The organism is Rhodococcus sp. 21391 (assembly GCF_016772255.1).
Taxonomy (GTDB): Bacteria; Actinomycetota; Actinomycetes; order Mycobacteriales; family Mycobacteriaceae; genus Rhodococcus_F; species Rhodococcus_F opacus.
The window spans coordinates 1-57,671 of sequence record NZ_CP063783.1 but is presented as its reverse complement, the minus strand read 5'-3'; the positions used below and the strand labels follow the sequence as shown (position 1 = coordinate 57,671).

Sequence of the window (57,671 nt, the reverse complement as noted above, 5' to 3'; positions counted from 1 at the left end):
ACCTCCGATGCCCGCGGCGCGTTCGGCGGCGGTACCGCGCGGTTCCGGCTCGCCGCCGCGACCTCGCCGGGTTCGGTCGAGGGTGCCGCCGCGGTATCGCCCGGTGCGGCGGAGGGTTCCGGGTCTGTCAGCGGGGATTCGGTGTCGGGGTGGCTCTCCCCCGCCGCCGCGGCCCGGACCCACCCCCATGCCGCGTCCTGCTCGGCGCGTTTCTTACTGCCCGCGGTGGCCCACGGCCCGCGCACCTGTCCGGCCCGGAATCGGGCCGCGAACACCGGTGTGTGCGAGGGCCCGCGGTGATCGCCGTCGATCTCGGGCCGGGGCAGGTCGGGATGCGCCTGCAGCCACATCGACACCACACTCGGCCCGAACTCCGGATGCGTCTGCGACGCCCAGTCGAAGACCTCGCGTCGGATCGGCGCCCAATTCTCCCCGGCTTCGAGCAACGTCACGATCGTGGTCACCGTCACGTCGTCGGTCTGCACGCGGCGGCGCAGCTCGCTGACCACGTCACCGATCGGGTCACGTGCTGTTGCGGCCGTGAGTACCTTCGCCCATCGCTTCGAGTCGAGACCCTCGAGTTCGCCGGCGGCAACGACCTGCGCGGTCACCTTCCGATCGCGTGCCTTGAAGTGCGCTGCCTTCTCTTCCCGATCCGCGGCGATCCGCCGGTTGATATCGGCGGCGAGATTGCCGAGTTGCTCGCTCGTGTACGGGGCCGGAGCGGAGTCGAGGTGGGCGAAGATCACCCGCTGGGTGATCAGGTCCGACACCCGGCGCAGCGGCGACGTTGCGTGCGTGTACGCCGCCAACCGGAGCCCGTGATGGCCGTGCACCGTCGGGGCGTAGGTGGCGGCACGATACGACGATTGCAGACGCGAACGCAGCTTCTCGAACAGCACTGGATCGGTCATCGCCACCGCAACCTCCGCCGCCAGATCCTCGCCGGTGCCCCCGGTCAGCGCGCTGCGATGATTGCGGAACAGGACAGGAAGATCCACTTGCACACACCACATGGCGATGGCCTCGTTGGCTGCGATCATCAACTCCTGCACGATGACGTATCCGACGGTGCGCTGCGCCTGCGGTATCGCGGTCAGGCCGCCCTCCTCGGTGCTGACCCAGCCGTGGGTGAGGTCGTAGAGCGCGAACGCACCGGAGCGGCGCCGGGCGGCCAGCAGCACCTGGGCGGCCCGGTGCGCCGCCCGCACCGTCTCGTGCAGCGGATCCGTCTCGGCGGCGAGGATGCGGGCGATCTCGGCGTGATCGGCCGGCACGCAGCGGCCCGCCGGCACCCACCCGCGGTCGACGACCACGTCGGAGATCGTGCCGTCGGCCGACAGGTCCGCGCGCACCCGCAGCGTGGCGCGGTCCGCGTCACTGGTGAGGGTCGCTGCCCGTTCGGTGTCGCGGCCGAGCATCGGCACGGTTCGGGTGGCCAGGTACTTCGATTCGCGGCGCAGGAACGCGGTCGCGTCGGCGGCGGACCCGGCCGGCACCACGTCGGCGACCCCGGCGATGTGCACCTCGAGCCGCCACCCCGAACCGTCAGCCACCTCGGTGACGGCGAACGCGTCATCGCGGTCGAGGGCCCCGGACCGATCCACCATCAACAACGGTCGAGTGTTATCGGACAACACACCATCTCCCTCGTCATTTCCCGCCACCCGGACCGGGACCCAGGGACGGACCACCCTTTCATATCTACCCCGCCTCACCGACTCCGGCGTGCATCGACATCCCGGCCCCGGGTCGCGGTCCGGCGGCGGTGCCGTGCGCCCCGGCTGAGCGGCTGAGTCGGCAGCGCACGGCGGTCCGGCCCGGTGTGTTCGCACGCCGGCACGACAGACCGGGCAGGACTACCCCGACGCTCCCAGCTGGGGGTTCCGAGGCGCGGAAACCAGCGCCCGACCGCGATCCGCCTGCCCACGAGAACGCTGAAAATGCTGTACGACCCGTCTTGTCGTAGCCATGCGGATCCTCTGCCCCTCTGGGAGTGCGTGCGCTTGCCGCTAGCCCGCTGCCCCTGCTGTAGGGTCTTGAGGCCGACGGCATTTCGAGATGCGACGACCTGCGGGTTCATCTCGGGTCTCAGGGTATGGCCACCGCGATCTGTATCAACTTAGTGGCATTTCTTCAGCGGGATATTTGTCCCACTCGTTGACTGTCCCAATGGTTCCGGATGAGCGACAGCATGAACCCGTTCGTACGGGGTGCCCCGATTTGCGTAGCTGTACCGATCCGCCTCCGGCGGGCGATACACAGCGCAGGAGGTGGTTTCCGTGGATCTTTACTTCTGGTTCCCAATTCCGCTGTCCCCAACTCCCTGGCATGGTGGGACCCCTCCCTTTCCAGTAATCCGGAGGCGGAAGTCGGCCCCGGATTTCGCGGAACCGAGTACTGGGTGGGCGACGGCCCACCTCCGGAGCGCTGTCGTTTGAGCGTCCGTGAGTCACTGGCATCGATGTCGCCCGAAGGCCGATGCGTCATGTAAAGGCGGCCTCCGCGTGGGCCGACCGTCAGCCCACGCGGATGCCCTCGTCGGCGAGGAACTCGCGGGCACGACCCAGTTGACGGTCGGTGGAGAAGACATACCACTGGTCGGCGAGGCTCTCCTGGTGGACGAGGTCGCGGAACCGACCGAACGCGCCCTTACCTTCGATCGCCCGCTCCAGTCGCTCCCGCAGCGCGGCATCATGGCACCGCTCGGCGAAGGCCGCCATGTCGCGCCAACCGTCCCGCGACCCGGTGCGGTCGAACCGGAGCCAACGGTCGGGCTCCTCCTCCACGTCGACGGCGGCATCCTCCCCGACCATCGTCGGGTCAGTGCTGCCCTCGTCATACACATCCCCGGTGCGCAGGTCGACGTAGCCACCGGTCGACATGCCCAGATCCCCCTCCAGTTCGCTACCGAGCATCTCGAGGTCGACCGGCACCACCCGCCCCGTCAGCGGCTCGCCACGCAGACACCCGAGCAGGTCCTCGGCCAGCACCTCGTCACCCGCGCCGCCGCGCCAGGTCAGCCGGTTGATGACCGACACCGCCACCGGCTCGGCCTGCTCCCGTCGCTGTTCCAGCGCCATCGGTATCCCGGCCCCAACCTGCTGCAGCGCGTCGTCGCCGTCACGCCCTGTCACCGCGGCGAGAAAACGAGCGGCATCGGCTGCCGCGATGGCTTCGCGCAGCTCCGACACCTCGAGCGGGGGCACCTGCTCGAGCCCCGGCCACGCGTGCAACAGCATCGGATGCGGCTTGCTCGGTCGGCGCGGTGCTCGGCTGTCCCCGTCGTCGCCATCCCACCGGCGCCCGTACTGGTCCGGGATGCAGCCCCAGCCCCAGTACGGCATCGGGGCCTCAGGGCGGATACCCAACACTTCCATGGGGTCGACCTTCTCCTTCCCGACCACGCAGCGGTGGGTCCAGTCATCACCCAGGTCGAAGGTGAACTGAAACTCCGCTGCCGGTACCAGGGTCCGAACGACCTTGGCCGACTCGATGTCCACCGTCTCCGTGATGGGCCCACCCATCGACGAAGCCATCTCGGCCCCGGTCTCCGCGTCGGTGACCACTCGTCCGTCGGCAAGGGTGAACATCGACAGGTGCGCCCGGTCCCACCGGCCGAAGGCGTCGTTGACGGCATTCGCGAGGTCCATGAAGGTGTGCGACGGTCCGACCGCGAAGATGCGCCCGGGCCACGGCCATAATTCTTCGCCCCGCCCGCCGAGCAGCTCCACCGTCACCGACAACCACGTTCTCGCCATTCCCCGAGCATGGCATGCGGGCCGCGGTGCCGTCCGGCAGCCGCAGACATGCCGTCTCACCCCCTTGGCCAACTGGCCACCGAGTGGCCAACTTGGATGAGATCCACGATTTCTGATTCCCTACACCTGCCGGAAACCGGCCGGACGTTTCCGGAGACTATTGCAACTTATGGACATTTATGGGGTTTGCCCCATAAATGTCTATAGTTGTCGATATGGATCCCGCGCTGAACCCGTTCAAACCCGGCTCGGGCCTACGGCCCCCGGCGCTGGAAGGCCGGGACCGGGAGCGCCAGGAGTTCGATCTGCTCGTCGCCCGCAGCAAGGCAGGCAACTACGACCGCGGGATGGTGCTCTCCGGGCTCCGCGGGGTCGGCAAGACCACCCTGCTCAACACCCTCGCCGAGCACGCCGAGCGGCAGGGCTGGTTGGCGATCACCATCGAGGCCCGACCGAACGAGGCCGGGATCGCCGCGGTCCGCGCCCGCCTCGGCTACGAACTCGCCGTCGGTCTGCGCCGCTTCAGCCGCAAACATCAGCTCCACAAGGTCATCGACGACCTCGTCTCCCTCGCCCGCGGCTTCACCCTCGGTGTCGGTCTGGGCCCGGCCAAGATCGAACTCGCTCTCGGTGGGCGGGCCGCCAGCGGAGACATCGACCTCGACCTCGAGGAGCTGGTCGAAGCGATCAGCGACGTCATGCGCAAGAAGGGCGCCGCGTTCGGACTGTTCATCGACGAAATGCAAGACCTCGACCCCGATCTGCTCGGCGCCCTGCTCGCGGTGCAGCACCGCGCCAGCCAACGAGAATGGCCGTTCTTCGTCATCGGCGCCGGCCTGCCCAGCCTGCCGGCGGTGCTCGCCGACAGCCGCTCCTACGCCGAACGGCAATTCTCCTACCGGACCATCGGACCGCTCTCCCCCACCGATGCCGCCGACGCGCTCCGGGTCCCGGTCGAGGCACACGGGGGTGCGTTCACCCCGGACGCCCTCGAGATCGTCGTCGAAGCCAGCGGCGGCTACCCGTACTTCCTGCAAGAGTTCGGCAAGGCGATCTGGCACACCGCCCCCGCCTCCCCCTTCGATACCGAGGACGCCCACACCGCCGTGGAGGAAGGCCGGAGAGCGTTGGATGACGGGTTCTTCCCGTCCCGGTGGACCCGGGCCACCGACCGGGAGCGCCGGTACCTGCGCGCCATCGCCGAAACCGGGGAACCCACCCCCCGGTCCGGGAAGGTCGCCGCAGCCATGGGTGTGGCGACCACCGCGGTCAGCGACGTCCGTGATTCCGCCATCAAGAAGGGCCTCATCTGGTCCCCCGAACACGGTCGCATCGCGTTCACCGTCCCGGGAATGGCCGACTTCATTCGTCGCCAGCCCACCGCCTGATACTCCTGCACTCACACGCCATCGGCTCTCGCGGCGCGCGCCGACACTCTGCAGAAGAAGTGTGTTGCCTGAGAAATTCACCCGAGGCACGGGGAAACGTCCTTCGACAGCAGACACCCGTACCTCACGAGTGAGATGGTGGCCTTGCTTGTGCGCCGGGTCATCCGGGGCCGACCGGCCGAAGCGGTCCTCCCCGCTACCCTTTTCGGGTATGGGGACCACCTTCCACGGGCCGAGCCCGTGGCCGTACATCACCCGCGCCATCCGAACGCGGGGACCTCGGCATGCCGCGATCGCCTACCTCGGCGAGGACGCACCCACCTTGCTGCCGCTGCGTGCCGGTGACGTCCTCGTCGTCAACGCCTCCCGCGCCGCGGTACGCGCCCACCTGACCTCCCCGTTCGCGCTCGCGTACTACGTGGACGCCGGTGTGCGGGTGCTGTCGTCGCCGAACCTGCACACAGGCGTGATCGCCACCGACCGTCGGGCGGTCATCGGCTCCGCCAACGCCTCCCACAGCTCGACCATCGCGGATGAGGCCGTGGTCATCACCGACGATCCCGACATTGTCGCCGCCGTCCGGGAGTTCGTCGACGGTATCGACGAGATCACCGAGGTCGACCAGGTGTTCCTCGACAACGCCACCGCCATCTGGCAGATCGGCCGGGCCGTACCCCTGCCCGGGATCGGCAGCCGCAACCGCGCCGAACCCGATTTCCTGCCCACCCCGGTGACCCGGATGTTCCTGTGGCACATCACCGACTACCAACCCGGCGCCGCGGAAGAACACGAGCGGGCGGCCCACACCAGCCGCCGCCGTACGTCCGCGGGACCGGCGGCGAAGTACCAGCTCGAATGGTTCCGCATCGACACCCCCGGCGGCCGCGGGCGGCTCCAGCGCGGTGACGTCCTGCTCCAGGTCACCGCCGACAACCAATGGCTCTACTCGCCCGCGGTCGTGGACTCCGATCCGATCGCGATCCCGCACACCCGCCGAGCGGTGGCGTACCAACTGCGCACCCGAGTGGACCTGGAGCCGATCGCGGTGACCGACGCAGAAGTATGGCTCGCCGACGTCGGGCACCCCAATCCCCGGCTGCACACCGACCACCGCATCGTCTCCGCCAGCCTGCGGGCCGCGCTGCTCCGACTCTGGAACCTCTGAACCGAGAACCGATCCGCACGTTTCCAGGCTTGACCTGTGAATACGCCATGTCCCCGAGGGCAACGGCGTACCGACATCGCCGCGGCACAGGATGGAGTGATCAGGCCAACGCCAGGATGCGGGAGCGCGCTTCCCTGTACCGGGGGCCCGGTCCAAGGACCTCGGTATTCTCCGGTGCGCGAGCGCGACGGGCCTTCGCGCTGGCGATCACCTGTGAGTTCCACTGGCTCTCACGACCTGCGCACAAGTTGCAACCCATCACGTGTCGAGCCCCGTGACAGATCGTCAAATAGGTTGACATACTTGAGTTAGTGACTATCCGGGCAACGCTTGACGGCCTTCACAAAGGATGTGATCTCGATGCGAGCAAACCGGTCCTCGGCCTCACCTCTGCAGCTTTACGCTGCGTTTCGCCGCCATCACCCCCGAATCGTGGTGCCCGTTGACTATGTCACCGAATGCGGTTTTCGACTGGGACTTTGGCAGGACCGCCAGCGGGTTGCCCGTATGCTCGGCACCCTTCCGCCCCAACGCATTGCGCAACTCGATGCGATCGGGTTCGTGTGGAGTGATGACGATCTTCCACTTCCTGCCGTGTCACCGGCCGACGGCAAGCGGCGACGGATGCTTTCTGAAATTGCCGCCTACCGCGAAGAGCACGGCGACGCACTCGTTCCCGCGAACTATGTCACCGCCGACGGTGAACAGGTAGGCCAGTGGCTCTACCGGGCGGTGAAGAAGTGGCGAGCCAACGCATTGCCCGACGACGAGAGGCGTCCACTTGCTGCCCTCGGGGTCTCTCCCGGCCCACGCCCACGGGGGCCACGAATATCAGCACAGCCTGTGGGATAGACATCCCAACGCCCTTGTCTATGGAGGCAATAGGCGCGCTCGTCCCTCCATCCGGCGGACAGTGGTAGTTGACCCGCTTGGTGGGCAGACCGCTGTCCCGGCCGGCCACGCCCACATCGAGGTGAGGAGCACGGTGTCGATCTAGCGCCCTGTGGATTGCTCCGGCGCCCAGCGAGGTAGGTGGAGGACTGTTAGATCCAGTCGATGTGGACGGAGTCGATGTGGTCGAAGTGGAATCCGAACTGGTCGCTGTACTTGTCGAAGCCCTTGTTCTCGGGGTAGTCGAGGGTGGCGTGCCGCTCCAGCAGTGCAACGACCCGGGCGTGATCGTCGTTGGCCAGTGCGGCGGCCAGTTCGCGGGACTCCTCATTGGTGAACGGTGTGTCCGAGTTCGCGAAATCCAGGGTCCGGACCCGGTAGTCGTAGCCCTCGTCGGCGCCGTTGCGGACCATGACGCCACCCTTGACCCGGATGACCGCTCTTTTAGGGGTTCCGTCGGGCCGTAACACTCCGGCGCGTTTCATGATGTCCTGGGCCTTGACGTTCTTGAGTTTCTTGCTCGCGTCCGCCCGCAACTCGTTCGTTTCCCCGGACCGGTACCGGGAGACTGCGGAGCGGGATCGCCCGATCTTGGCGGCCACGGCGTCGACACCGCCGAGACGTTCGATCGCGGCACGGCGTTGGGCTCGCTCGAGGACGTCGGCGTGCGGGATGCGGCCTTGTTGGGCCCACCGGCGCAGTGTGCGCGCGGAGGGGGGTGTGCGGCCGGCATCGATCGCGGCCTGCCGTAGTCCCTCGTTGCCGAGCTCTTTGCGCAGTTGTTTGACGGAGACCTTGCTGGTCAGGCCGGCCAGTCCCCCGCTCTTGACCTGCTTCGACTTCTCTACACCGCTGGTCGCGGCGTTGGCAACGGAAACCTTGAGGCCGTCGAGGCCGACCGCCTCCTGCGCGGGTTTCTTGGTGCGCGGCTTCGGAAGATGCAGTGCCATCAGACCTCCCCCTCCACTTCGTCCTCGTCGGCGAATGCCGCCTTGATCGCGAGGTTCACGTCGTGAACGTCCGCTGCCGAAGTGAAGGCGGACAGGAGTGTGTCGGTTAGCAGTGTGTCCTTCTCCACCGACATCTTCCCCAGCGCCTCACTCGGGTCGGAAATGTCCTCACCGTCAGCGAGGAGGTACACCCAGGAGTCGGTGACCGTGCGGACCGGCCAGCGGCCGTGCTCGCGGGCAATCCGCATCGCCACCCGGCGGCCACGCCACCGGCAGTGCGCGATGATCGACGCACGCCAGAGTGGTTGGTGGTGATGCTGCATCTGCTTCGCAGTCCACATGTCCGGGTTCACCATCCGCCCGATGTAGCCCTTGTAGCAGGTGCCGAGGAACCGCTTCGTCGCGTCGTCGTCGGTGTCCACCGCGGCTTTTCGGGCCTCGCGCAGGATTTTGGCCCACTTGTCCAGGGCTCGGCCCTGTTGTGGGTAGACCCAGGCCTCGGTGATGTCGAGGTCGTCGAGGTCGGCGCCGATTCCCCCGTCTGCCATGGGTGAGCACAGTCCGTCGAGGCTGGCCGTGGTGACCCACGTCTGCACCGGCTGGTCGGCGAGCATGTGGGGGTGCGGCAGCGGGAGTTTTTCGGGCAGCGACAGTGTCTGCCCACACGGGAGGGTGATTCGCCACAGCCCGAACGGGGCACCCTTGTCCCCCACCGCCGCCGCGGCCGCCGCCCCACCGGTCAGATGTTGGGGTTGCCCGTAACTGAGGTTGCCCCTCGGGAGTGGACACCGGATTTCATGCGGCGACTGACAGCGTAGACGACGCGATGAGTCGTTGTTCGAACTCCACTGGGGTGAGGTATCCGAGGGCGGAGTGACGGCGACGTCGATTGAAGTACGAGAGCCACTCGAACAGGTCCAGCCGTGCCTGCGACTTCGACGTCCAACTCCGTCCGTGCAGCCACTCCCTCTTGAGTCCTTGGAAGAACGACTCGGCGAGAGCATTATCGTAACTCGAGCCGACCCGTCCTCGACTTAGCTGAATCCCATGACGGCGGCATACATCGACGAAAGCTGCTGCGGTGTACTGTGATCCGCGGTCGCTGTGGAAGATAACGCCACCGACGTCACCACCGCGGGTGCGCACCGCCATCTCGATCGCGTCCGTGACGAGATCGGTGCGCATGTGGTCAGCGATCGACCAGCCCACCACCCGGCGTGAGAAGATGTCGATCACCGTGGCCAAGAACAACCACGAGGATCCCACCGGGATGTAGGTTATGTCCCCACACCACTTGGTATCGACAGCCGTAGCGGTGAAGTCTCGCATCACCAGATCCGGCACCGACGGAGCCGACTTGTCCGCGACGGTCGTGCGCTTGCTGCGGCGCAGGTGCCTGCCCACCACGTGGTGGATTCGCATCAGCCGGGTCACCCGTTTGCGGTTGATCTTGCGTCCGCGGGAGCGGAGTTCGGCGTGAACCCGCGGGGCACCGTAGGCGCTCCGGTGCTCGGCATGAATGGCGCGGATCTCGGCGACCGTCGCGGCTTCCTCGGCCTGGCGCTCGACTCGGGCCGGCTCCGTGATCAGGTGCTTGTAGTAGCCGGAACGGGAGGTCCCGAGCACCCGGCACAGCCGCTGCACGCCGAACTCGGCGCGATGGTCGGAGATGAAGTCCCAGCGGCGGGTCTTCACTTCACCTCCTTTGCGAAATACGCGGCCGCCCGGCGCAGAATCTCGCGTTCGAGCTGCCATTCCTTTTCCGCACCGCGCAGCCGCGCATTCTCCGCGCGCAGCCGCGCGAGCTCGTCCGCCTCGGTCCCGTCGGCGCCGGTACTGCGGTCCTGCGAGCGCGCGTTACGGGCGGTGTCCTTGCGGACCCACGTCCGTAGCGTTTCGCCACTGACGCCCACATCCGCGGCCACCGCCGCGTACGTGCGTTTGCCGTCGGCCGCGCGATACAACGCGACCGCGTCTTTCCGGAATTCCTCCGTGTACAGAGACTGGCGTCCCACCTCGACATCCCTCCTGGCTCTCCTAGAACCATTGTCCGGGGTGTCCACTCAAAGGGTGCAGCCTCATAACCGAATTCGAGCATGCCCGCGGATGCGAGGTAGGCGGCGCGTTGGTCGATCGACACCAACCGGTGGACCTTGTCGAACTCATGGGCCTGCGGGACGCGGGTCCAGCCGACGGCAGGTTCGAGGTCTCCCCGCGGCGGGCCATCGAGGGGTGGGACCGAGCCGGGGGTGGTGACGACGATGCCTTTGCCGCTGCGGGTGCGTTCACGCTTGATTTTGTCGACGAGGGCGGCGCCGGTGCGCGCGGGCGTTGGTCCCGGGAGCACCCCGAGGTGCTGGGCGCACCAGGCCAACCGGCGACCGAGCTCCCGTGCCGCCGGGAGGTCGTCGTCCGGGAGATACGTTCCGGCCGTCGGTGAGCCGAGGATGCCCATGTCTCCGACCCGGTTGTGCCAACCGAAGTCCTTGTTCCAGTAGGTCCACACGTACGGCTCGATCACCACATCGACCATCGAGGTGAAGTTCCCGATCGAGCGGGACAGGTGCACCACGTGCCCGGGGTCGCCGCGCAGTTCCCACCCTGCATTCAGCAGTGGGGTGAGGGTGGCATGGAGGACGGCAGTCAGTTCCTGGGCGGCGCGGTTGCGCAGGGCTTCCATGTCGTCGACGTCGTCTTCACTGCCCGGGTCGATGATCCACCCGAGCAGCTCGCACGCGGCCTGTCCGACGACCCAGATCTGCGCGGGGGCTCCCAACGGTGTCAGAGCGGCCCAGCGGATCAGTTTGTCCAGCTTCTCGACGGAGTCGACGGGACCGGTCAACTCCCGCCCGGAAGGTGTGTAGGTCCCATCGGCGGTCACGATCAACGCATGGCCATCGGCGTCCTCTCCTGCGGGCAATGTCTCCCATACCGGTGCGGGTGGTGTTGCCGCCGGCTCGGTCGCCGATGCATTCAGCAGATCGGCGGCAGCGGCGGGTGTCGGCGGTTCCGCCGACGCTATTTCCGCTGGAGCTGTTTCCTCCGGTGCGATTTCGGTGGCATCGTCGCCAGGCTCCGGGGCGGGTGCGGGAGGTGCTGGCTCGTGCAGGTCGAACAGTGCAATCTGCTCCCACGGACGGGTCACGTTTACTGCTCCACGATCCGGCCCTCGACGTCCGCAGGCGGTACGTGGTGGCGGTCGAACAACTCCTGCAGGGCCACGTCCACCACGCTGGTCACCGAGAAGTTGCGGTTCTTTACCAGCCAGTTCAACCGCGCCTCCGTCGAGGCCAGAACCCGGGTATTGAGTTGCACTTTGATCGGCCCCCTCCGCGGTTCCAGCTTCGCTACCGCCCCCACGGTCGGTGCCATCGCGTCGGAATCTCCTCCTGCGCTGAGAACTTCATCCGGCGATCGCACTGCACGTCCGTTCCCCACCCCAGTCGGACGCTGGCGAGCGCCCTTCCGCTTTCCGGCCTGCACCATGCCTCGCTCCTCTGCTGCACTCCGGGGCGGCCACTGACCCACCCGCCTACGTCCGCGTATTTCCGGGACCTTCGGCATTCATGCTAGAGAAGGACTCGCTGAATCACACGCATCTTTACTCGCGTGTCTGCACGCATTTTGACACGCAGGTCGACACGCGGAATGAAACGCAGGTCGGCACGCAGAGTGACACGCATGAATCAGAGCGGTCGATTCGTGTGATGGCCCCATGGGAATCGGGAAGTACCGGTCCCCGGCGCACCCGGTGCCGGGGACTGCCGGCCGAACGGGTCCGTGGGACCGTCCAGCCGTCAGTTCCCTTTAGTCCGCGCCGTACAACTCGGCGGTGTAGTGGACCGCTCCCCTTCGCTGCGCTTCGTCCCAGTCGACGCCCATCGCATCGGCCAGATGGTGCAGATCACCGAGGAAGTCCCCGAAGACCGTCATGGCCTCCTCCTGATCGGTATTGCAGATGCGCGCGTTAGCTGATCAGCCCATCCCCTGCCCGTAACGCGCGGACACCGTTGTCGTGGACCTGAGAACCCTCGTCGTACTCGTAGGTGAAGTTCGGTCGGGTCCTCCCCGCGAATTGCGGCTGCCAGCTGGGCTGGCGAGTCGACGTCCGGCAGCCGTTCTGCGCGGAACTCGGTCATGCTTTCATCGGACATTGCCTAAATCCCTTTCATTGTGATGGGTTGCTACACAGCGGGAGTGCGGTGCAGCGCGGCCAACAGGGCGGTATTGGCGGCGTGCGCGGTCGAGGGTTCGGTGTAGGCGAGTACATCGGCGCTCGTGTCATCGATGACGACGCTCATGTGGGCGCGGTGGCGGGAGAGCATCACGCAGGCGCGGCCCGGATCGAGGCTGAATGGCTCGGCGGTGCGTATCCGGCCAGCGGATGCAGTACCACCACTGCGGCCCGCTCGAGCCCTTGCAGAGCGTTCGCGGTGCCGACCAGCACGTCCGGGTGGTCGGACAGGAGGGCGCGGATCGCCGCCGCCTGCGTCACGTGGGGAACCACCACTGCGATATCGGCTGCGCTCATGGGTCGCTGGTTTTCGGCGGTGACCAGCACGGTGTCGAGCACTTCGCGTGCCCGTTGTGCGCACGCGGTCACCAGCGTCGGATCGGACGGGCCACCGGAAACCGTGACCGGGCGGTGCGCCAGCTCGGGCACGACTTCGCCTGTGTCGGTCAGGTGCTCCGGGGGTCGGCGGGAGGTGAACGGCAGGTCGGGGTAGAACAACGGTCCGATCAGGGCGGTGGTGTCGGGTCCGAGTCGCCAGGTGTGGCGCAGCCGGACCACGCCCACCGCGTCGCCGTGTGCGGCTTGCAGTGCGATCGGTCCCGGCAGGTTCGGGGCGGTATCGTTGCCGTCCCATCGAGACACGTCGCCGGTCACCACCGGATCGATCTGTCCGGGATCGCCGACGCAGACCACCTGCCGGGCCATGGCGCCGAGTGCGCCCAGGTCGGCGTAGGTGCATTGCCAGGATTCGTCGACTTCACTGCTCAATCCGAAAGAATTTTGGGCGTAAAGCCACGTCAGGAGCATGAAACGCTGTGTCATACATGTGTGCGACGGATGTCCGGCGCCAAGTCCGAGCGCTGCTGAGGTTCGCGGTCACCAGGTCGGGCACTGCCGATAGTGTGTTGAGCCTCGGCGGGGCGTGGTAGGCCGTTGTTCAGTCCGAGGGTGCTGCGAGTGAGCTTGTTGTCATCGTCGTGATTGTTGGAGGAGTGACTTCGCCTTCATTCCGGTCTGGGCCTGGGCCCTGGGGAAAGAGTTCGTTGGCGCGGTCATGGTTGAGGCGGGCGACGTTGGCCCGAGCGCCGCGCAGTTTGCGCAGGAGCTCGTCGCGTTCGATGAGAAGCTCGTTTCGGTCCCTGTGGAGGCGTTCATTTTCCTCCCGGAGCCGGTTGCGTTCGTCTTCGAGCCAGGTCCCGTCGGGGTCGCGCATCTGGCCCAGCAGATCGGCGACGAGTTGGTGCTGCACGGTGAGTTCCCGACGAAGGACACGCGCCCGATCTTCGGCGTTGAGTGCCCGTTCACGCCAGCAGGCTTGCTGTTGGGCCGTCGCCGCCTCGACGCGGCCCCGCGTCCGAGCTTGCGATGTCGATTGAGCTGCGATGATGATCGAGTTCGCGGTTTCGTTCTGGTAGGTGAACGAGCGGGATACTCCGGCCAGTATTGCGACACCGGAGCGGGTGATCGGCGCACCGGTGCGGCCGAGGGCCTTGATGCTCTTCCGTACTGCTGCGATCTTGGTGGCGGATTCACGCTTTCGGGCATCGATGGCTTGCTGCGGTGCGGATTTGGCTTCATGTGGGCGGGTCACCGGTGTGCTGGTCATGACGGCCTACTCGCGTCCGTGCTCAAGGTGGATGTCCGCGCGGGCGTCGGTGGGTTCTGTGGTCGGGCGCGAGGCGCCGATCTGCACCAGATCCGCTGTGCGCCAACCGTGACGCCAGATCGGGTCGAAAAAGTCCTGCTGCGGGCTACGCAGGTCGAGATCCTTGGCTCGGTCGAGTAGTCCAAGGGCCTGCAGTGCTTTTTCCAGCCCGGCCAGTGCTTGGGAGCTCTTGGCGAAGGTGGTGTAGATGTAGTCGCGGGCGTGCTCGTCGGGGGCCCCTTCGGCGAGGGTGGCCCAACGTTGTTCCTGCCGTTTCCAGTACCCGTAGTCGGCGCCGGTCAGCACGAAATGCTCGCAGGAATGGCAGTTGCGGGCGAACGGGCAATCGAAGCCGCCGACAACCGGTTTGAAGGTGCACAGGCCGTGTTCGGTGGGGATCGCGGCCAGGTCGACGAGCAGTTGTCGGGCGGAATCCGCCTCGGTGACGGAGGGGGTGAGCACAACCTCGCCGGACCGGGCGGCGCCGGGGCCGGTCACCCACACCTGTTGCAGGAAGGGTTCGACCTGCGACCCGGCGATGAGCACGTAGGACTCGCCCATCCGCTCGGAGACCTGACCGAGGACGCGTTTGACGTGGGTCATGCTGGCCCCGGCCTGAACGAGGCGGGTGGCGAGGGTATGACGGGCCTGATGGGTGGTGTGTCCGGGGACCCTGCATCGTGTCCGATTCGATCCAGGCCTTGAACGCGGCCGTGAACGTCGAGCTGCACAGGGATCGCTCGAAGGTGGGGTTGCTGACCCGGCTGGGGAACAATGCGATCCTGTGGCGCTGGGTTGTGGTCGGATCGGTGCCGTGCTTGAGCCGGTACCGGCGCTCCGTTTTCGCCTGACGGGTCCCGATGAGCTCGTAGACGTCGCGTGGGATCTGGATTGCGTAGTCGAGCTTGCCGACCTTGGTCATATCCACCCACAGCCAGGTCCGGCCGAGGTGTTCGCTCACGCAGTCCCAGCGCAGTTTGACGATTTCGCTGATGCGGCGACCGCACCGCACCTGGATGGACCAGATGTCGGCCAGGCCCCCGTCGTGGGGATCCATATCCCGTAGCAACGCGATGTTGACCGGATCACTCAGCGCCCGCAGTACCTCGTCACTGAAAGGCCGTGGGTTGCGGACTGCGGTGGTACCGCCGAAGGGGAGGGCGACGATGAACTCCCGGGGCAGCCCGATCGCTGCCGCGGTCCCGCCGTCCATTGCCGCGCGCATCACCCGCCGTAGCGCGTTGAGGGTCATGGAGTAGCTGAGATTGGTTGCTGTGGAGGCGGTTCCGTCCTTGTTGAACACACCCCGACACGGTTCCTGGTTGGCGACGCGACGGGTGAAGTCCGCGACGAAATCCTGGGCGGTAGCCCGGGTCAGCGCCGCCGGCTGCTGGCCACGGTCGGGATCGCAGTCGGTCAGGTAGGTGCTGAAGCACACGATCGAGCGGCGCAACTGCTCGAAGGTGCCCTGGGTCCGGGGGCGGTTCGGCTCGTCGAGCCGCTCAGCGAGGTAGTCCCAGGTCAGGTCGCGAAGCCAACGCTGCCCGATCGACGTGAGGTCGAATACCGACCGGCGGTCGGGAAACCGGAACCCCCAGTAGTTGGTGTCGAGGTAGCCGAGTTCGCGGGTGTCGCTGCGGGAGTTGTGGATCGGGTCGATGTCGGTGCGCATCCTCTGCACGATGCGGTTGACGGTGCCCACTCGCCGACTCCACTTCATGTTGGTCGTGTCCACCTCGAGCAGCGAGCCGACACCCATCGCGGCGCACGATTTGACCAGCGTTCGAAGCCACATCGGATGCCACCGTGCTGGTGCCGCACTGGTTGTGTGTGCCCATAATCCGTACCGGATCTCGGCGGCGAGCAGCGGTGCAAGCTCACCGAGGAACACCATCCCGGTGGTCGATTCTCCACACGCCCGCGACAACCACGCCGCCATGCCGGTATCACACGGTGATCCGGCGGACACCCATACCTTTCGGTGCGCCGGACACAGCGACGGCTCCTGCTCGGCCCGGCGCAGGCAGTGTTCCACCCGGCAGTCACCGGCGCCGGAAAGGCTGACCTGGCGGGCGGCCCACGCCTGCTCGACGAAGCCGACTCCGGCTCGCCGCCGCGCGATCACCTGCAGGGCGTTGTGGCGGCGGCACAAGTCACCGGCGACCGCGTCACGGTCGGGGCAGAAACGACAGGCCGGCAATCGCCCGCTCCTCGTCCCGTGCACGTCCTTGGCGGGGAACGGGACCGCGGCACTTTTCCATGCGGCTTCCCCGACACCCTGCCGGAGCGCACGCCGGCGCTCGTCACTGTGCCGTGTGCACCACCATTGCGGATGGGTGGCGGGCAGCGCGCATCCCGGCACGCCGCAGAAGTAGCCGTAGATCGGGTCATGCATGTCGAAGACGATCGGTTCTTGCCGTAGGTAATCAGGGAAGTCGTCCGCTGCGATCAGCCGTTCGAAGCGAGCCAGCGGATCCAGTCGAAACAGGTCGTCGATCGAGTCGACGGACTGGAGGACGCTCATAGCTGCTCCGTCCAGATGTGTTCCAGCGCCGCCTGCAAGGTCGGGTCCCCGGCCAGGTGAGCGTAGGTGTCCTCCACCGTGCGGGAGCTGGTCCAGCCGCCTTCGTCGGCGACCGCCTTGGTGTTGCCCCCGGTCGCCTCCGTGAGCGCGGTGGCCCAGGTGTGGCGGAAGGTGTGCGGCCGGACCCGGCCCAGCCCGGCTCGGCGGCCCGCGCGGTCGATCATCTGCCGGGCCCCGTGCGTACTGAGGCCGGCACCGGCCCGCTGCCCGGCCAGTTGGACCAGCACGAGGTCACTGTCGGCCAGTGCCCGGACCCGGTGATAGTCCTCGGCGAGGTACTCGTGGTAGCTGTCGACCATGGCGGGGCTGGCCCGGCGCACGATCCCACCGGTGATGATCCCGTCCATGACGGTGGCCGGGAATCCGCGTTTCGCGGCGGCCCGGTTCGGGTTGATCCGCTTCACGAGATGCGCGTGCGGACCGCTGCGTTCACCGCAGGGGTGGTCCCGGAGAACATGCCGGTTACCGCGAGCAGCCCGATCAGCGTCGAGTGGGTCGCCGCAGGCAACGGCCACCGCAAACCCTGCGCCGCGGCCATGAGTGCGTCGATATCGCCGGGCTCGAAAATGAACGGTGGGTGCCAACGCTTGGGAAACGCGATGAGACCTGCCGGAGGGATCTGGGTTCGCGGATCGATTCCGGCCATATGTCGGGCAAAGCCGCGGGCGATGGTCATCCGCCTGGCCGCCACGCTGGTCATCGGATCGACATCGGGTCCGTATGCCCAGGCCAGAGCTGCCGCGACGGTGACGGTGGGAGCCTCGGTGTCGTCGAGATAGGCGACGAATCGAGGAAGCAGGCGATGGTATTCGGCCAGATCGTGGCCCAAGCGGTTGCGCAGCCGTAGATAGTCGACTGCGGCTTCGGATAGGGCACTCATCGCTGTGCCTCCGGCCAGGGCAGGGCGATGGTACGCAGAGTCGTCGAATCGACCTTCGCATAGATCGCGGTGGTCGCCAGATCGCGGTGACGGAGCACCTGGCTGATGCGGTCAGCGTGACGCCGCGTCGCAACATCTCCGTGGCCAGCGAATGCCGTAGTCGATGCGCGCCCACCCTCGCAAGCCCGGCTCGATCGCAGGCGCGGCGGGTCACGTCGCCGACCAGGTCCGGGCGAATACCCCGAATGGGGGCATTGCAGGCCAGAAACACCGGTCGAAGTGGGGTCGCGGGGCGAGCTTGCGACAGATAGGCGCTCAATGCCTCACCCACCTCAGCGGGAAGCGGCATGCCGTCCTCTCGGGAGGCCTTACCTCGCAGGACGATCTGGCCGCCACGCCAGTCGATGTCTCCCAACTCGAGCCGCGACACCTCGATCGACCGTAGACCCAGCCGCGCGACCAGTATGAGGATCGCGTAGTCCCGGATCCCGATCGGATCGGTCCGATCGCAATGGTCCAGCAGGGACTGGACCTCGGTGGCGGTGATCGACTTCGGGATGCCGGTGTCGTGCCAACCGGCGACCGGCGGCACCACTGTCGTCAACAATCGCGGTGTCCAGCCGCGCAGATACAAGAACTTCAGCAGCGACCGCAGTTCGGCCACCCGCCCCTTGGCACCGCCGACGCTGAGTCGTTCGCTCTCCTGGATCAGGAAAGCGACGATGCGTTTGCCATCGAGAGAAGCCACGTCGATACCGCCATCGCCGCCATGCTGTTCAAGGAACCGTCGAGCGAGCTTTTCGTATCGGATGATCGTCGTCTCGGACAGGCCGCGATCGGTAACGAGCCATGCGCGATAATCTGCAAGGAGCATCTCCATAGGCGAAGACGGTGACGGCAGATCGCCGACAACGCCTTCCCCACGAAGAAACCCCAGCAACGGGTCAAGACTCCGGATACTCGGCACTCGCCGCATCCCGCGGCGCCGGCAATCGTCTATGAACTCTACAAACGCCGCTGAGCCCAACTCACCTGGGGAACGTCACGACGCTCCATCCACCGGCCGAGAGTGCCGACCACCTTCAGCATCTCTCGAGTCGTCTCGGGTGTGTAACCCAATTCCGTCAACCTGATCCGGAAGCCCCAAATATGCGGGCCCATGCGTCCAGGCTTTCTCCGTGTTCCAGCCATGACCTCGCCTCCGTCCCGGAGCACCCTGCTCCGATAACAGAAGCGTCGACTCAGACCCGGAACTATGCCTACCCTTCGGAGCCATCGATTCGGACCCGCAAAGCGACACAAAGACTTTCCAATTCAGGCTGCTCGCCCCTCGGCATAGTTCCAGGCTCGGGATAGATCGACCTATGCCGACGTCGGCATAGGTCGACGACATCGGCCTGTTGGCGGTGGCCGCGGACGCCGCCGAAGGCCTCTACCGGCTTGTCGACGCTGCATATGAGAAACGCGCCCTTGCGCTGTCGTCGAATCTTCACCCCTCAGGATTCGACGAACTGATGCCCAAGACCCTGGCCACCGCCACCGTCGATCGGCTCATGCATCACGCTCACCTGTGTCAGACCAGTGGTGATTCGATCCGGATGAGTCAAGCCCTCGCCGGCACCGGCACCACACCGCTGATCTGAGCAACAGGTGGGCAGCTTCGTGTCCGCCCGTGGGCACATTCATGTCCGCCCACGGGCAGGTTTCGTGACCGCCTATGGGCAGAACCCAATGTCCCTTGACACACCCACGCAGTTCTGGCGCGAACACCTAATCGTGACAGGCCGTACGAGCTGACGGCGGTACAAAATCTCCTGGCCAACTGAGTCATCCGAGCAGACACTTCGGTTCGGGACAGGGCCGATACACCTCCCCTGCGTCAGCTGGCTCCCCATTCCTCCGGGAACGCTGCGCAATGCAGGTCTTACCCCCCGGCCGCTCGGCAATCGGTCGCTCGCAGCGGCGATTCCATGTGGCACCCGGGGTATGCGCGCCACGACGACGGCCTCTTTAACGGCCTGGGCCATGCCCAGTGAATTGCTATACGCCATTGGCCATGCGTGACCAACCAGGACGTTCGAGAACGAGCTGTACCAATCAGTCCAAAGAAGTGGCATATGCGCTGTAAATTGACTTGTACCGAGTGGTCCACTGATGTACTCTCATGTGGCACCTATCACAAGCGAAGGTTGATTTGCCTTGCGGCATAATCGCCATCGCGGAACGACTGCCACCCGATGACATGCAGTGTTCACACCGCTGTCGACAGTCGAAGGTGTTGCGATCTGGGCCGCGGAAGTCCCTCGGCCTATCAACACGAAAGGGCAACGTATGTCGCTCTCAGACCCGGGCTGGGTTGAAAGCACCTCCCGGACAATTGAGGCAGACCCAGAGTTCTCACTTGACGCTCGACAGGCGGTGTTCAATTTCCTTCTCGAAGCCGGAGATCACCGCTATGTAGTGGGGGTCGACAGGGGCCACATCGCTGTTACGGCGAACCCCACTGCGGCCGACTCCTGGGATTTCGCAGTTCGAGGCACGGAAGACGCCTGGCGGCGTTATATCGACAAGGATCCGGACGCCGAATATCGCGATGTGTTCGGAATGTGGCTACAGGGCCCGATGAGCGTCACCGGCGAAATCCGCACGCATGTTGTTTTCGAGGGCGATTATCGCAAGCTGTTCGCCAACCTGCAGCCGCTGTACGTGTACTTGTCGAAGCTTCAGACCAACTAGGAGAACCGATGGCTGTCATTGAACCCATCACCGGGCAGTATGTGTATGTCGAGGTTGACGGGACAACGTACCGAACGTATTTCGAGTCCAATGGGACCGGTATTCCGCTCGTTTGCCTCCACACAGCCGGCGCCGACTCGATCGAGTACCGGCACCTACTCAACGACGAGGATGTAACCCGCGATTTTCGGGTCATTGCCTTCGACATGCCGTACCACGGCCGTTCGCTTCCGCCGGAAGGGTGGTGGAAGGGCGAGTACCGCCTGACGCAGAAGTTCTATATGGACTTCATCATTGCATTCAGCACAGCACTCGATCTCGACAAACCCATCCTCATGGGTTGCTCGATGGGCGGGTACGTGATGCTCGATATCGCGCACGTGCACCCGAACAAGTTCAGCGGGTTGATTGCTCTACAGCCTCGCGCATACGAGCCTGCATGGGCAACGATGACCGACTGGCTGGTGCATCCGGAAGTAAACCCCCACAACGCATCGCGGCCACTTATCCGGAGTCTATCTTCGTCCGAGGCTCCAGAGGAGTACCGGCGGGAAGTCGAATGGATCTACTCGAAGTGCGCTCCGGGCGTTCTCGGTGGTGATTTCCATTTCGCATCGAAGGATCACGACGCAAGGCCGTTCCTTGGTGAGATCGATGCGGAGAAGCAGGGCTTGTACGTGGTTGGTGGAGACCACGACTGGAGCTGCTATCCCGAGCACACGGCCGAGTTGCGGGATGCAGTTGTCGGTTTGAAGAATCAGGAAGTACGGATTCCTCACGTCGGCCACTTCCCGCCCTCCGAACACCCGGCAGCGTTCAAGGAAGCGATCGTCCCAGTGTTGAATGAACTCAAGGCGCGGTACGGGAGAAGTGACCGCATCTAAATCGCAGCAACTGTGATCCAGCCGACCAGCCGGGCCCTTGTTCCAGGCGCCCGGCTGGTCGGTGGCTATCCGGCCGCGAGCCTGGGGCATGCGGCACGAAATTCGAGCAGGTAGCACCGCGCGGTTCTGCCACAATTAGCCATCGATCTGGTATCCGCCTGCTCAAACTCTCCGCGCGTCTCGCCCTGTCATCGACTGATCGAGCAGGGTCGAGTACAGCCAGAACACGGCAAATCCAGATCTTCCACCACTACCGGTGCCCCAAGCAGACAGGCAATGGGTATCGACAACGTCGATAAGATTGGCGTAGTGGCCGTCGGCTTCCTTTCATCTCCTGAAACCTGCGGGCCAGCGCGACGTGGACCTGAGGTCGGGACCGGTGCCGCGCCGCGGGGATCGGTGACGAGGTGGAGTTCGCGACCAACCCGTGTGGCGCAGCGCATGGTCGAGCGCGCGCTCGACGCGAAGGTGCCGTTCTCCTGGCTCACCGCGGACGAGGCATACGGGTTGGTGAAGTACCGGCGGGTGTGGCTCGAGGAACGAGATGTGTCGTACGTGTTGGCCATCCGCCGCAACGACGAGGTTGTTCACCCCGGACGGGCACCGGTCGGGCGGACAAGATGATCGCAGTGATCCCGGCCGAAACAGTGGCGCTGGATCTCTACCGGCGACGGCGCGCACGGCCCGCGGGAGTATTCCTAGGTGCGGGTGCCGATCCGTATTTCGTGGCGCCCGGGGGGCACTGGCTGCTCGCCCGCCGATCGTTGTCGGATCCGACCAAGATCGCGTACTACACCTGCGCTGGCGCCCGGCGGACCACGCTCACCTAACTTGCCGCCGGGTCGCCGGGTCGCGGGGTCGCGGTGGTGGGCGGAGAGATGCTTTCAGCAGGCCAAGAATGAGGCAGGGCTGGACCAGTATCAGGTGCGTACGTACCGGGCGGGGCCTGGTAACGCCCACGTCACCTTGTCGATGCTCGCCCTCGCCTGGCTGGCTGGCTGGCTGGCTGGGACGAAAACCGCAGCGGTAATGAGGGAATCGGGATAGACGATTAGGGCACGATCGGCTAGGTGGTACCCGAGATCCGGCGGCCGCATCTGGTCCTGCGACACGCCCGCCCGACGTGCGCGTCTGGTCCTGGTCACACTGGCGGAGACGCCGACAACACCTGGCCCGATCCTGCCACTGCCAACCCGCGAGCATCTCCCATAAGTGCCGTTGCAGTACTAACCGGGCTTTGCCCCAGCCCGACAAGGCATGTCGAGGTCAGCTCTTGTTTTAACGCAGGCTCACGCAGGGGCCTGCGGTCAGAGTGGCCGACCGCAACCACTTGCTACGCCGATGAATGTCGGCACGACGCGAAGTCCGTATTGAGGTTGCCCCTTGAGAGTGGACACCGGATTTCATGCGGCAACTGACAGCGTCAGACGACGCGATCAGCCGTTGTTCGAACTCCACCGGGGAGAGGTATCCCAGCGCGGAGTGACGGCGACGTCGATTGAAGTACGAGAGCCACTCGAACAGCTCCAGCCGTGCCTGCGACTTCGACGTCCAACTCCGTCCGTGCAGCCACTCCCTCTTGAGTCCTTGGAAGAACGACTCGGCGAGAGCATTGTCGTAACTCGAGCCGACCCGGCCTCGACTCGGGCGGATCCCATGACGGCGGCATACATCGCCGAAAGCCTTTGCGGTGTACTGAGATCCGCGATCGCTATGGAATACGACCCCATGGACATCACCACCGCGGGTGCGCACCGCCATCTCGATCGCGTCCGTGACGAACTCGGTGCGCATATGGTCGGCGATGGACCACCCCACCACCCGACGTGAACAGATGTCGATCACCGTCGCCAAAAACAACCACGACGAGCCCCGTACGTGCGTTTACCGTCGGCCGCGCGGTACAACGCGACCGCGTCTTTCCGGAATTCCTCCGTGTACAGAGACTGGCGTCCCACCTCGACATCCCTCCTGGCTCTCCTAGAACCATTGTCAGGGTGTCCACTCCAAGGGGGCAACCTCAGTATCGGCAGGTCAGGTGCACTGTCCTTGCGGTGGTAATCGGAGACGGTCAAAACACGCGGAAGGTGTCACACTGCTCATGGCCCCAGAGGAGGTCAGACTTTGCCGCGCAGAGGGCTGTCATTCGCGCATAGATGCGGAGGACGGCCATCGCGGTGGCAATTCTCTGCAACGCCGCGGGGAAGGCACAGGGTGTCAGTAATCGTGCTATCGCCACGACTGCATGAAACATTAGGATCGGCATTGGTGCTCCTATAAAAGCTTTCTGCGTACTCAATTTCTGGCTTTCACGAGTCGCGGCGACGATCGGGAGTTGATCCAAATCTGTGTCGGATGATATTGTTGGAGAACGAGTTTGATCGAGAAACCGATTCGGCATGTTGTTGGATTAGACCTCTAAGGCTTGCGGCTTCCTTTGGATCTATATCCAAGCTGAAGCTGTCCAGGATAGAGCGGAGCCTGCGCAAATACTGATCACGTCTCAATCCGAAGTTGACGAGAATCTCCTCATCGGACCCGCCCCCGTAGGGAATCCATATTTTCGCGAAGGCGAGCAGCTCCAATTCTTCCCTGGATGGTTTCATCAGGCTCCTTTGTCGCCAAGTCTTGTAGGATCCGGCCGGACTTTGCGTTTGCGCGGCTGGTCTGGATTGCGTGGCAGATGATGTCGCTCCGTCGGGCACTGATCTGCGACACCAAAGGCCCGATCTGAACGACACCTGTCCGCGCCGATGCGCCGTCAGCGCACGGTTGCGAGGCAGAGCGGATGGGCGGTGTTCTCAGGTGATGGGAAGTTGTCGGACCGCCGCCCGGCGCACCTTGCCCACTTCGGTTCGGGGCAGATCTTGCCGGAAGTCGACGACACGCGGCGCCGCGTAGGGACCGATTCGTCGCGCGACTAGCTTCTTCAGCTCGGTGACGAGATCGTCGTCGCCGACCGCGGTAGCATCGGCGCGAACGACGACCGCCCGGACCACCCCACCGCGGACGGGATCGTCGTACGCAACGGCTGCGGCCTCGGCGACCGCGGGATGCTGCAGGAGTGCGTTCTCGACCTCGACAGGGCTGATGTTGTGTCCCGACGCGATGATCATGTCATCGTCGCGGCCAAGTATCTGCCATCGGCCGTCGTCGTCGGTGACAGCTCGATCCTCGGTGAGAAAGACGTCGCCGCGCCAGCGGTCCGCCCAGAGAGCAGGGGTGTTCTCGTAGCCGCTGGACATCTGGTGCCGGGGGCGTCGCACTGCGATCAGGCCAGGTTCACCGGGGTCCACCGGTTCGCCGTCCCGGTCGGCCAGGAACGTGTCGAATCCCGGAATCGTGGCGGACATCCAGCCCGGGCAGGACCTCGTTTCGGTGCCCTGGGTGTCGCCCAGGAGCATGCCGACCTCGGACAGTCCGTACCCGTTGCGCACGGCGGGTGCACCGGTGCCGGCCCAGGCCGCGGCGACCGCTGCGGTGAGCGGTTCACCGGCAGCGGCGACGGTGCGGAGCGTCGGCGGCACCCCGGCCTGTTCGAAGGTCGCCGTCAGTCGCCGCAGGGCGGCCGGCGCGGTGGTGAGGATCGTGGCCTTCTCTTCCCGGATGACGCGATGCCAGGCCTCGGGGACGAACTTCCCCGAGTACATGACGCGCGGCACGCCCAGCGCCATGACGGCGGCGCCGGTGCTGTACAGCCCGAACGCCCACGCCGGGTCCGACGTCGAGAAGACGACGCTGTCGCGGGTCGCCCCGAGAACGCTCTTCGCGTAGGGCATGACGGAGACGAATGCCGCATGTGTGATCGCGCATGCCTTCGGTGTGCCGGACGTCCCGCTGGTGAACAACAGGGTCGCGGTATCCCCGAGAGCGGTGGTCTCGACTGGCCCATCGGCGTCGACTGCCCACAACTCGGTCCAGAAGGATCTGTCGCCGGACTCAGTGGCGCGGCCGACGACGATCACAGTTGGATCAAGTCCGTGCACAGCCTGTGCCTCCGCCAGGGCGGGACGGTAGCTGTGATCAACGACCACCGCCCGAACTTCGGCCACGCTCAGACGGAGTCCGATCGCCTCGGCAGCGAATCCGCCGAACAGCGGCACGAACACCAGTCCGGCTCGCCATGCCGCCAGGGCAGTGATCCAACTCTCGACCTGCCGAGAGAGCAGGCCGGCGACCCGATCACCCCGTTTTAGCCCTGCATTGGCGAACACGCGTGCTGCCTTGGCGGCGAGACGGTCAAGTTCGTGGTAGGTGAAGTGATCCGCGGCCCCGTCCTCGTGCCGGACGGTGAGCGCGACACGGAAGGGGTCCGCGGCATATCGGGTGCAGATCTCGTGTGCGGTGTTGAAGTCCCCGCCGAATGGGTCGCGGTCCAGAAGGGACTCGATGCCCTTCCACGCGTCGGCGAGGGTGGACGAGGTGACGCTGTCAAGAGACATCAGTAGTTCACCTTTGCAGTTCTTGTAAGAGGGCCAGGACCAGGACAGTGGGGACGCAGTCGCACCACTCGATTGCCGCGCCGACGAGGGATGCGAAGGCAACTCGGAGGATTGCCTCAGGTGGACCTCCAAGTCATTGGTGACTCCAATTCGATCTCCCACTGCCTCGTGTAGACCAGCGCAGGCCGCCGGTTGCACTCACCCGCAGTCATGCAATTCACGATGCGGGCCGAAATTGATCGCAATCGCCGTCACTCAATGTGCCGACTGTCACAGATCTAGCACACCCGCAAAGTGATAGCAAGATTTTTGGACCAATCGATACATTTCTCCTTCTGTGAATCAATCCTTCTTTACCTGCTATAATATGCTCATACTCATCGCTTCTGGACTATTTTTGTATCGGTAGGTACATTCCTGAGCATGAACGAGAATCACGACGATCCCCGCGTCGCGCTGGTCTCCGGCGGTTCCCGCGGCATCGGAGCCGCCGTCACCACGGCCCTGACGCAGCGCGGCTGCCTGGTGGGCTGCACGTACCGGACGAGACGTGAGGACGCCGAGAAGCTCGCCGCGGACGCCCCAGAACAGGTACTCCCGATCCGCTTCGACCTGCACGACGACACCACGGCGCCCACGGCGGTGGAGCGCGTCGTCTCCCACTGGGGACACCTCGATTCGCTCGTCCTGAACGCGGGTCAGTGGTCGGGCGGGCGGCTCGTCGAGACGGACCCGGACGCCTGGTGGAGCGTGATCGAGACGAACCTTCGCGGCACCGTCGCCCTCGCCCGGGCCGCGTTGCCCCACCTCGTGCACGGCAGGTCACCGAGCATCGTGCTGGTGTCGTCGGTCGTGGGCGTGATCGGTCACGCCGGCGACACCGCGTACGCGGGTGCGAAGTCCGCGATGATCGGCTTCGGTCGCTCACTCGCCAAGGAGGTTGCGCGTGACGGCATCCGGGTCAACGTGCTGGCCCCCGGCTTCGTCAGCACGGACATGACCGATGCGGTGCCCGAGTCCGCACGCAGGCGCATCGAACGAGAAACCGTCCTCGGCCGTTTCGGCACCGTCGACGAAATCGCCAAGGCCGCAGTCTTCCTCAGCGAAGACGCCACATTCTGCACAGGATCCGTGCTCACCGTCGACGGCGGCTGGGCACTGTGACTCCCTTCTTGTGACTCCCCAGCTCAAACCTGCACGCAACGAAAGGAACGTCATTATGACCACGACCCTCACCCATTCGGCCGGCATCCCCGAGGCGGAGTATGCACTCCTCCGCGATCGCATCGTCGACGCGATCTGGTCCGAACTCGACCCGCTTGAGAAGCAGATCGAGGACGACGAGCAGGTTCCGCACGATATCGTCATGCCCATCCTCGAGCGGATCGGCGCGCTCGGCCTGCTCGTCCCCCGCGAGTACGGCGGCAGCGGCCTCTCGATCGCCCAGTACCTGCCGATCATCGCCGAGTTCGCCAAGGTCCAGGGCGGGCTCCGGACCATCGTCCACGTACACAACTCCTTCGCCCACGCGCTCTCCGAGATCGGCAGCGATCAGCAGAAGACGGACGTCCTGCCGGGCACGGCCACGGGCCGGAACTCGGTCGCGTTCGCGCTGACGGAACCGGGCTTCGGGACGGGCGCCGACCTCGGGTCGACCGCGGTGCGCGACGGCAACGAGTACGTCCTCAACGGCGAGAAGTGGTTGATCACCAACTCCGACATCGCTTCTCACTTCATCGTCTTCGCGAAGACGACCGCCACCGACGTCTCCGCGTTCCTCGTCCCGCGCGAGACCGACGGTCTCTCGATCGCAGCGCTTCCCGAGACGATGGGATGCAAGGGCACCGACCACGGACGCGTCACCCTCGACTCCGTCCGGGTCCCCGCCACCGCCCTCGTCGGCGTGGAGGGGCAGGGAAACGAGCACCTCGAACGCGCACTGGAGATCAGCCGGGTGTTCATCGCAGCAAGCTCCCTCGGCACGTCCGAGCGCGCCCTCGAACTGTCGATCGCCCACGCGAAGAGCCGTGTCACGTTCGGCAAGCCGATCGGCACACGGCAGGCCATCCAGCGCTACCTCGCGGAGATGGCCACCGACGTCTACGCCCTGCGCGGGATGCTCGCCGACGCGGCGCGGAAGTGGGATGCGGGTGAACGGATACCCGCCGAGGCCAGCATGTGCAAGCTGTTCGGCCTCGAGGCCGTCGGCAGGGTAACCGACCGAGCCCTGCTCATCCACGGCGGGATCGGATACACGCGCGCGCATCCGATCGAACGCCTATACCGAGACGCCCGCCTGAACTGGCTCGAGGAGGGCACGCCCACGATCCAGTACCTGGTCACGGCGGGGCGCCTGCTCGACGGCTACGCCTTCTCCGACACATTCGACCCGCAGTGCTCACAGTGCTGATCGGCGACGCGGTCTCCTCGATGACCAGGCCGCCAGCGGGCGTCTAAACTCACATCTCCAAACAGCGTGGAACAGAGGGGTCCCTGCAAATGAGCGACAAATACGACACCAACCGGGACCGAGTCCTGCAGGTGGCCGCCGAGTTGTTCGCGAAGTCGGGTTACCACGGCACGGGTATCTCCGATTTGGGGACAGCTGTGGGACTGGGCCGGGGCGCGCTGTACCACTACATCGGCAGCAAGGAAACGATCCTTTACGAGATCAGCAGCCGACAACTCGCCCAGATGAATGCCGTCGCCGACGACCTAGCTCTGTCAGAGGCCGATCCCGAGAAGCGGCTGCGAGGCCTGGCCCGCGCACTCATACGCAACATCGCCGACCACCGCGCCGAATGGACGGTGTTCTTCCGCGAGTACAACGCTCTCACCGACGAGCGCCGCGACCGGATCATCGCCGAACGTGAACGCTACGAATCACATTGGCGCAATGCCTTGGAGCACGGAATTCGTGATGGACAGTTCCATCCTCTCCCCCGGCTGATGGTCAAGGGCCTGCTGGGCATGTTCAATTACAGCTACCTCTGGATCACCCCGACCGGCGCCGAAACTCCCGAAGAGATCGCGGACGAATTCCTCGACACCATCATCACCGGAATGCGTGCGCGCCACCCCGGGTAGAAGCACTCGTGGCGGTCACCCGTGGCACCGTCGATCGCATCTCCCCACGTTGAGCCGCGCTTGAGAACACCAATGCCCAGTTCAGCGGCCGGTTTTTTCGTGTGGGCTGTTTGTGGCATTGCAGCTTCAGCTGCAGCAATGGTGCAGGCCTCGCAACACCTGATTTTGCATCTGTAGAACAGTGGCCTCTTCCGGTGGAAGTGCGCGGACGGTCGTCAACGTCGTTGCACATCGCGGAGGTGGCCGCGGCTTGACGGCGGCGCCGGCCTTCCGGATCATCGCTCGTCCACCGCCACTCGGCCGCGTTGCGCGGCTGCACCTCGACGAGAAAACAGTTCGTGCATCACCCTCCGCGATGACTGCAACAAGGTGGAGGCATTCCCCTCCTCGTGCAGCAGCCAGCGCAACGACGTGTGCGTCTGTTGACGATCTGGACGGCACCGTCAACTTGAGTGATAGTCGCAGTGGTGCAGTCGGTTTGGGTTCGTGTTAACCCGGAAATTGTTGGCTAGGTGTGTTGTTCAGGCAGCGGTGGCGGTCGCGGTGATTTCGTTCCACACAGCGAAGCGGGCGGTCATCTCGCGTCGCCAGTCGGATGCCGACAACATGTGCCGCCGCAGCTGGAAGTGCCCCGTGATGCCGGAGAACGCGGCTAGGAACCGTTGTGCCTGCCCAGGTGAGGCGAATCGCTTCATCCGGCGCTCCTGTTGTCGCGTGGGCTGATGCGAGTTCTCGGCCCGATTATTCAGATACTTCGACCGGCGATGCTCGACCGAGGCCAGCATCTCGCGGTGCGCCACTTGGTAGCTGGCCAGCTTGTCGGTCACGAGCACCCTCGGCACGTATCGCAGACCCTTGAGCAGCTTGCGGAAGAACCTCTTGGCGGCCTTGGCGTTTCGACGCGACTGGACGAGAATGTCGAGCACCACGCCGTCCTGGTCGACCGCACGCCACAAATACCTCTGCTCGCCGTTGATCGGGATGAACACTTCATCGAGGTGCCACTTGTCGCCAGGGCGGGGCCGGCGGCGGCGCAGCTCATTGGCATAGGACTGGCCGAACTTCGCGCACCACTGCCGGATCGTCTCGTGCGAGACCACGACGCCGCGTTCGAACATCAGTTCCTGCACGTCACGCAGACTCAACGCGAAGCGGTGATACAGCCACACGCTGTGGCTGATGATCTCCTTCGGGTAGCGGAAGCCCTTGTACGACGAATCTGCGCTGGTCACGGTCACCCATCCTCCCAGCGGTCACCCGCACAGCCAAGTTGACGATGCCATCGATCATGTGCGTAGGCCCAGTGTCGAAAGGGGGTGTGCGAATACTGGCATCGACTTCCACCTGGCGAAGGCTTCCAGACTCGGGCCCGGTGCTTTTCCGTGGCGGGATTGATCGGCTGATTTGGACAGTCCCAGATCGCCGTACCGGAAACGGCGGTCGACTCGCCGTCGTGGCCTCACCGCCCGTCCGTCCGGCTAGTTGGTGGTTGAGGTATGAGGGCCGCGCAGTTAGGAACTCACGGGCTCCGCGCCCTATTTGCGGCGTGACTCATCTCATCGCGGTTCGCAGACAATGGCCATCACCAGATTCCCAGACGGCGTGGTACACCGGTTTCAGGGATTAGGCGTGGCCGCCTTTACCGTCGGAACAGTGGCACCCGGCTCCTCACAGCTTCCTTCGACGTCAAGCGTCGAGTACCAGTGTGGGTGTGCGGGAACGTCCGACGCAGATCATCATCGTCTCGCCCTTCTCACGATCTGCCTGAGAGAGGATCGAATCGTGATGTTCGGGAACTCCGTCGAGCACGCGGGTTTCGCAGGATCCGCAGAAGCCGTCCTCGCAGGAGTACAGGATGTCCGGGTTCGCTTCGAGGACGACTTCGAGCAGGGTGCGGTCAGCGGGCACCTTCAACGTGCAGCCGGTACGGCACAGTTCGACGTCGAATTCGGTGAGCGACTGCCCGTCCGAGGCTTCCGCGGCCGCGGCAGGGTCCGCCCCCACGACGGGAGCGCCGAACCGCTCGAAATGAATCGCCTCGTCACCGAGCACCGGACCGCACACCGACTTCACCGCCTGCAGTAGGCCTTCGGGGCCGCAGCAGTACACGGCGGTGCCGGCCGGAGCCTCGGCCAGGGCGGCTGCCAGGTCGATGTTTCCGGATTCGTCTGAGGGAGAGACGTTCACCTCGCCGAGCCCGCAAAACTCCTCCACGAATGCCATCGTGGCGCGGCTGCGGCCACCGTAGAGTGCGGACCAGCTGGCGTTCTCCCGCGACAGTTGTCGTGCCATCGAAAGAATGGGAGTGACCCCGATTCCACCGGCGATCAGGAGGTAGTGGGGTGCGGGCTCGAGGGCGAAGTGGTTGCGGGGGCCACGCACCGCCAGTAGATCCCCCACCCGGACACTGTCGTGGATTTCCTTCGACCCACCGCGTCCCTCGTCTTCTCTCAGGACGGCGATCCGGTAGGCGGTCTTGTCGGTGGGGTCACCGCAGAGGCTGTACTGCCGAACGGTCCCGGAGGGCAGCACGATGTCGATGTGTGCTCCGGGCTCCCATTCGCCGAGGGCGGCGCCGTCCGGTCGTTCCAGGGTCAGCGACAACACGCCATCGGATTCGAGTCGTTGTTGCCGGACCAGGAGGTGGTTGGTCTCTTGTGTCATTTTCAGATCCTTGGGGTCGAGAGAACTGGCGCGCATGCACCCGCGGTGCGGTATCCCCCCTTGAGGACATCGACGAAGGCGGTGGCGAGATCGACCTGGGTGATGGACACCAGCATGTCGAGTTCCATCCTCAGCACTGCCATCGCTTCGGCGCCTCGCTGGCTGTCCCAGTCCTGCTGATCGACCAGTACGCCGGCGAGCAGGTTGCCCGACTGGCGGGCTGCTTCGGCCATCGTGGTGGCGAAACCGACGGGGACTTGGGGCAGCACCGAGCCGATGAGAATGACCATGTCCGATTCGGTAGCCAACTCGTCGATACGGCGCATGGTGGTGGTGTCGGCGTTGATGTCGCGTACGGCCACCTCGCTCGGCGCGTGCTCGGTGACCACCTGCACCTCGGTCAGCCCCTTCGCAGCCATCTGCTCGACGACTCTGTGACCCGATTCACCTAAGGGCACCAGTAGAATTCGTGCCGCGTAGGACAGTCGGCGTGGTGTCATCTCGCTCATGACAACGTTCCTCGTTTCTGATCGGCCGGACGGCGCAGCTGCGGGCGAATGACGACGTGCGGACTCACCGGCCCCTGTCCGGTGGCCATCCGTCCGAGCATGTTGTCGACCTGGTCCAGGTCGACGTCGACGGAGGGCACGATCTCCAAGCCTGATCGCCCGTCGGCGAGGAGTTCGATGCTGCGTGTGACCGCATCGGGGGAGCGGCCCCGGACACCGACGATCGTGTTGGCGCCGCGTACCAGGGATTTGAGATCTAGTTCGCAGACCGGGGTCGAGCCCAGTCCGCCGATGACGAGCCGGCCCCGCTTGCGCAGCACGCGGGCGGCGGCGGCAACGGCCTCTCCCCCGAGTCCGACGGTGTCGAGTAGTACGTCGGTTCCCTCGCCGCCGGTTGCTCGCAGGATAAGCTCGGGGAGGCTGTGGTTGTTGTTGATCACCGGTACCGCACCGAGTGATTCGGCGATCTCGAGTCGGCCGACCGAGTCCGGCACCCCGATCACGACGATGCGGGCGGCGCCGACGGCTCGGGCCGCGGCTACCGCGGCGATGCCGTGGTAGCCGGGGCCGATGACGACGACGGTGGAGCCTTCCCTGGCGCCGCCGGTGTCGACCGTCCAGTCGAGTGCGTTGGCGAAGGGCTGCGTCCACGCCGCGAGATCCGCGTCGAGAACCGCCGGTAGGCGGTACACGAGACTGTTCGCGCTGAGCTGCATGTATTCGGCGTTGCCGCCGTGCAGGCCGGCCCCGTCGTCCGCCGAGACAAGGCCCACTCGCCGTTTTCCCGAAAACAAATCGGTGTGTGGGCACATGCGGTAGTCCCCGATGCGGCACGCCGGGCAGGCCTCCCGCAGACACGGCAGGTATTCCTCCAACGCGACCCGGTCGCCGGGCCGCACGTCCCACGCGGTCGACTGGGTCTCCTCCACCGACACGACGGTCCCGACGACGTGATGGCCGAGCACGGTGGGCGAGTCCAGTCCGGCCCGATACAGACCGACATCGGTTCCGCACACCGCGGAGGATTCGACTTCGAGCCAGCCCACCGCACCGATTGCCGCGTCGGTGTCGAGGTGGCGGATGGTCGTCGTCGTGTCGGGCATCGACACCGCGGCGCGGACCAGCCTCGGCGGGCGGGCTACCGAGCGCGTCGGTGCGATGTCGATGTCGGCGCTGTTGGTCACGTCGGACTCCTTGTTCTCGTTGCCTGGGTGATCAGATGGAGACGAAGTCTTCGCCCTCGACCATGCGGAGCGCATCCTCGGCGCCCTCCTTGAAGGGCGTCGCTTTCGGCAGCAGGACCGAGGTCGACCGCACACGCTGATGTTCGGGGCTCATCCCGGGCAGGGTCCCCGCCTCGAGCTCTTCGAGCGCGCCGAGCAGCCGGCGCCGGGCCAAGATGATGCCCGCGTCCGAGGTACCGAGCCGTTCCTTCGTGCGATCGCAGATCTCACCCATCGACTCCTGCAGGGAGAAGTCCTGCGCGGCAATGCCCTCGATGCCGGAGAACGTCTTCCTCTGCTTCTGGGCCTCGCGGTCCATCAGGTAGTCGTTGTCCTTGTTGGCCAGCGTCCGGTAGGTCCCGGGGATGTACTTGGCGTGGATGCCATCGCCGTTGCGCATCGACGCGACTTCGTCCTCGCGCAGTTCCCGGGTGGGGTGGTAGTTGATGCTCCACGCCCAGCACGTTTGGTCGTCGATCGGCACCCACGCGTGCCCGCCGAGCGGGTTGTGCGTTCCGAACGGCGGAATGATGGTGTACCAGGGCATGATCCACTGCGTGATCCGCCAGTAGTACTCCTCGTCGTTGGCGTTACGGCGGGCCCCGATGACCAGGCCGCCGTCGCTCTCGGCGACCTCGAACTTCGGTCGGGTGTCGGCCTTGAGGTACTTGTTGCCCTCGGTTCCCGAGTGCATCGGGTCGTCGTCGAGGTTGAACCGGTGGGCGAATGAGACATGACTCGAGTCGATCCCGCCCTCCATCGCCTGCAGGTAGTTCGTCTCCTGCAGTCGCTTCGAGACGAATCGGTGACCCTCGCCGAGCGTCGCCCACTCGAGTTCGGGCAGTTCGGGTTTCAGCTCGGGTGGACCCATGTAGGTCCAGATCACGCCGCCGCGCTCGACACACGGGTACGCCTTCTGCTTGATCCGGGACTTGAACTTCGAGTCCTCCGGCTCGGACGGCATGTCGATGCAGTTGCCTTCGACGTCGTACTTCCAGCCGTGGTATGCGCAGCGCAGTCCGCAGTCCTCATTGCGGCCGAAGTACAGCGAGGCGGTGCGGTGACTGCAGAACTCGTCGAGCAGACCGAGCCGGCCCTGGGTGTCGCGGAATGCGATCAGTTGCTCGCCGAGCAACTTGACCCGGACCGGGGCGCAGTCCGGCTCCGGCAACTCCTCCGCCAGCAACGCCGGGATCCAGTATCGGCGAAAGAGCCGGCCCATCGGCGTATCGGGGCCCGTCTGTACCAGCAGGGTGTTTTGGTCTTGCGTCAGCATGGGAGTCCTTTCGACCTTCCGCGGTCATTTCCGTTCGCATAGCGCGCAGTTGCGCGTAAATTGACCGGTGCGCAAACTCTGACACACACCGCTTCGTAGCGTCAACCATGGGCGGCCTTACCTCCCAGCCCCAAGGGCCGCAGGTCCTCGCCATTTCAGTCACCGAGATGCGTCGAACCCTGCCGCCCGGGATCGCGCACCATCCAACGACGTCTCGACCGAACAGCACGCGCATATGCGCGCAATGCGAACTTCATTAGACTCTCGGTAGTGGGATCCAACGGAGCCACTCAGCGAGTGCAGTCACCGAAGAGGGAGCAGATGACGCGAGCCAGGAGTGCGGTCGACGGCATACCACCGTCGACGCCCGTGCGGCCGGCCCGGCCGAAGGACGCGGTCCAATCACTCGAACGCGCCATCGCGGTGCTGACCACCTTCGACCGCGAGCATCGCGACCTCACGCTGACCGAGGTCGCAGATCGGTGCCGACTTCCCCGCTCCGCGGCGCGGCGATTCCTGCACACGCTCGTCGAACTCGGATTCGTCGAGGTCTCCGGCCGCAAGTTCACCCTGACGCCGCAGGTACTCACGCTGGGCTACGCCAATCTGTCGAGGTTCACCCTGGCCGACGTGTGCCAGCCGCACCTCGAGGCACTTGCGCGAAACCTGGAAACCTCCGCGTCCGTGACCGTGCTCGAAGGCCCGGACATTCGGTACGTCAGCAGGGTGGACGTTGCGTCCGGCATGTCGGTATCCCTGAAGGCGGGTAGCCGCTTACCCGCCCGCCGGACCGCGGCTGGACAGGTGCTGCTGGCCGCACTTCCCGAGTCCGAGCTGAACCGGCATCTCGATGTCACGGCTACCCAGGACCCTCACCCCGCGCTCGCAAAGGACGAGCGCAGTCGACTGGGGCGCGAGTTGGACCTCATTCGCCGTCAGGGCTGGGCCTTCGCCGATCAGGTTCTCGACGTCGGCGTGCAAGCGTTGGCCGTGCCGCTTCGCTCCCGAACCGGCCGCAACATCGGCGCGCTCACCGTATCGATGTACCAAACACACGAACCTGCGCGCACGCTGGTGCCGCGGTACCTTCCCCCGCTCCTCGAAACCGCCGGCCGGATCTCCCTGGAACTGCGCGCCGGAATCGAAATCTGATTGCACGGCCTGCTGCGGGGGCACGCGAACGTCCGCCCAGTCGCCGAGTGAACACGGTTGTTCCATCGGTCTCCCGTTACCCATTGCGACACTTTGGCACGCAAAGCGCCCTGGGGCGGCAACGGTAGGCAACACCCCAGGGCCTGTGACACTTGCGTCCGAAGATAGAATGCTTGAACGCTATGCGGACGCCTGGATGAGGCGACCGTGCGCATCGTCGCGCGGCAATAGGACTGTCGATGGAGTACCTGCAGTGAACAACCGCGATTTCCGAGGATTGCTGCCGCTGCTGACTGCGGCCATGGCCATCGGGCCGCTGCTGACCTACGGGCTGAGTTCGACCAGTGCGCTGGTCATCGACTCGCTCGGTATCACCGCCGTGCAGTTTGGGATGCTTGCCACGCTCACCTTCCTGACGGCGGCTGCCCTGTCCCTGACCTTCGGCCGGTTCAGTGATCGCTTCCCCGCTCGCGCACTGCTCGTCACGGTATTCGCGGGCGCCGCACTCTCGTTCGTCGTCGCGGCGCTGTCGACGAACTACCTGTGGTTACTGGCAGCCATGGCCTTGTCCGGGGCAGCGCAGGCTCTGTCGAACCCCGTCACCAATCGCGTGATCAGCGACCACGCCCCACCGGCCAAGCGGTCACCCTGGATCGGAGTAAAGCAGTCGGGGGTGCAGGCCAGTCAACTCGCTGCCGGCATCGGATGCCCAACACTGGCGCTTACCTGGGGATGGCGAGGCCCGCTGTGGGTCGGCGCCGCCATCGCGGGCATCTCGGCCGTCCTGGCCTGGCGTTTCGCACCGTCTCGTGCTTGTTCGCGTCGGTCGGCGGGCGCGCCCGAGTTCGCTCCACCGTCCTCCGGCCGTACCGAGCACCGATCGCTGCCCCCGGCCATCTGGCTATTCGCCGCCTACGCCTTGTTCTCCGGCGCCGCCCTTCAAGCCACCAACGTCTATCTTCCGCTGTTCGCGCACGACGAGATGGGCTTGAACCTGACCGTGGCCGGGCTCACCGCAGCGGCTGCCGGCCTGATCGGTGTCACCGCGCGGATCGGCTGGGGCCGGGCGCTGGCCGGGAAAACCGGCCCCTTCGTCCTGCTGTTGATCCTCGCATCGGGCTCCACGCTCGGCGCACTCGCCCTACTCGGCGCCCAGCTTCTGGGATGGCTTCCTCTACTGTGGCTCGGCGTCGGCGTCCACGGCGCGACTGCGCTCGCGGCCAACGTGGTCTTGATGGCCGGCGCGCTCCGCGTAGTTCAGACCAGCGCCGTGGGCCGCGCCTCGAGTGCCATCGCGGTCGGGATGTACCTCGGATTCGCCTGCGGGCCCGCGCTGATGGGACTGCTGTCCGACCACACCGGCGGATTCGCGACCGGCTGGTCAGCTGCGGTGGCGCTGTACACGGTATGCATCGCTCTCAGCCTCTGGGGGATCCGCGGTTCCGATGCACACACCCAGTCGGCAGCACCCCGCGAAGTAGATAGGTTGAGCCTGTGAGCGAGAACGAAGCAACGACGATGCCGCCGGAACCGAACCGCGATCACGTTCAAGCTCTCGGCCGGGGGCTCGAGGTACTCAAACTGTTCGGCCGAGAACGCCGCCCACTGTCGGTCACCGAGGTCGCGACCCTCGCCGGCATCACGCGCACCGCGGCCAGGCGGTTCGTGCTGACACTGGAGTACATGGGCTACCTGTCCTACGACGGCACCGCCTACACCGTCCGCCCCGCGGTACTCGAGATCGGTGATGCCTACGTCCTGAGCAGCAGCCTTCCCGATATCGTCCGGCCCTATCTCGAGCGCCTGGCCGAGCAGACGCAGGAGACGGCGTCGCTCACCGTGCTGCACCGCGACACGATCTTCTACGTCGACCGGGTCCAGGCCGACCGGGTCCTCACAGTCGAGATCGTGGTCGGGACGAGTCTGCCGGCCTACGCCGTCGCCACCGGCCGGGTGCTCCTGTCGGACCGCACGGATGCCGAACTCGACGCCTATCTGGCGACCGTGAACACCCACAGCTACACCGAAGCCACGACGATCGACACCACCGAACTGCGCGCGAAGATCATCGATGCCCGCAACGAGGGATGGTCGCTGGCGGACGAGGAACTCACCGAGGGGGTCCGTTCGATTGCCGTGCCCATTCGCGACGCCGAAGGCCACGCAGTCGCGGCCCTCAACGTCTCCGCCCAGTCATCACGTGTCTCACTCGACCACATGAGGGGATCAATTCTCACCGCACTCCAGAAAGCAGCCGCGCAGATTCGCGAGGAGCTTCCGGGAATCTGAAGACTCGTCGGCGGTCGCGCGCCGTTTCTCGACGGCGACAGCCGCACGACTGAAGTGCGGCGCGGCGACGACATGGCCGGTCCGCGTGGCGTCCAATGGCGTGAGCAGTACAAGCAGTTCACGTCCGCATGGCGCGCAATTGATCAACAAACGGACGGAACTGTTGTGTGAACACGATCACCTTGATAGAACAGGTGTAGCGCCCGACCGGTCCAAGGTGACTAGCCCTCAACTTTTCAGCGCCGCGCCCCCGCATGACATTCACAGCCCAGCTTCACACTTCAACTGCGCCAAAGCTATTCAACTAAACGGCAACGATCCTCTGCGACGCGTTCCGGGTTGCAGCCCAGCCCCGAGACCCTGAGCAATCGCGCCGAGACCAGACAGGAACGACCTCGTGCAGACAATCTCCGCATCCCCTGATCAGCAGGTACGCAACCGGTATCGGTGGGTAGTACTCGTGCTCTGCTGGCTCGCCTTCACCATGACCTCCGTCGATCGCTCCACCTGGGGTCCGGCGTCGGTCTTCGTCGGCGAGGATCTCGGCGTGCCACTCGCCAGCCTCGGCGTGTTCGCCACCGCGTACTACATCGGATACGTCTGCTCCAACGCCCTCACCGGGGTCCTGTCCGACCGATTCGGTGGCCGCGAGGTGGTCACCGCGTCGCTTGTCGGCGCAGGTGTCTTCATGATGGTCTTCGGATCAACCACCTCTGCCGCGATCGGCATCGGCGTGCAGGCAGTCGTCGGTTTCTTCGCCGGCGCGGATTACGCCGCGGGCGTCAAACTCCTTGCAAGCTGGTTCAAGCCCAAAGAACTCGGCAAGGTCATGGGACTGTTCACCTCCGCCACCTCACTCGGCACCGTCATCGCCAACACCGTCGTCCCATGGATGATCAACCACTACAGCTGGCACACCTCCTACCATCTTTTCGGTGCCATCTCGGTCGTGACCGCAGTCGCCTGCTACGTAATCATCCGACCGGGACCGGTTGCCAACAGGCTCGCTACGGCAGGCGCAGGCAAGCGCCCCTCCGCCTGGAAGACACTGACCACCAACCGTGACCTGATGTTGCTCTCACTCGCGGGGTTCGGCGGCTTCTGGGGCACCTACGGATTCGTCACCTGGTCTAACGCCCTCCTCATCAAAGGACACGGAGTCTCCGGCACCACCGCCGGATTCATCGTGGCCATCTTCGCGGGCGTGGCGGTCGTCAGCAAACCCCTCATCGGAATGCTCGGCGACCGAGTAGGCAGCGCCCGAAAGCCCGCAATCGTCATTCTCGCGCTATTCGCCGTCATCCTGATCTTCTTCGGCACACTGGACAACGTCCCTGCACTCCTCATCGCGGCACCCATCCTCGGCCTGGTCGGATACGGATACCTGCCGTTGATCGTTGCGATGATTCCCCGCCTGGTCTCGAGCGAGGTCACCGGTACCGCCGCCGGCGCCTCCAACGCCTTCTGGCAGATCGCAAGCACCCTCGTTCCCCTCGCGATCGGCGCAGTCTTCTCTGCCACCGGCTCGTTCCTGGCAGCGTTCACCGCTCTGGCCGTCGGACCGATCATCGGCGCGGCCGTCCTCTACTTCGTCGACGAGGACGGCGGAATGATCGCGGTCGCCGACCCGGCACCGGAACCTCCCGACACCACCACACACTGATACCCACTTCCCAACGACACGACGGACTCCCGAGGGAGTCCGTCGTGTCGTTGGTTGCAGCGCACTCGGGCGTGATCGTCGTTAGCCGGCGCGGCGGCAAGTTCCCGGGACTCGTCGCAACGGTGTGTCCGAGTTCGCGAAATCCAGGGTGCGGACCCGGTAGTCATATCCCTCGTCGGCGTTGTTGCGGACCATGACTCCGCCCTTGTCCCGGACGACCGCTGTCTTCGGAGTTCCGGCCACCTCCGGCTGACTCGAACAGACGTACAGCCGATTTCGTTGCGGACGCCGAGCACCAGCTCGCCGGCCTCGGGCACCCCAATCCCCGACTGACCACCGATCACGAAATCGTCTCCGCCAGCTGCGCGCCGCACTGCTCCAACTCTGGAATCTCTGAACTACTGCAACCATTGGGAACGACATGTCCCCCACCAGCGGCTCACCGACATCGCGCCCGGACCTGACCGCCCGCCGCCGCATCCTCGCATTCCGCAAGGGGCTTCCTCGCCGTGGCCGGGCCGTCAGATGGCAGCGGTGAACCGGCAGAGCTCTCTTCTGGGGGCAGCTTGGTGCACCCAGAAAGTGCGTGGGCCGTGGGCCCTAAGACAGGTGGCCGTTCACCCGGCGTGGGATACCCCACGGGTTCGCGTCGACGAGTGCGGGAGGCAGATGCGCTTCATGCACCGATTGGTATGCGACCGGCCGCAGGAACCTCCGAATCGCGGTAGCGCCGACTGACGTGTGAACGGAGTTGGTGGCCGGGTAGGGGCCACCGTGGTGTTGGGCCCAACTGACGGCGACACCGGTGGGCCATCCATTCGAGATGACGCGCCCCGCGTAGCGCGCAAGCGCGTCGAGCAGTGCTGCGGCATCGGGGTCATCGTCGGTGCCGTGGACGGTCGCCGTCAGCGTGCCCGGCAGGACAGCCATCGTCGCGTCGAGTTCCGCGATCGATGTGTAAGTCACGATCAATCCGAACGGACCGAAGCACTCTTTGAGCAGGGCTTCTGGGCTTCGATGCAACGCCCGAGCGTCGGTCACGCCGATCACCGGGCGGACCGACAGATCGTCCAGATCGCTCTGCTCGGGTGATGACACCGGCCGAACGTCCGGGTGCTCGAGGATCTCCCGGGACACATCGAGGAAGGATTTGCGAATTCCTTTGTGCAACAGACGGAATGAATCTTCTGCGATCGCGGTTCGGACGAGCCATTCGATCGAACTCTGGTCGGGGACGAACAGAATCCCCGGTTTGGTACAGAACTGACCGGCGCCGAGGAGTAGTGATTCGAGGAATTGGCCCGCGATCTTTCCCGACCGTTCCGCAGCCGCAGCAGGTGTCACGAACACCGGGTTGATACTGCCGAGCTCGCCGTAGAACGGGATAGGGTGCGGCCGACCGGCTGCCAGATCTGCCAGAGCCCGGCCACCCGATGTCGAACCGGTGAACCCGACGGCCGTGATGCGCGGATCCTGAACGAGCAGACGTCCGATGGCGGCGCCCCGCACTACCCCGAACGTGCCGTCTGGGGCGCCGCCCGCACGAAGTCCCTCGTCGATCGCCCGCGCGTAGGCGGCGGTCAATCGAGGCTGAGCGGGATGTGCTTTCGCGACGACGGGACAGCCGGCGGCCAACGCCGAAGCGGTATCTCCACCGCCGAGCCCGAACGCGAACGGAAAGTTACTCGCACCGAACACCGCGGCGGGTCCCGTGGGTACAAGCATCCGCCGCAGATCGGGGCGCGGAGCGGGTAGCGCGTCCGGATCTGCTGTGTCGATGATGGCCTCCAGCCAGGAGCCCTCCTCGACGACATCGGCGAACATTCGAAGCTGCATCGTGGTCCGCGAGACCTCGCCGCGAAGGCGCGCCTCGGGAAGCGAACTGTCGGCGGCCGCCAGCGGCACCAGTTCCGCGCCGTTTGCGTCGAGTGCGTCGGCCATCGACCGCAGAATCTGTGCCCGCCGGCTCGGGTCTGTTCGGGCGAGTGACGTCGCGGCGGTCTCCGCGGCCGAGAGAATCCGCTCGTAATCCTCTGTGTTGGTGTCTGGAAGGGTCTCTATCGCAGTGGTTTCCATTGCTATTCCTGTCAAGTTCGGAGCGTCCCGTGCTGAGGATGTGGGCCTCAGTGTGCGGGAGAACGAGTGTGACGCCATACCTCCACATGGAGATGGTGTGAGTGCAGTCACGAGGCCAGGATTGGCATCACACGAGGTACCGAATGACTTTGGAGGACGACGATGACCGCAACGACGGGCCCACTTGCGGGGGTTCGGGTACTGGATATGACACGTCTGGCACCCGGACCGTACGCGAGCATGCTGCTCGCGGATCTCGGTGCAGACGTGATCGCGATCGGTGGTGGTCGTTCCGGGCTTCCGGTGCCGGCACTGTCTCGAGGCAAGGAATTCATATCGCTGGATCTCAAGACCGAGGACGGCCGCCAGGCGCTGCGAACGCTCGTCTCGGAAGCTGACATTTTCATGGAGGGATTCCGGCCCGGTGTTGCGGACAGGCTGGGCGCCGGCTATGCGGAACTGTCGGCCCTCAATCCGGGACTCGTCTACTGCAGCGTGACGGGCTACGGCCAGGACGGACCGATGGCGCAACGCGCCGGTCACGACATCAACTACCTCGCGATCGGGGGTGCCCTCGGTACCTTCGGCCCATCGGATCAACCGCCGGTCCCGCCTTTGAACCTGGTCGCCGACTTCGCGGGAGGTGGGTTGCTGTCGGCCTTCGGCATTCTGGGCGCGTTGTACGACAGGACTCGAACAGGCAAGGGCCGGTATATCGATTCCGCCATGGTCGACGGCGTCCTGTCGATGATGGGAATGAACTTCGTCGATTGGCAGACGCCGACGCTGCCCGGCCGCGGACGTGGCGTACTGGTCGGGTCGATGCCGTTCTATCGGTGCTATCGCTGTTCCGATGGTCGATACGTCGCGGTGGGTGCCCTGGAGGTGGCATTTTTCGAGCGATTGTGGACCACCCTCGACCTCGGAGCCGTACCGAATCATTTCGACGAGTCCACCTGGGACCTCATCGAGAAGTCGCTGACCGCCGAGTTCGAGAAGAAGACGATGGTGGAGTGGACCGCGGTGTTCGCCGACGTGGATGCGTGCGTGACACCGGTGCTCGAACCGCATGAGCTGTCCACGTTCGACCAGATCGTGGCTAGGGATCCGGGATTCGCACTGGATTCGGTCCCGGTGGTCCCCGTGTTCTCCGGCGGACCGAAACGGCGCGTCACCGACACCCGCGTCAAGACCGAAGAAGTCCTGCGCCGCGCCGGACTTCCCGAAGATGTCGCCGGCCGTGCCGCCGCCGACGGCGTCCCACCCTCCGTGACGGGTCTGAGCTGGCCACCGCTGTGACCGTCGACTCCCGAATCATCACATTCCCCGCAGACACCAGGAGCAATTCATGAGTATCGAACACCGCGAGTTCCGCGCGAGCGTCCGCAAACTCGCGCAGACCAAGATCGCACCGCACGCCGCCGACGTGGATGACAAGGAGCGATTCCCGTCGGAATCGTGGGCGGCCCTGTGCAGCAACGACCTTCCCGGACTTGCGCATCCCGAGAGCCTCGGTGGGAGCGGAGCCGATCTCCTCTCCCAGGTCATCGCAGTGGAGGAAGTCGCAGCATCGTGCGCAAGCTCGGCGCTGGTGATGCTGGTCAACTGGGCGGGCACGTCCACAGTGCTGAGTCAGGGCTCCGACGAGTTGAAGCAACTGGTGGTACCAGGTGTCGCGTCGGGCTCCGCCGGCGCTGCGTGGTGCATGACCGAGCCGCGCGTGGGATCGGACCTGTCGGCGATCGCGACGACCGCAATACAGGATGGTTCCGACTGGATTCTGAATGGGCAGAAGCGATTTATCAGTAATGCGCCGTGGGCCGACTGGTACGCGGTCCTGGCGAAGACCGGCGACAAGTCGCTCGGTGTCTTCATCGTGCACAAGGACGATGACGGCGTCAGCTTCGGCGCGCCCGAGAAGAAGATGGGAATGCGCGGCAGTCCGACGGCCGATGTCGTCCTCGACGGATGTCGGCTTCCCGCTGTTCGTGTCGTCAATGATCCCAATAAGGGGTTCCAGTACATCTCCGCGGAACTGAACGGCAGCCGCGCACTCATCGCGGCGCAGGCCCTCGGAATTGCGCAGGGCGCTTTCGACGCCGCCGTCTCGTACACGACGAACCGCGACCAGTTCGGCCAGCCCATTTCGCGCTTCCAGCTTCTTCGAGGCATGGTCGCCGATATGGCCGTCAAGATCGAGTCGGCTCGTTCGCTGCTTTACGACGCGGTCCATCTCATTCAGGACGGGGACCCAGCGGCGCGTGCGAAGGTGGCCATGGCGAAGCTGCTGTGCAGCGACAATGCCATGTCGGTGACCACCGATGCGCTACAACTGCACGGCGGTTACGGCTATGTGCGTGACTATCCGGTGGAGCGGATGATGCGCGACGCCAAGATCACTCAGATCTATGAGGGCACCAATCAGATTCAGCGACTTCTCATCGCCAAATCGGTTTACGGAAAGTAGGGCGTTGTGCAACACATTCAACAGCAAGCGCTGAGCGGCATCCGAGTACTCGATCTCGGCGAGATCATGCAGGCCCCCGTTGCGGCACAGGTTCTCGGCGACCTTGGCGCCGAAGTGATCAAGGTCGAGCGAGGTGTCAATGGAGACATGCTGAGGGGCCTGGATCGCGATTCACTCGAGGCAGGTCGCCCAGGCGCCTACTTCGCCGCGGTCAACCGCAACAAGCGCAGCATCGCACTCAATCTGAAATCTGCTGAGGGAAAGGACATTCTGCATCAGCTGCTCGCGGAGACGGATGTTCTCATCCACAGCTACCGGACCGCGGCGGTCGAACGGCTCGGGTTGACATACGACGACCTGCAGGAGCGTTACCCCAGGCTTGTCTACGGTACCGCGACCGGATTCGGGGAAACCGGGCCGTATGCCCACAAGGCCGGCCAGGACATGCTCGCGCAGGCGCTCAGCGGGATGGCGAGGTCGTGCGGCGACCCGTCGATCTCGGCGTACGTGCATCCGGTACCGACGGTCGATTATGCATCGGGTATGGCTCTGGCGCAAGGGATTTTGGCCGCACTGTTCGAACGCGAGCGTTCCGGCCGTGGCCAGAAGGTCAGCGTCAACCTCTTCGATACGGCACTGTCGCTGCAGACCCTCGAAAGTGCCTCGCTGCTGATGGACCGGCGTGAGACCAACTGGGTGACGGATTGGTACAGCGGCATCTTCGAGACGACAGACGGTTTGCTGCTGGTGCTCGGCCTGTTCCGCGAGAACCCCCTGCAGCTGGCGTGCAAAGCACTCGGCATCGACGATCTGTCCGTCCAGCCATCCTTCGCGTCGCCACAGCTCCAGGCCGAGAACAAGGAGGCCGCCAACGCGGTCCTACGTCCACTGATCGCGCGGCTGAGCACCACCGGGGCGGCGGAATTGTTCGACGGGGTCGACCTGCTGTGCGCACCGCTGCTCACCCTGCAGGAGGCGCTCGATCATCCCCAGACACGCCACAACGGCACACTCGTCGACGTCGATGTCGAGGGCGTGCGGACGACCCGCCTGATCGGCAGTCCCGTCACTTTGTCCCGAACGCCCGCACAGGTACGCCGAGGGGTGCCCGCGGTGGGTGAACATTCCGACGAAATCCTTCACGAGCTCGGAGTATCCGAGTCACGTGTCCAGACATTGCGCAGCAAGGAAGTAATCCGATGAGTAATGCGACGCAGACGGACCCGGCGAGCCCGGCCACCGGCCCGACTACCGGCACGGCCACAGCGATGGTGCTCGAAGGGTTCGGGCAGGCCATGGCCTCGAGGACGTTCCCACGCGTGGATCCCGACGCCGGCGCGGTCGTCGTCGACGTGACGCACGCGGGAATCTGTGGAACGGACATCCACCTGCAGCAGGGTCGCCTGCCCATTCCGGTGCCGGTCATCCTGGGGCACGAGGCGGTCGGTCGAGTGCACGCCCTCGGCGAGGGTGTCAGGACGGACGCGCGTGGCGAGGAGCTTCGCGTCGGAGATGCGGTGTCGTGGGCGTCCAACATCCCGTGTGGGCACTGCTACTACTGCGAGGATCAGCAGGAACCGTCACTGTGCGAGACCCGCAAGGTGTACGGCATCAATCAGTCTTCGGCCGACTGGCCCCACCTGTCGGGTGGGTGGTCCGAGCAGATTTACCTCCAGCCCGGCTCGACGATCGTCCGCATCCCGTCCTCGGTGACACCGCAGCAGGTGATCGCTCTCGGCTGTGCCGGACCGACTGCCGTCCACGCGGTGAACAGTATCGCCAAGCCTGACGCAGGCAATGTCGTCGTGGTACAGGGCAGCGGACCGGTCGGACTGGCGTGCGCCATGTACGCCACGCTCGCCGGGGCGGCGAAGGTGATCATCGTCGGCGGACCGGCCAACCGTCTGGAGGTCGCGCGGACGGCGGGCATCGGCGACATCCACATCGACATCTTCGCTGAGACGGATCGAGCGGCCCGCCTGGACCGAATTCTCGCGGAAACGCCGGGCGGGCGGGGTGCCGACGTCGTCATCGAGGCCGCCGGCGTACCGACGGCGGTGTCCGAGGGCATCGACATCGCCCGGCGCGGGGGCAAGTACCTCGTCGTCGGGCAGTACACGGACCACGGCACCACTCCGATCAACCCCCACTACATCACGAAGAAGCAGCTGCAGGTGCTGGGAAGCTGGGCGTTCTCCCCGCACAACCACCTCGAATACGTCGAATCGCTACCTCGGCTGGCAGTACGGTTCGACCTCGCCTCGATGGTCACCGAGTACCCGCTCGGGAAGGCGGAAGAGGCCATGGGTGACATGCGGGACGGGCGCACACTCAAGTCGGTTCTCGTGACCGGAGGTCAGTTGTGACCGGCTCCCGGTACACCGCCGCCATCGACGCGATGCTCGAGCGTATCGACTCGACCGCCAAGCAGACCAGCGGCAAGTTCCCGCACTACAGTGACCCTGAGTCCGGCGAATGGACGACCACCGCCGACGGAAACTGGACGGGAGGATTCTGGGGCGGCCTCGCCGCACTCGGCTTCGTGGCGTCCGGCGAGGAGCGCCTGTCGCGACTCGCCGACGAGATCACCGAGCAGGTCCTGCCCCGGGAGAGCTCCGACACCGCCTTCCGCGGCTTCCTCTTCTGGTATGGCGCGGCGGTCAACCACCTCGTCACCGGAAGCGACTGCGCGGCGCAGACTGCTCTGGCCGGTGCCCGCGGGCTGCTCGCAAGCTTCAACGATCGAGCGGGCGTGATCCCGCTCGGCGCGGAAGCGGAGGAAGCAGAAGCGGTCGGCGAGGGCGCCGCGAACATCGACGCCGTCCCGGGCACCGTCGCGCTGCTCTCGTGGGCGTCGGCGCAGACCGGCGACCCGCGGTTCCTCGACGCCGCGATCCGTCACGCGGAGCGGCACATCGAGCTCTGCATCCGGGCGGATGGTTCGGTCTGTCAGTCGGCACTGTTCGACACGACAAACGGTGCACTCTTGCGCCGCTACACCCACAAGGGCATGAACGACGACAGCACCTGGGGTCGGGCGCAGGCGTGGGCGATGGTGGCGTACGCCCAGGCCGCGCAGTGGGCGTCGCCGTCCTTCCTGCCGACCGCCGTACGGCTTGCCGACTGGTGGCTGGGCACGCCGACTGCCGGAATCGTGTCATGGGACTTCGACGCCGGCACCGGACCGCACGTCCCGATCGACACGTCCGCCACTGCCATCGCCGCTGCCGCCCTGCTCAAGCTCGCCCGGCTGGTTCCCGACCGGACCGACTTCCGGGACAGGGCCGTCGCCCACGTGGATGCGCTCCTCGACCACCTCACCCCGACCGGACCGCACGACAGCAGACCGGCAGGGATCCTCATGGACGGTTGCTTCGACAAACGCCGGGACTTCGCTACGCGGAACGAGCTGATCTGGGGCGACTACTTCCTGCTCGAGTGCCTGATCAGCCTGGACGGCCGGTCCGATACTCTGACACTGTGACCCAGCCGACATGAACGGGTTGCCCAACGCCGGGGGGAAGAAAGATCGAGGAAAGCCGGTGTCGGAAAGTACACATACCGCAGCTCACGAGTTCAAGCACTCGGATGTCAGGACGTCCATCCTCGACGACCTCGCGCTCTCGCGTGCCGAACTGCTCGTCCTGACGGACGAAGCGTCGGCCATGACCACGGCAGGTCAGCGCATCCGGGAGATCGGCGACTTCGACATGTCGCTCGTAGGGCGCATCGAGGTCGACGGCGCGATGGTTCACCGCAGTTGGCAGGGGACGAAGAGCAACGCTCTGCACCGACTGGTGGTGCCGGAGGGGGTCGGACTCGGCGGAAAGAGCATCATGCTGCAGAAACCTGTCTGGGTCCGGGACTACCTGTCCGACGCCGGAATCACTCACGACTTCGACGCGCTCGTGGCGCAGGAGTCACTGCGAGGAATGCTCGCAGTGCCCATGGTGTACGAAGGTCGTGTCCTCGGTGCCGTCTACGTCGGCACCCGCGAATATTCGTCATTCGGTGATCGAGTCATCGCGGAGATCCAATCGACCGCCGCGACTGCCGCCGTCACTCTCGTCAGCGCACAGAGGGCCGCAGCTCAGACGGAGCTCGCGATCGAGGCCGAACGGAATCGGCTTGCCGAATCCCTGCACGATTCCGTGAGCCCGGTCCTCTTCCGGATCGGTGCCGAACTGCAGAGTCTGCGTGCACTGGGCGACGCTCAGGCGATCCACGATCGGCTGCAGGAAATCACTGATCAGGTACACGCCGTCAATGCGTCTATTCGCAGGTCACTGACCGACCTCAGCGCGCGACCCCCCGAGCGGGAACTCCCAGTCGGCATCGAGGAGGACTGCCAGTCGTTCGCGCTTCGGACCGGTATCCCGGCCCGTTTCGTACCACTGACAGAATCTCCGGATCTCGACGTGAGCCGCATCGAGGCCCTCCAGCGACTGGTCCGGGAGGCGCTCGTCAACGTCGAAAAGCACGCCGACGCATCCACAGTGGTGGTCAGCCTGTCGGTTCGGTCGGGCAGAGTGACGGTCGTCATCAGCGACGACGGCCGGGGCGTGGACGGGGCAGACGACCCGGTGCGAGGAAGCCAATTGGGGCTCGGGCTGGCCGCAGGACGGCTCGAGCGGCTCGGTGGCGGCATGTCCGTAGTCAGCGACGACGAAAACGGCACCACCGTGCGCGGCTGGGTAGACGCAATCGACGGGTCGGGTGCATGACCGAGCCGTCGAAGACGATCCGCATCCTCGTCGTCGACGATCATCCGATCGTGCGCGGGGGGGTCGAACTTCTCGCGCGAGAGGACGAGAACCTCGAAGTCGTAGGAGGTGCACTGACCGGCGCCGCGGCGGTCGAGCTGGCCCGCACCCTCCCCGTCGACGTCATCCTCCTCGATCTTCGACTTCCCGATATCCCTGCACCCGAACTCATTCCGCGACTACGGCGGGTCGCGCCCCACGCGCGGATACTGCTGTTCACCGCGTTCGCCGATCACGGCGCCATCGATCTGTTGATGGAGGCGGGTGCGGACGGATGCCTCGTCAAGGACATCAGCGGACAGGACTTCGCCACGGCCATTCACCGCGTGTCCGGCGGAATCCGGGTTGTCGACCCAAGACTGGCCGGATCGCGAAGAGTCGTGACATCCGAGGCTCTGTACCGTGCCGGCCTGACTCGGCGCGAGTACGAGGTGCTGCGTTTCGCGGCAATGGGTAACAGCAACCCCGAAATCGCTCAGGAACTTTCCCTTGCGCGGAACACCGTAAAAACCTATTTGCAGAGCGCCATGCAAAAACTGAACGCGCGCAATCGCGTCGAAGCCATTGCGCGTGCCCACGAACTTCGCTTGCTCTGAACACAATCCGTTCACCAGGCGACACATCCCCACCTCTCCACCTGGAGATGTTGTGTGTCCTGGATCACCCATACATTCGAGCCACAGGAATCATTCCGCAATCGTGGCAACGGAGGCCATACATGTTCACAATGTCCCAAACCTCGAAAGTCGGATTTGCCAGCGGTGTCGGTACGACAGTCGAATGGTACGACTTCTTCATCTACGGCACCGCGGCCGGACTCGTGTTCAACAAGATCTTCTTCCCCGAGTTCGACTCCCTGATCGGCACTTTGCTCGCCTTCGCCACGTTCTCCGCCGCCTTCGTTGCGCGTCCGATCGGCGGAGTGGTGTTCGGCCACTTCGGTGACCGGATCGGACGGAAGTCGATGCTCGTCATCACCCTGACCATCATGGGCTTCACCACCCTCGGAGTCGGGCTGCTCCCGAGCTACGAGTCCATCGGCGTCGCCGCGCCGATCATTCTCGTGACCCTGCGCTTCGTGCAGGGCCTCGCGCTCGGTGGCGAGATCGGCGGGGCGATTCTCATGGCCGTCGAACACGCGCCCGCCGGCAAACGCGGCTACTACGGCAGCTGGGTGCAGATGGGGGTGCCGGCGGGATTGATGTTGGGCAACACGGTCTTCCTGTTGATGGCCGGGCTTTCTCCCGAAGCGTTCGAATCCTGGGGTTGGCGAATTCCCTTTCTGATCGGGGGTGCGTTCGTCGCGATCGGCCTCTTCGTCCGACTGCACGTCGGCGAAAGCCCGAACTTCGATCGCGTCAAGAAGAATGCAAAGTTGGAGAAGCTGCCCATCGGGGTGGTCCTTCGCCACTACCCCAAGCAGGTCCTCCTGACCTGTGGTGCTTACTTCGCCATCGGGGTCACCTTCTACGGCACCACGGTATTCGGTCTCAGCTACGGCGTCGCGCAGGTCGGCTACACGCGGAACCAGATGCTGACACTCGTCCTCGTCGCCATGGCGGTCACGTTCGTCGCGCTGCCGTTCTTCGGCAAACTGTCGGACTCCTACGGCAGGAAGCCGGTGTTCCTGGCAGGAGTCGTCGCAATGCTGCTGTTCACCTTTCCGTGGTTCTGGCTGGTGAACAGTGGATCCTTCCTGCTGGCGATGGTCGGGTTCGTGGCGTTCTGTCTCGCCTTCTCGACCTCCTACGGCCCGCTCGCAGCCTTCTTCGCCGAAGCTTTCGACACCCGCATCCGCTACACCGGAATCTCCTTCGGGTACACGATCGGCACCCTTGCCTCGAGCGCTCCCGCGCCGATCGTCGCCACGTACCTGCTGGATCGCACCGGCTCCTACGTCGCCGTCGCGCTGTTCATGGTCGCAATGTGCGCCATCTCCGTCGTCTGTGTGATCTCCATGCGGGAGACCTACCGGCAAGATCTGTCCGACAACGACGAAGCCGCGGGCCAGGAGCGATTGTCACCGACTTCCACGTAGGCGGCTTCGCCACCCGTGCACCTCATTTGGCGACTTCTCCGTAGGTCGGGTCCGGTCGGGAATCTGTGGCCACCCGAGGCTCAGTGTCGCAAGCGTGATAACCGCTCTCGGGGGCGTGGGGCCCGCCGCGCCGGGACCAGACCCGAAGCCAAACTCCACGAACCTCAAGTAAGATATGCGTGCAGTTCGCCATCCCCGTGCCGTAGCTTGTCACGAAGCTGGGGTAGGTCGTTAATCCCAGGCGATGCGTATTTGTCGTAGTCGTTGCGGTGCCGGAGGAAGCCGGGAAAAACAGACGAGGCGGTTCCGAGGGCGTGCAAGGAATGATGGTGTGGCAAGCAGCAAACCTTACTTAGCGATCCGAGCACCGGTAGAAACTCCCGAATCAGTTCCCCCGACAGACCTGGAATCTCGACACAAGAACAACCCCCGCAGCCGAACCCCAGAATATTTGTCGGCCCGTCTTGAACGATCACGAATCCCCATCTGCGCGACGACCGGAACGATCACATTCCGGACTCCAGCAGTCTGAGCTTCTCGGATACTCTGCGGCACTCTTTCAGTGGAAACGCTTATGTCGAGTGAAGAACAATGCGCAACTTTGTGAGAACCGACAATCAGATCTAGCGCATAGGTGACGATTTGGATTCTGCGGCAGATCGCCGGGCGACCTTGTATCGTTTCTACACGGTCGCATTCTGCCGACCCCGAGAAGCCTGAGGAGAACCGACAGTGGCTGCGCCTGCGCGATTGATCATCGATACAGATCCAGGAATTGACGATGCGTTGGCGCTGGCTCTGGCGGTGGCGAGCCCAGAGGTCGATCTGCTTGCCGTCACCACGGTCGCTGGAAACGCTCCGGTCGAGGACGCGACCGACAACGCACTGCGGCTTTTGCGCGTACTCGGGCGGGACGACGTTCCGGTCGCGGCGGGCGCAAACCGCGCGCTCGTCCGCATCGGAATGCACAACCAGCCCTCACCGCACGGCGAGAACGGGCTGGGCGGCGTCGAACTTCCTGCGCCGACCAGCGCATTGTCCGAGGAACACGCCGTCGGACTCCTCGCGTCGGTGCTCCGTGAGGCCGCACCGCGGTCCGTGACGATCGCGGCGATCGGTCCGTTGACCAACATCGCCCTGCTCGTCGCCATGCACCCCGAGTTGATCGACCGGATCGACAAGCTGGTGATCATGGGAGGGAGCACCGGCCGGGGCAACATCACGCCGGTTGCAGAGTTCAACATCTGGTCCGACCCTGAGGCGGCGCAACGTGTCTTCGCATGTTCGCATCTCGAAACCTGGCTCCTGGGACTCGATGTCACGCGACGTTCGACCCTGGACGAGACAGCGCTCGCAATGCTCGAGGCGCGGTCACATACCGGGTCACTCCTCGCAACGATGATCCGAGGCTACGGCGACATTCAGGCGGACGGCTGGCCCATGCACGACGCCTTGGTGATCGCAGCGATTGTCGACCCTGCGATCGTTCGATTGCAGACCGCGACAGTCGAAGTCGAGACCGGTGTCGGTGTCGGTCGCGGACAGACGGTGTGCACGCTGTCGGGCTCCTTCACCACCTCCGGAGGGAGTGCGACCCCGGGTACCCGTTTGGCGGTCGATCTGGATGTCGACCGATTCCGTGCCCTCGTGCTCACCCGCGTCGCCGGTCTCGCTGTGGCACCGGCATGAAGAGGCCGAACGACGGCGCGTAGCGGACACTGCACAAGGCTGCCGTTGGGCCAGGCGTTCGTGCGAACTCACACTTCTACGAGCGCCCCCGCCACATCGGCGGGCAGACGGACGTGCCGCAGGCGTTCGTGCGAACTCACACTTCTACGAGCGCCCCCGCCACATCGGCGGGCAGACGGACGTGCCGAGGTCGTGTGGGGTAACCGATCGCCACGGCGCCGAGCGGCTTCCAGTCCGACGGCACACCCAACTCCGTGCGCACGATCTCCGGCGCAAAGATGGTGGAACCGACCCAACAACTGCCCACTTCCCTTGCGGCGAGGGAAACCAGGAGTCCTTGCACCGCCGCGCCGACCGCCACAGTGAACATCGTCGACTCGGCGCGCCGACGGTGCGCGTCCGGGTAGTCGTGGGCGCCGTCCGGCACACAGAACGGGACGATAACTTCCGGAGCATCGAACAGAATGCCGCCGCGGGCGATCCGCCGCTCCACCTGCTCCGGGGGCAAGCCGTCAGCGGTCAGATCGATCCGCCACTGCTCGCGCATGGCGGCGAGGAGTCTCGCGCGTACCTCGTGCGACCGCAACCATACAAATCGCACAGGATGTGTGTGGTGCGGGGCTGGTGCGGTCAGGGATTCGGCAACCGCCTGCGTGATCAGCTCTGGGTCAACCGGCCTGTCGCTGAAAGCGCGAACCGAATGCCGCAGCAATTGAGCCTCACGGCGACCCTGTGCCAGCGCCTCGGCGGTGCCGAGCCCGAACAAGTCCTCGTGGCCGGAACGCAACAAATCGGTCGCACCTGACCCGTCGTCGTATGATTTCAGTCCCCGCACTACAGCGACGGGGATTCCTGCCACCTTGCCTTTCACCAGATCGGCGGCGGCCGCGAGTTCGTCGGCTATCGCCACCTCGGTCACCTCCAGCACGTTGCCCTGTGCGTCCTTGGTGCCGGCGTAGCCGTGGAGAACCGCGATGCCTGCGCTACCGATCGCCGCGTCGATCTGCCCCCGGCGCCACGCGCGGCCCATCGTGTCCGTGATGATCACCGCCACGCTGACACCGAGCAGATGCTGCAACCCCGACCGAATCGACTGCGCGCTCTCATCGGGGTTCTCTGGTAGTAGTGCCAATTCGTGCGAGAAGACGTTGGACCCATCGATTCCCGAAGCGGCCTGCACAATCCCCAGACGGTTCTCAGTGATGACGGTTGACCCCTTGCGGGCAACGACACGAACGGCTTCCTGCTCGACCAGAAGCGCCCGGAACGCCTCACGATCCTGAGCTCGTGTCGGCGCATCGACGATTCGTCCCTCGGCCTTGGACACAATCTTGCTCGTGATCACGACGATGTCGTCGTCAACCAACCAAGGCGCCTGGTGAGCGATCTGTTCGGCAACGTCGTCTCCCGACCGGAACTCCGGAAGGCCAGTCACCGGAAATACATGGAGTCCGCTAACAGAGCCGTGGTCGGGGACGTTCGGGGCACCCGAAGTCTGAGCGGCCGACTTCATCGCTGGTTCTGCAATCGAGGTCGGATAGTCCGATCCTCTTCTACAAATCGCAACTTCGCCTGTCGCAGCAGTTTTTCCCGCTGGCTCTCCGCGAGTTCAGGAGTCACGTTCGACGACAACAGTGCGGTCAATTTCCTGAAATACGGACGCGGAGGCACCCCGAAGGTAGTGAATATGTCATCCGCGCTTCCGCCACCGAAGGGCTGCCAGCGGCGAGCAAAGTCAATCATCGCAGCCTCGTGTTTGTCCAAGAACGCGAACTCGCGCGCCGACCCCAGAGCAGCCATGCGGGAGCCGAACCCCAACCCCCGGACCGTGCGCAAGTCGGAGGCGGTGTCCACATCTGACCTCAGCGAAGGCCATTCACCCTCGAGAGCTATGGCTCCCGACGCCTGATGGGCGAGCGCCGAACCGATGCCGAAGGCCGGGAACAGTCCTTCGCCCGCCGCCGATAGCAGCAACGTGGTGCCCTTCCCATCCCGGTCGGCGCAGAACGCACGCCTGCCATCGGTAGCCGAGATGAATGCAGACAATTCGCGATGCCGAAGCGCTGGAAGATCGGCGGGCAACGCCCCCACCACTCGGCCCGGGCGTTCCCGCTCCAACAGGGCCGCGCCGTGGTTCAATGCCGCATTCACCCCGCCGGCTGGCTCGTTTCCCAGTACGCGTGCACCGAGCCGTTCGACGCTGCGCGCCACGACCGGGTCCGGCGTGACGACGAGCACCGAGTCGACCGCTCGTGCCCGCAGCGCAGCGCAAACCGTGTCGAGCACGATCGCCAGGACCAGCCTCTTGTGCGCGTTCATCTTTCCGGTACCGCCGTCAGCCGCACCCCGGAGTCGTGTTTTCGACTCGGAGAGTGACTTGACCGGAATTATCAGGTCGATAGGATTCGGATTCGTCATTACAAGACTCGGATTCTCGGGTGGGTCTTTCACATCGTCGGTTACCGCGCCGAGGCGGCGAGGTCTTCGCAGCTGGAGAGCAGGCTCGCTGCGGCCGCGTCCAGGAACACTCGGGTCGCGTGCGAACCCAGCGCCCCCGCTGCTGGTAGCTGCTGGGGGGTCAGCCCCTGCTCCATCAGCATCGCGACTGCAGACGCCTTGGCGTCGCCGGTGGTCATCAGCCATACTTCGCGGGAGCGCGTTATCGCCGAGAGGGTCAGCGAAATCCGGGTGCTCGGCGGCTTCGGGCAGTTGTACACCGCCACCACTTCACGTTGCTTCTCCAGCACTGCCGGTGAGTCCGGGAAGATCGAGGCGACGTGACCTTCCTCGCCCATCCCGAGGAGGCAGATGTCGAACAGAGGCGTCCTGTCCAGGCGACCGTACGCGCACAGTAGCGCCTGGTAGGCGTTTGCCACTGCGGTGGCGTCGTTGCCGAAGCCGCCGTCGGAGGGCGCCATGACGTGCACACGGCTCGGGTCCACGGGCAGGTGGTCCAGCAAGGCCTCGCGCGCCTGCTTCTCGTTACGGTCGGGGTGGTGTCGGGCCACGAAGCGCTCGTCGCCCCAGAAGAAGTTCACTCGATGCCAGTTCACGATGTCACGATTCGGGGCGGTGCGTAGTCGCTCGAGCACCTCTGTCCCGGTTCGTCCTCCGGTGAGCACCAATGACGCGTAGGCGCGCTCTTTCTGCGCCTGGGCAAGAGTCAAAAGCAACCTCGACGCGACCTCACCGGCTAGCTGTTCGCCGTCGTCGTAGATATAGGGGATCGGCTTCGAGGGAGCGGAAGTGGTTCTTGTTGTTGTCATCTGAGGATCACCTCTGGTGAATGTGTCGGTCCACCGCGCAGATCGAGCTGGTGGGTGGGAGGCGTCAGGTAGTTCGTCGTCCGCCGTCGCAGGCGCCGGCCGATTCCCTGCACCACCGCGTCCAGGTCTGTCTCGTCGAGTTGCTGGCCGTGGGCGGCGCCGGCGGCGCGGCTGATGTTCTCGTCCATCAACGTCCCGCCGACGTCGTTCACACCCGCTTGGAGCAGTTGACGAACCCCTTCGAGTCCGAGCTTGACCCACGACGCCTGCACGTTGTCGATCAGCCCGTCGTAGACGATTCGCGCAATCGCGTGGACCAGCACTACTTCTCGCCAGGTCGGACCACGGCGCGCACCTCGCTTGAGGTAGATCGGAGCCGCCATGTGTACGAACGGAAGACCGACGAACTCGGTGAACCCGCCGGTCTCACGCTGAAGTTCTCGGGTGCGGAGGAAGTGGCGCGCCCAGTGCACGGGCTCCTCGACGGTTCCGAACATCATCGTCACGTTCGACGTCAGGCCCATCGAGTGGGCGACGCGGTGACATTCGAGCCACTCCTCGGTGCCGATCTTGTCCGGGCAGAGGATCGCCCGGACGTCGTCGTCGAGGATTTCCGCGGCGGTGCCCGGGAGCGACTTCAGTCCTGCGTCGACCAATCGCTGTAGGTACTTCTCGAGCGGCTCCCCGAGCCGCTTGGCTCCTTCGGTGACCTCGAGGGCTGTGAAGCCGTGCACGTGGATATCGGGCGCTGCTTCCTTAGCCGCGCGGCAGACGTCGATGTAGTAGTCGCCGTCGAAGGACGGATGGATGCCGCCCTGCAGGCAGACCTCGGTGCACCCGAGATCCCACGCCTCCCGGACACGGGCGGCGACTTCCTGAAGGGTCAGCAGGTACGGCTTGCCTCGCAGGTTCAGCGACAACGGTCCCTTGGAGAACCCGCAGAAGGTGCACTTGAAGGTGCAGACATTGGTGTAGTTGATGTTTCGGTTCCGCACGAATGTCACGTCATCACCGACCGCCCTGGAGCGGAGGTGATCGGCGAACTCGGCGACCTCGGCGACCTCTCCCCCACGAGCTCCGAACAGGGTGACGATCTCGTCCACTCCCGGTTCCTGCCCCGAGGCGATACCTTCGAGGACGTCCGTGACGGGCCCGCCGAACCCTCGCCTGCGGCTCGGCACGAGATCGGTGGGCGCGAACTCCGACCCGGAGCTCCACACTGTCGAGCGTCGACCGATCTGGACGACTTCCGCCCCGGTGCCGACGTTCTTCGCATCGGTGTGGCTCTCGGGGAACATCGCACCCGGGTCGTCGCGGCCGAGCGACTCGGCGTCCGACCGGTCCATGATCGCGAAGCGCAGACCGGGGTCGATCCATCGGTCAGGGCGGCGCGCGAACTCGGGGTACACGGTGAGGCGGGGTGTGAGGAATTTGCCGTGACCTTCGGTCACCTCCCGGAGCCGGTCGAGCGAGGGCCAGGGCCGTTCCGGGTTGACGTGGTCGACCGTCACCGGGGACACACCACCGAAGTCGTCGATCCCCACGTCGAGCAGCGGACCGAAGTCTTCCGACAGATTCGGGGGTGCCTGCAGGTGCACATCCAGCGGCAAGATCAACCGCGCTATCGCGATCGTCCGGAGGAACTCGTCCTGCGGGCAGGCTGGTTCGTTGCGCATCACGGTGTCCGGTTTGGGCATGAAGTTCTGCACGATCACTTCTTGAACGTGCCCGTAACGTCTGTGCAGGTCAGCGATGGCCCGCAGCGCCGTGACACGGTCCTGCGCAGACTCTCCGATGCCGACGAGGATCCCGGTCGTGAAGGGAATCGCGAGTTCACCCGCGGCTTCCAGCGTGGCCAGCCGTCGTTCCGGTGTCTTGTCGGGCGCACCGCGGTGGGCCATCAGCGTCGGGTTCAACGACTCGATCATCATGCCCTGGCCGGGGCTGAC

44 protein-coding genes and 8 pseudogenes (1 of these 52 running past the window's edge) are annotated in these 57,671 nt (G+C 65.1%); 25 read left to right on the top strand and 27 right to left on the bottom strand.

Annotation, left to right across the window (positions count from 1 at the left end):
* Nucleotides 1-1,610, bottom strand: partial view of an RNB domain-containing ribonuclease gene (locus GO592_RS42315; RefSeq protein ID WP_007295851.1) — the 5' portion only. Its footprint begins 265 nt before the window's first position; only the first 1,610 of its 1,875 coding nucleotides appear in the window; the start codon lies at nucleotides 1,608-1,610; its stop codon lies beyond the left edge, outside the window.
* Between the two features lie 909 nt (nucleotides 1,611-2,519).
* Nucleotides 2,520-3,761, bottom strand: a complete 1,242-nt coding sequence (locus GO592_RS42310; RefSeq protein WP_039950458.1) for a UPF0158 family protein — start codon at nucleotides 3,759-3,761, stop codon at nucleotides 2,520-2,522.
* A gap of 215 nt (nucleotides 3,762-3,976) precedes the next feature.
* Here GO592_RS42310 and GO592_RS42305 point away from each other — a divergent pair, with 215 nt between their 5' ends.
* The 3 genes from GO592_RS42305 to GO592_RS42295 all read left to right on the top strand — a co-directional run bounded on the left by GO592_RS42305 (nucleotide 3,977) and on the right by GO592_RS42295 (nucleotide 7,166).
* Nucleotides 3,977-5,149 (top strand): ATP-binding protein, encoded by a 1,173-nt coding sequence (locus GO592_RS42305; RefSeq protein WP_007295853.1) that lies wholly within the window; start codon nucleotides 3,977-3,979, stop codon nucleotides 5,147-5,149.
* A 211-nt stretch (nucleotides 5,150-5,360) separates the two neighbouring features.
* On the top strand, nucleotides 5,361-6,314 hold the full coding sequence (locus GO592_RS42300; protein WP_007295854.1) for a hypothetical protein: 954 nt from the start codon (nucleotides 5,361-5,363) through the stop codon (nucleotides 6,312-6,314).
* Between the two features lie 360 nt (nucleotides 6,315-6,674).
* Nucleotides 6,675-7,166, top strand: a complete 492-nt coding sequence (locus tag GO592_RS42295; RefSeq protein ID WP_202715313.1) for a helicase associated domain-containing protein — start codon at nucleotides 6,675-6,677, stop codon at nucleotides 7,164-7,166.
* 191 nt (nucleotides 7,167-7,357) lie between these two features.
* Here GO592_RS42295 and GO592_RS42290 read toward each other — a convergent pair whose 3' ends face one another.
* The 9 genes and pseudogenes from GO592_RS42290 to GO592_RS42255 form a co-directional block, all read right to left on the bottom strand.
* Complete coding sequence (locus tag GO592_RS42290) at nucleotides 7,358-8,155, bottom strand: hypothetical protein (protein ID WP_007295856.1); 798 nt, start codon at nucleotides 8,153-8,155, stop codon at nucleotides 7,358-7,360.
* A pseudogene (locus GO592_RS42285) lies at nucleotides 8,155-8,916 on the bottom strand (hypothetical protein); the annotation flags it as partial. The pseudogene GO592_RS42285 and the gene GO592_RS42290, both read right to left, overlap by 1 nt.
* A 34-nt stretch (nucleotides 8,917-8,950) precedes the next feature.
* Nucleotides 8,951-10,170 (bottom strand): IS3 family transposase gene (locus GO592_RS42280; protein WP_202715233.1). Its coding sequence is split into 2 segments (ribosomal slippage): nucleotides 8,951-9,918 and nucleotides 9,918-10,170, totalling 1,221 coding nucleotides; the frame shifts between segments, so codons are not numbered across the junction.
* Nucleotides 10,171-10,235: 65 nt separating this feature from the next.
* Nucleotides 10,236-11,300: pseudogene (locus GO592_RS45545) on the bottom strand (hypothetical protein); the annotation flags it as partial.
* 2 nt (nucleotides 11,301-11,302) lie between these two features.
* Complete coding sequence (locus tag GO592_RS46810; protein WP_420228091.1) at nucleotides 11,303-11,719, bottom strand: hypothetical protein; 417 nt, start codon at nucleotides 11,717-11,719, stop codon at nucleotides 11,303-11,305.
* A gap of 243 nt (nucleotides 11,720-11,962) precedes the next feature.
* On the bottom strand, nucleotides 11,963-12,088 hold the full coding sequence (locus GO592_RS46180; protein WP_007295859.1) for a hypothetical protein: 126 nt from the start codon (nucleotides 12,086-12,088) through the stop codon (nucleotides 11,963-11,965).
* A gap of 251 nt (nucleotides 12,089-12,339) precedes the next feature.
* Nucleotides 12,340-13,145 (bottom strand): annotated as a pseudogene (locus GO592_RS42265) (AAA family ATPase); the annotation flags it as partial.
* A gap of 181 nt (nucleotides 13,146-13,326) precedes the next feature.
* Nucleotides 13,327-13,995, bottom strand: a complete 669-nt coding sequence (locus tag GO592_RS42260) for a hypothetical protein (protein ID WP_007295860.1) — start codon at nucleotides 13,993-13,995, stop codon at nucleotides 13,327-13,329.
* 6 nt (nucleotides 13,996-14,001) lie between these two features.
* Entirely contained in the window at nucleotides 14,002-14,637 is a 636-nt protein-coding gene (locus tag GO592_RS42255; protein WP_050998568.1) for a hypothetical protein, read from the bottom strand.
* 77 nt (nucleotides 14,638-14,714) lie between these two features.
* On the opposite strand from GO592_RS42255, the gene GO592_RS42250 reads away from it, so the two are divergent.
* Entirely contained in the window at nucleotides 14,715-14,885 is a 171-nt protein-coding gene (locus tag GO592_RS42250) for a hypothetical protein (protein WP_157234186.1), read from the top strand.
* Between the two features lie 1,669 nt (nucleotides 14,886-16,554).
* Here GO592_RS42250 and GO592_RS45540 read toward each other — a convergent pair.
* The 3 genes and pseudogenes from GO592_RS45540 to GO592_RS45530 form a co-directional block, all read right to left on the bottom strand.
* Complete coding sequence (locus GO592_RS45540; protein WP_007295862.1) at nucleotides 16,555-17,022, bottom strand: tyrosine-type recombinase/integrase; 468 nt, start codon at nucleotides 17,020-17,022, stop codon at nucleotides 16,555-16,557.
* Nucleotides 17,019-17,498: a hypothetical protein gene (locus GO592_RS45535; protein ID WP_007295863.1), complete on the bottom strand. Its 480-nt coding sequence runs from the start codon at nucleotides 17,496-17,498 to the stop codon at nucleotides 17,019-17,021. The genes GO592_RS45540 and GO592_RS45535 overlap by 4 nt, the downstream gene beginning before the upstream one ends.
* 172 nt (nucleotides 17,499-17,670) lie before the next feature.
* Nucleotides 17,671-18,090: pseudogene (locus GO592_RS45530) on the bottom strand (tyrosine-type recombinase/integrase); the annotation flags it as partial.
* Between GO592_RS45530 and GO592_RS45525 the strand changes: the two are divergent.
* The 5 genes and pseudogenes from GO592_RS45525 to GO592_RS42220 form a co-directional block, all read left to right on the top strand.
* Nucleotides 18,010-18,393: a hypothetical protein gene (locus tag GO592_RS45525; RefSeq protein ID WP_007295865.1), complete on the top strand. Its 384-nt coding sequence runs from the start codon at nucleotides 18,010-18,012 to the stop codon at nucleotides 18,391-18,393. The pseudogene GO592_RS45530 and the gene GO592_RS45525 overlap by 81 nt on opposite strands.
* Nucleotides 18,394-18,880: 487 nt before the next feature.
* Nucleotides 18,881-19,141 (top strand): annotated as a pseudogene (locus tag GO592_RS42235) (ATP-binding protein); the annotation flags it as partial.
* A gap of 604 nt (nucleotides 19,142-19,745) precedes the next feature.
* Nucleotides 19,746-20,234 (top strand): hypothetical protein, encoded by a 489-nt coding sequence (locus GO592_RS42230; protein WP_237720350.1) that lies wholly within the window; start codon nucleotides 19,746-19,748, stop codon nucleotides 20,232-20,234.
* Between the two features lie 8 nt (nucleotides 20,235-20,242).
* Nucleotides 20,243-21,118, top strand: coding sequence for an alpha/beta fold hydrolase (locus tag GO592_RS42225; RefSeq protein ID WP_007295868.1), 876 nt, complete (start codon nucleotides 20,243-20,245; stop codon nucleotides 21,116-21,118).
* Between the two features lie 371 nt (nucleotides 21,119-21,489).
* Nucleotides 21,490-22,165, top strand: a pseudogene (locus GO592_RS42220) (IS701 family transposase); the annotation flags it as partial.
* A gap of 356 nt (nucleotides 22,166-22,521) precedes the next feature.
* Here the strand turns inward: GO592_RS42220 and GO592_RS42215 are convergent.
* A pseudogene (locus GO592_RS42215) lies at nucleotides 22,522-22,990 on the bottom strand (IS3 family transposase); the annotation flags it as partial.
* Nucleotides 22,991-23,919: 929 nt separating this feature from the next.
* Nucleotides 23,920-25,560, bottom strand: coding sequence for an AMP-binding protein (locus tag GO592_RS42210; protein WP_007296696.1), 1,641 nt, complete (start codon nucleotides 25,558-25,560; stop codon nucleotides 23,920-23,922).
* Between the two features lie 423 nt (nucleotides 25,561-25,983).
* Here GO592_RS42210 and GO592_RS42205 point away from each other — a divergent pair, with 423 nt between their 5' ends.
* The 3 genes from GO592_RS42205 (at nucleotide 25,984) to GO592_RS42195 (ending at nucleotide 28,647) form a co-directional block, all read left to right on the top strand.
* On the top strand, nucleotides 25,984-26,724 hold the full coding sequence (locus GO592_RS42205) for an SDR family NAD(P)-dependent oxidoreductase (protein WP_007296697.1): 741 nt from the start codon (nucleotides 25,984-25,986) through the stop codon (nucleotides 26,722-26,724).
* A gap of 55 nt (nucleotides 26,725-26,779) precedes the next feature.
* On the top strand, nucleotides 26,780-27,970 hold the full coding sequence (locus tag GO592_RS42200; protein ID WP_007296698.1) for an acyl-CoA dehydrogenase family protein: 1,191 nt from the start codon (nucleotides 26,780-26,782) through the stop codon (nucleotides 27,968-27,970).
* Nucleotides 27,971-28,059: 89 nt separating this feature from the next.
* Nucleotides 28,060-28,647: a TetR/AcrR family transcriptional regulator gene (locus tag GO592_RS42195; protein ID WP_007296699.1), complete on the top strand. Its 588-nt coding sequence runs from the start codon at nucleotides 28,060-28,062 to the stop codon at nucleotides 28,645-28,647.
* A gap of 521 nt (nucleotides 28,648-29,168) precedes the next feature.
* Here GO592_RS42195 and GO592_RS42190 read toward each other — a convergent pair.
* From GO592_RS42190 to GO592_RS42170, 5 genes are all read right to left on the bottom strand, one after another.
* The gene (locus GO592_RS42190) at nucleotides 29,169-29,885 is read right to left on the bottom strand and encodes an IS6 family transposase (protein ID WP_420228095.1); all 717 of its coding nucleotides are present in this window, start codon (nucleotides 29,883-29,885) and stop codon (nucleotides 29,169-29,171) included.
* 448 nt (nucleotides 29,886-30,333) lie between these two features.
* The gene (locus GO592_RS42185; protein ID WP_007296701.1) at nucleotides 30,334-31,311 is read right to left on the bottom strand and encodes a PDR/VanB family oxidoreductase; all 978 of its coding nucleotides are present in this window, start codon (nucleotides 31,309-31,311) and stop codon (nucleotides 30,334-30,336) included.
* 2 nt (nucleotides 31,312-31,313) lie between these two features.
* On the bottom strand, nucleotides 31,314-31,820 hold the full coding sequence (locus GO592_RS42180) for a hypothetical protein (protein WP_007296702.1): 507 nt from the start codon (nucleotides 31,818-31,820) through the stop codon (nucleotides 31,314-31,316).
* Complete coding sequence (locus GO592_RS42175) at nucleotides 31,817-33,004, bottom strand: zinc-dependent alcohol dehydrogenase (protein WP_007296703.1); 1,188 nt, start codon at nucleotides 33,002-33,004, stop codon at nucleotides 31,817-31,819. The genes GO592_RS42180 and GO592_RS42175 overlap by 4 nt, the downstream gene beginning before the upstream one ends.
* A 31-nt stretch (nucleotides 33,005-33,035) precedes the next feature.
* Nucleotides 33,036-34,319, bottom strand: coding sequence for a Rieske 2Fe-2S domain-containing protein (locus GO592_RS42170; protein ID WP_007296704.1), 1,284 nt, complete (start codon nucleotides 34,317-34,319; stop codon nucleotides 33,036-33,038).
* A 321-nt stretch (nucleotides 34,320-34,640) separates the two neighbouring features.
* Between GO592_RS42170 and GO592_RS42165 the strand changes: the two genes are divergently transcribed.
* The 4 genes from GO592_RS42165 to GO592_RS42150 all read left to right on the top strand — a co-directional run bounded on the left by GO592_RS42165 (nucleotide 34,641) and on the right by GO592_RS42150 (nucleotide 39,423).
* Complete coding sequence (locus GO592_RS42165) at nucleotides 34,641-35,471, top strand: IclR family transcriptional regulator domain-containing protein (RefSeq protein ID WP_007296705.1); 831 nt, start codon at nucleotides 34,641-34,643, stop codon at nucleotides 35,469-35,471.
* Nucleotides 35,472-35,724: 253 nt separating this feature from the next.
* A complete protein-coding gene (locus GO592_RS42160; protein WP_007296706.1) occupies nucleotides 35,725-36,969 on the top strand; it encodes an MFS transporter in 1,245 nt (414 codons plus the stop codon).
* Complete coding sequence (locus GO592_RS42155; RefSeq protein WP_007296707.1) at nucleotides 36,966-37,760, top strand: IclR family transcriptional regulator domain-containing protein; 795 nt, start codon at nucleotides 36,966-36,968, stop codon at nucleotides 37,758-37,760. Before GO592_RS42160 ends, GO592_RS42155 begins: the two co-directional genes overlap by 4 nt.
* A 397-nt stretch (nucleotides 37,761-38,157) precedes the next feature.
* The gene (locus tag GO592_RS42150; protein ID WP_007296708.1) at nucleotides 38,158-39,423 is read left to right on the top strand and encodes an MFS transporter; all 1,266 of its coding nucleotides are present in this window, start codon (nucleotides 38,158-38,160) and stop codon (nucleotides 39,421-39,423) included.
* A gap of 62 nt (nucleotides 39,424-39,485) precedes the next feature.
* Here GO592_RS42150 and GO592_RS42145 read toward each other — a convergent pair.
* Nucleotides 39,486-39,729: pseudogene (locus tag GO592_RS42145) on the bottom strand (hypothetical protein); the annotation flags it as partial.
* Nucleotides 39,730-40,023: 294 nt separating this feature from the next.
* On the bottom strand, nucleotides 40,024-41,499 hold the full coding sequence (locus tag GO592_RS42140) for an aldehyde dehydrogenase (NADP(+)) (protein ID WP_007296710.1): 1,476 nt from the start codon (nucleotides 41,497-41,499) through the stop codon (nucleotides 40,024-40,026).
* 162 nt (nucleotides 41,500-41,661) lie between these two features.
* Between GO592_RS42140 and GO592_RS42135 the strand changes: the two genes are divergently transcribed.
* The 9 genes from GO592_RS42135 to GO592_RS42095 all read left to right on the top strand — a co-directional run bounded on the left by GO592_RS42135 (nucleotide 41,662) and on the right by GO592_RS42095 (nucleotide 52,456).
* Nucleotides 41,662-42,798, top strand: a complete 1,137-nt coding sequence (locus tag GO592_RS42135) for a CaiB/BaiF CoA transferase family protein (protein WP_082324892.1) — start codon at nucleotides 41,662-41,664, stop codon at nucleotides 42,796-42,798.
* Between the two features lie 49 nt (nucleotides 42,799-42,847).
* On the top strand, nucleotides 42,848-43,966 hold the full coding sequence (locus GO592_RS42130; RefSeq protein WP_007296712.1) for an acyl-CoA dehydrogenase family protein: 1,119 nt from the start codon (nucleotides 42,848-42,850) through the stop codon (nucleotides 43,964-43,966).
* A gap of 6 nt (nucleotides 43,967-43,972) precedes the next feature.
* Nucleotides 43,973-45,169: a CaiB/BaiF CoA transferase family protein gene (locus GO592_RS42125; protein ID WP_007296713.1), complete on the top strand. Its 1,197-nt coding sequence runs from the start codon at nucleotides 43,973-43,975 to the stop codon at nucleotides 45,167-45,169.
* On the top strand, nucleotides 45,166-46,332 hold the full coding sequence (locus GO592_RS42120; RefSeq protein ID WP_007296714.1) for a zinc-binding dehydrogenase: 1,167 nt from the start codon (nucleotides 45,166-45,168) through the stop codon (nucleotides 46,330-46,332). Before GO592_RS42125 ends, GO592_RS42120 begins: the two co-directional genes overlap by 4 nt.
* Complete coding sequence (locus GO592_RS42115) at nucleotides 46,329-47,450, top strand: glycoside hydrolase family 88 protein (protein ID WP_007296715.1); 1,122 nt, start codon at nucleotides 46,329-46,331, stop codon at nucleotides 47,448-47,450. Before GO592_RS42120 ends, GO592_RS42115 begins: the two co-directional genes overlap by 4 nt.
* A gap of 58 nt (nucleotides 47,451-47,508) precedes the next feature.
* Nucleotides 47,509-48,690: a GAF domain-containing sensor histidine kinase gene (locus tag GO592_RS42110; protein ID WP_007296716.1), complete on the top strand. Its 1,182-nt coding sequence runs from the start codon at nucleotides 47,509-47,511 to the stop codon at nucleotides 48,688-48,690.
* The gene (locus tag GO592_RS42105) at nucleotides 48,687-49,325 is read left to right on the top strand and encodes a response regulator (RefSeq protein ID WP_007296717.1); all 639 of its coding nucleotides are present in this window, start codon (nucleotides 48,687-48,689) and stop codon (nucleotides 49,323-49,325) included. Before GO592_RS42110 ends, GO592_RS42105 begins: the two co-directional genes overlap by 4 nt.
* Before the next feature lie 122 nt (nucleotides 49,326-49,447).
* Nucleotides 49,448-50,767, top strand: coding sequence for an MFS transporter (locus GO592_RS42100; RefSeq protein ID WP_007296718.1), 1,320 nt, complete (start codon nucleotides 49,448-49,450; stop codon nucleotides 50,765-50,767).
* A gap of 732 nt (nucleotides 50,768-51,499) precedes the next feature.
* A complete protein-coding gene (locus tag GO592_RS42095; protein WP_202715306.1) occupies nucleotides 51,500-52,456 on the top strand; it encodes a nucleoside hydrolase in 957 nt (318 codons plus the stop codon).
* A gap of 136 nt (nucleotides 52,457-52,592) precedes the next feature.
* Here the strand turns inward: GO592_RS42095 and GO592_RS42090 are convergent, their stop codons facing one another.
* From GO592_RS42090 to cofH, 4 genes are all read right to left on the bottom strand, one after another.
* On the bottom strand, nucleotides 52,593-53,969 hold the full coding sequence (locus GO592_RS42090; protein ID WP_039950940.1) for a coenzyme F420-0:L-glutamate ligase: 1,377 nt from the start codon (nucleotides 53,967-53,969) through the stop codon (nucleotides 52,593-52,595).
* Nucleotides 53,966-54,874 (bottom strand): 2-phospho-L-lactate guanylyltransferase, encoded by a 909-nt coding sequence (gene cofC / locus GO592_RS42085; RefSeq protein WP_082324893.1) that lies wholly within the window; start codon nucleotides 54,872-54,874, stop codon nucleotides 53,966-53,968. Before cofC ends, GO592_RS42090 begins: the two co-directional genes overlap by 4 nt.
* Nucleotides 54,875-54,915: 41 nt before the next feature.
* Nucleotides 54,916-55,722, bottom strand: coding sequence for a 6-phosphogluconolactonase (pgl, locus tag GO592_RS42080; RefSeq protein WP_202715305.1), 807 nt, complete (start codon nucleotides 55,720-55,722; stop codon nucleotides 54,916-54,918).
* Nucleotides 55,719-57,671, bottom strand: a 1,953-nt coding sequence (cofH, locus tag GO592_RS42075; protein WP_202715304.1) for a 5-amino-6-(D-ribitylamino)uracil--L-tyrosine 4-hydroxyphenyl transferase CofH, incomplete at its 5' end; no start/stop codon positions are given. The genes pgl and cofH, both read right to left, overlap by 4 nt.

Coding starts and splice junctions, on each gene's coding strand:
- GO592_RS42310 (WP_039950458.1), bottom strand. CDS start 3,761: ATGGCGAGAACGTGGTTGTCGGTGACGGTGGAGCTGCTCGGCGGGCGG.
- GO592_RS42305 (WP_007295853.1), top strand. CDS start 3,977: ATGGATCCCGCGCTGAACCCGTTCAAACCCGGCTCGGGCCTACGGCCC.
- GO592_RS42300 (WP_007295854.1), top strand. CDS start 5,361: ATGGGGACCACCTTCCACGGGCCGAGCCCGTGGCCGTACATCACCCGC.
- GO592_RS42295 (WP_202715313.1), top strand. CDS start 6,675: ATGCGAGCAAACCGGTCCTCGGCCTCACCTCTGCAGCTTTACGCTGCG.
- GO592_RS42290 (WP_007295856.1), bottom strand. CDS start 8,155: ATGGCACTGCATCTTCCGAAGCCGCGCACCAAGAAACCCGCGCAGGAG.
- GO592_RS46810 (WP_420228091.1), bottom strand. CDS start 11,719: ATGCCGAAGGTCCCGGAAATACGCGGACGTAGGCGGGTGGGTCAGTGG.
- GO592_RS46180 (WP_007295859.1), bottom strand. CDS start 12,088: ATGACGGTCTTCGGGGACTTCCTCGGTGATCTGCACCATCTGGCCGAT.
- GO592_RS42260 (WP_007295860.1), bottom strand. CDS start 13,995: ATGACCAGCACACCGGTGACCCGCCCACATGAAGCCAAATCCGCACCG.
- GO592_RS42255 (WP_050998568.1), bottom strand. CDS start 14,637: ATGACCCACGTCAAACGCGTCCTCGGTCAGGTCTCCGAGCGGATGGGC.
- GO592_RS45535 (WP_007295863.1), bottom strand. CDS start 17,498: ATGAGTGCCCTATCCGAAGCCGCAGTCGACTATCTACGGCTGCGCAAC.
- GO592_RS45525 (WP_007295865.1), top strand. CDS start 18,010: ATGGTCCAGCAGGGACTGGACCTCGGTGGCGGTGATCGACTTCGGGAT.
- GO592_RS42225 (WP_007295868.1), top strand. CDS start 20,243: ATGGCTGTCATTGAACCCATCACCGGGCAGTATGTGTATGTCGAGGTT.
- GO592_RS42210 (WP_007296696.1), bottom strand. CDS start 25,560: ATGTCTCTTGACAGCGTCACCTCGTCCACCCTCGCCGACGCGTGGAAG.
- GO592_RS42205 (WP_007296697.1), top strand. CDS start 25,984: ATGAACGAGAATCACGACGATCCCCGCGTCGCGCTGGTCTCCGGCGGT.
- GO592_RS42200 (WP_007296698.1), top strand. CDS start 26,780: ATGACCACGACCCTCACCCATTCGGCCGGCATCCCCGAGGCGGAGTAT.
- GO592_RS42195 (WP_007296699.1), top strand. CDS start 28,060: ATGAGCGACAAATACGACACCAACCGGGACCGAGTCCTGCAGGTGGCC.
- GO592_RS42185 (WP_007296701.1), bottom strand. CDS start 31,311: ATGACACAAGAGACCAACCACCTCCTGGTCCGGCAACAACGACTCGAA.
- GO592_RS42180 (WP_007296702.1), bottom strand. CDS start 31,820: ATGAGCGAGATGACACCACGCCGACTGTCCTACGCGGCACGAATTCTA.
- GO592_RS42170 (WP_007296704.1), bottom strand. CDS start 34,319: ATGCTGACGCAAGACCAAAACACCCTGCTGGTACAGACGGGCCCCGAT.
- GO592_RS42165 (WP_007296705.1), top strand. CDS start 34,641: ATGACGCGAGCCAGGAGTGCGGTCGACGGCATACCACCGTCGACGCCC.
- GO592_RS42140 (WP_007296710.1), bottom strand. CDS start 41,499: ATGGAAACCACTGCGATAGAGACCCTTCCAGACACCAACACAGAGGAT.
- GO592_RS42135 (WP_082324892.1), top strand. CDS start 41,662: ATGACCGCAACGACGGGCCCACTTGCGGGGGTTCGGGTACTGGATATG.
- GO592_RS42130 (WP_007296712.1), top strand. CDS start 42,848: ATGAGTATCGAACACCGCGAGTTCCGCGCGAGCGTCCGCAAACTCGCG.
- GO592_RS42120 (WP_007296714.1), top strand. CDS start 45,166: ATGAGTAATGCGACGCAGACGGACCCGGCGAGCCCGGCCACCGGCCCG.
- GO592_RS42105 (WP_007296717.1), top strand. CDS start 48,687: ATGACCGAGCCGTCGAAGACGATCCGCATCCTCGTCGTCGACGATCAT.
- GO592_RS42100 (WP_007296718.1), top strand. CDS start 49,448: ATGTTCACAATGTCCCAAACCTCGAAAGTCGGATTTGCCAGCGGTGTC.
- GO592_RS42090 (WP_039950940.1), bottom strand. CDS start 53,969: ATGAAGTCGGCCGCTCAGACTTCGGGTGCCCCGAACGTCCCCGACCAC.
- cofC (WP_082324893.1), bottom strand. CDS start 54,874: ATGACGAATCCGAATCCTATCGACCTGATAATTCCGGTCAAGTCACTC.
- pgl (WP_202715305.1), bottom strand. CDS start 55,722: ATGACAACAACAAGAACCACTTCCGCTCCCTCGAAGCCGATCCCCTAT.